General features: G+C 63.6%; 41 protein-coding genes and 5 tRNA genes (1 of these 46 running past the window's edge). 37 read left to right on the forward strand and 9 right to left on the reverse strand.

Annotated features, from left to right (window positions below):
• On the reverse strand, positions 1-1,279 hold the 5' portion of the coding sequence (locus RCH14_RS07450) for an exonuclease SbcCD subunit D C-terminal domain-containing protein (RefSeq protein ID WP_343025496.1). Its footprint begins 11 nt before the window's first position; the window shows 1,279 of its 1,290 coding nt (coding positions 1-1,279); the start codon lies at positions 1,277-1,279; its stop codon lies off the left edge, out of view.
• 319 nt (positions 1,280-1,598) lie between these two features.
• Here RCH14_RS07450 and RCH14_RS07455 point away from each other — a divergent pair, with 319 nt between their 5' ends.
• The 9 genes from RCH14_RS07455 to RCH14_RS07495 all read left to right on the forward strand — a co-directional run bounded on the left by RCH14_RS07455 (position 1,599) and on the right by RCH14_RS07495 (position 13,552).
• On the forward strand, positions 1,599-2,183 hold the full coding sequence (locus RCH14_RS07455) for a hypothetical protein (protein WP_343025497.1): 585 nt from the start codon (positions 1,599-1,601) through the stop codon (positions 2,181-2,183).
• A 77-nt stretch (positions 2,184-2,260) separates the two neighbouring features.
• Positions 2,261-4,981 (forward strand): DUF349 domain-containing protein, encoded by a 2,721-nt coding sequence (locus tag RCH14_RS07460; protein ID WP_343025498.1) that lies wholly within the window; start codon positions 2,261-2,263, stop codon positions 4,979-4,981.
• Entirely contained in the window at positions 4,978-5,436 is a 459-nt protein-coding gene (gene moaE / locus RCH14_RS07465) for a molybdopterin synthase catalytic subunit MoaE (protein ID WP_343025499.1), read from the forward strand. Before RCH14_RS07460 ends, moaE begins: the two co-directional genes overlap by 4 nt.
• Complete coding sequence (gene crcB, locus RCH14_RS07470; protein WP_343025500.1) at positions 5,421-5,807, forward strand: fluoride efflux transporter CrcB; 387 nt, start codon at positions 5,421-5,423, stop codon at positions 5,805-5,807. Before moaE ends, crcB begins: the two co-directional genes overlap by 16 nt.
• 96 nt (positions 5,808-5,903) lie before the next feature.
• On the forward strand, positions 5,904-6,329 hold the full coding sequence (gene yiaA, locus RCH14_RS07475; RefSeq protein ID WP_343025501.1) for an inner membrane protein YiaA: 426 nt from the start codon (positions 5,904-5,906) through the stop codon (positions 6,327-6,329).
• Between the two features lie 113 nt (positions 6,330-6,442).
• The gene (clpB, locus tag RCH14_RS07480) at positions 6,443-9,052 is read left to right on the forward strand and encodes an ATP-dependent chaperone ClpB (RefSeq protein ID WP_343025502.1); all 2,610 of its coding nucleotides are present in this window, start codon (positions 6,443-6,445) and stop codon (positions 9,050-9,052) included.
• Positions 9,053-9,379: 327 nt separating this feature from the next.
• On the forward strand, positions 9,380-10,678 hold the full coding sequence (gene aceA / locus RCH14_RS07485; protein ID WP_343025503.1) for an isocitrate lyase: 1,299 nt from the start codon (positions 9,380-9,382) through the stop codon (positions 10,676-10,678).
• 166 nt (positions 10,679-10,844) lie between these two features.
• Positions 10,845-12,158: a 23S rRNA (adenine(2030)-N(6))-methyltransferase RlmJ gene (locus RCH14_RS07490; protein WP_343025504.1), complete on the forward strand. Its 1,314-nt coding sequence runs from the start codon at positions 10,845-10,847 to the stop codon at positions 12,156-12,158.
• Positions 12,159-12,283: 125 nt separating this feature from the next.
• A complete protein-coding gene (locus RCH14_RS07495) occupies positions 12,284-13,552 on the forward strand; it encodes an EAL domain-containing protein (RefSeq protein WP_343025505.1) in 1,269 nt (422 codons plus the stop codon).
• Positions 13,553-13,728: 176 nt separating this feature from the next.
• Here the strand turns inward: RCH14_RS07495 and RCH14_RS07500 are convergent, their stop codons facing one another.
• Together RCH14_RS07500 and RCH14_RS07505 are read right to left on the reverse strand one after the other, a co-directional pair.
• On the reverse strand, positions 13,729-14,478 hold the full coding sequence (locus RCH14_RS07500) for an SAM-dependent methyltransferase (protein ID WP_343025506.1): 750 nt from the start codon (positions 14,476-14,478) through the stop codon (positions 13,729-13,731).
• A 19-nt stretch (positions 14,479-14,497) separates the two neighbouring features.
• Entirely contained in the window at positions 14,498-15,112 is a 615-nt protein-coding gene (locus tag RCH14_RS07505) for a Maf-like protein (RefSeq protein ID WP_343025507.1), read from the reverse strand.
• A gap of 96 nt (positions 15,113-15,208) precedes the next feature.
• Here RCH14_RS07505 and RCH14_RS07510 point away from each other — a divergent pair, with 96 nt between their 5' ends.
• The 28 genes from RCH14_RS07510 to RCH14_RS07645 all read left to right on the forward strand — a co-directional run bounded on the left by RCH14_RS07510 (position 15,209) and on the right by RCH14_RS07645 (position 36,410).
• A complete protein-coding gene (locus RCH14_RS07510) occupies positions 15,209-15,706 on the forward strand; it encodes a YceD family protein (RefSeq protein ID WP_343025508.1) in 498 nt (165 codons plus the stop codon).
• A 250-nt stretch (positions 15,707-15,956) separates the two neighbouring features.
• Positions 15,957-16,139 carry a 50S ribosomal protein L32 gene (gene rpmF, locus RCH14_RS07515; protein WP_028104096.1) on the forward strand — a complete coding sequence of 61 codons (183 nt, stop codon included), beginning with the start codon at positions 15,957-15,959 and terminating at the stop codon, positions 16,137-16,139.
• A gap of 212 nt (positions 16,140-16,351) precedes the next feature.
• Positions 16,352-17,422, forward strand: coding sequence for a phosphate acyltransferase PlsX (gene plsX, locus RCH14_RS07520; protein ID WP_343025509.1), 1,071 nt, complete (start codon positions 16,352-16,354; stop codon positions 17,420-17,422).
• A gap of 19 nt (positions 17,423-17,441) precedes the next feature.
• A complete protein-coding gene (locus RCH14_RS07525; protein ID WP_343025510.1) occupies positions 17,442-18,428 on the forward strand; it encodes a beta-ketoacyl-ACP synthase III in 987 nt (328 codons plus the stop codon).
• 67 nt (positions 18,429-18,495) lie between these two features.
• Positions 18,496-19,431, forward strand: coding sequence for an ACP S-malonyltransferase (fabD, locus tag RCH14_RS07530; protein ID WP_343025511.1), 936 nt, complete (start codon positions 18,496-18,498; stop codon positions 19,429-19,431).
• A gap of 39 nt (positions 19,432-19,470) precedes the next feature.
• Positions 19,471-20,208: a 3-oxoacyl-ACP reductase FabG gene (fabG, locus tag RCH14_RS07535; protein ID WP_343025512.1), complete on the forward strand. Its 738-nt coding sequence runs from the start codon at positions 19,471-19,473 to the stop codon at positions 20,206-20,208.
• 212 nt (positions 20,209-20,420) lie between these two features.
• Positions 20,421-20,660, forward strand: coding sequence for an acyl carrier protein (gene acpP / locus RCH14_RS07540; RefSeq protein ID WP_020653257.1), 240 nt, complete (start codon positions 20,421-20,423; stop codon positions 20,658-20,660).
• Positions 20,661-20,703: 43 nt separating this feature from the next.
• Complete coding sequence (fabF, locus tag RCH14_RS07545; RefSeq protein WP_343025513.1) at positions 20,704-21,951, forward strand: beta-ketoacyl-ACP synthase II; 1,248 nt, start codon at positions 20,704-20,706, stop codon at positions 21,949-21,951.
• A gap of 183 nt (positions 21,952-22,134) precedes the next feature.
• Positions 22,135-22,698, forward strand: a complete 564-nt coding sequence (locus tag RCH14_RS07550) for a protein YgfX (protein WP_343025514.1) — start codon at positions 22,135-22,137, stop codon at positions 22,696-22,698.
• A gap of 53 nt (positions 22,699-22,751) precedes the next feature.
• Positions 22,752-23,354: an RNA polymerase sigma factor RpoE gene (gene rpoE / locus RCH14_RS07555; RefSeq protein ID WP_343025515.1), complete on the forward strand. Its 603-nt coding sequence runs from the start codon at positions 22,752-22,754 to the stop codon at positions 23,352-23,354.
• A gap of 72 nt (positions 23,355-23,426) precedes the next feature.
• The gene (locus RCH14_RS07560) at positions 23,427-23,831 is read left to right on the forward strand and encodes a sigma-E factor negative regulatory protein (RefSeq protein WP_343025516.1); all 405 of its coding nucleotides are present in this window, start codon (positions 23,427-23,429) and stop codon (positions 23,829-23,831) included.
• Between the two features lie 130 nt (positions 23,832-23,961).
• On the forward strand, positions 23,962-25,425 hold the full coding sequence (locus tag RCH14_RS07565; protein ID WP_343025517.1) for a DegQ family serine endoprotease: 1,464 nt from the start codon (positions 23,962-23,964) through the stop codon (positions 25,423-25,425).
• Entirely contained in the window at positions 25,425-25,730 is a 306-nt protein-coding gene (locus RCH14_RS07570; protein WP_343025518.1) for a glutaredoxin family protein, read from the forward strand. The genes RCH14_RS07565 and RCH14_RS07570 overlap by 1 nt, the downstream gene beginning before the upstream one ends.
• Before the next feature lie 181 nt (positions 25,731-25,911).
• Complete coding sequence (gene lepA, locus RCH14_RS07575; RefSeq protein WP_343025519.1) at positions 25,912-27,705, forward strand: translation elongation factor 4; 1,794 nt, start codon at positions 25,912-25,914, stop codon at positions 27,703-27,705.
• Positions 27,705-28,634, forward strand: coding sequence for a signal peptidase I (lepB, locus tag RCH14_RS07580; protein ID WP_343025520.1), 930 nt, complete (start codon positions 27,705-27,707; stop codon positions 28,632-28,634). The genes lepA and lepB overlap by 1 nt, the downstream gene beginning before the upstream one ends.
• A 10-nt stretch (positions 28,635-28,644) precedes the next feature.
• Entirely contained in the window at positions 28,645-29,031 is a 387-nt protein-coding gene (locus RCH14_RS07585) for a DUF4845 domain-containing protein (RefSeq protein WP_343025521.1), read from the forward strand.
• A 95-nt stretch (positions 29,032-29,126) separates the two neighbouring features.
• Positions 29,127-29,918: a ribonuclease III gene (gene rnc / locus RCH14_RS07590; protein ID WP_343025522.1), complete on the forward strand. Its 792-nt coding sequence runs from the start codon at positions 29,127-29,129 to the stop codon at positions 29,916-29,918.
• Positions 29,915-30,811 (forward strand): GTPase Era, encoded by an 897-nt coding sequence (era, locus tag RCH14_RS07595; RefSeq protein WP_343025523.1) that lies wholly within the window; start codon positions 29,915-29,917, stop codon positions 30,809-30,811. The genes rnc and era overlap by 4 nt, the downstream gene beginning before the upstream one ends.
• 23 nt (positions 30,812-30,834) lie before the next feature.
• Positions 30,835-31,689 (forward strand): DNA repair protein RecO, encoded by an 855-nt coding sequence (recO, locus tag RCH14_RS07600; protein ID WP_343025524.1) that lies wholly within the window; start codon positions 30,835-30,837, stop codon positions 31,687-31,689.
• Positions 31,690-31,705: 16 nt separating this feature from the next.
• Positions 31,706-32,488, forward strand: coding sequence for a pyridoxine 5'-phosphate synthase (pdxJ, locus tag RCH14_RS07605; protein ID WP_343025525.1), 783 nt, complete (start codon positions 31,706-31,708; stop codon positions 32,486-32,488).
• Complete coding sequence (gene acpS, locus RCH14_RS07610; RefSeq protein ID WP_343025526.1) at positions 32,485-32,892, forward strand: holo-ACP synthase; 408 nt, start codon at positions 32,485-32,487, stop codon at positions 32,890-32,892. The genes pdxJ and acpS overlap by 4 nt, the downstream gene beginning before the upstream one ends.
• Before the next feature lie 17 nt (positions 32,893-32,909).
• Entirely contained in the window at positions 32,910-34,910 is a 2,001-nt protein-coding gene (uvrC, locus tag RCH14_RS07615) for an excinuclease ABC subunit UvrC (RefSeq protein ID WP_343025527.1), read from the forward strand.
• Positions 34,911-35,109: 199 nt separating this feature from the next.
• Positions 35,110-35,688, forward strand: coding sequence for a CDP-diacylglycerol--glycerol-3-phosphate 3-phosphatidyltransferase (gene pgsA / locus RCH14_RS07620; protein WP_343025528.1), 579 nt, complete (start codon positions 35,110-35,112; stop codon positions 35,686-35,688).
• Positions 35,689-35,775: 87 nt separating this feature from the next.
• A tRNA-Gly gene (locus RCH14_RS07625) sits at positions 35,776-35,851 on the forward strand.
• 67 nt (positions 35,852-35,918) lie between these two features.
• Positions 35,919-35,994 (forward strand) — tRNA-Gly (locus RCH14_RS07630).
• 77 nt (positions 35,995-36,071) lie between these two features.
• Positions 36,072-36,147, forward strand: a tRNA-Gly gene (locus tag RCH14_RS07635).
• A gap of 37 nt (positions 36,148-36,184) precedes the next feature.
• A tRNA-Gly gene (locus RCH14_RS07640) sits at positions 36,185-36,260 on the forward strand.
• A 76-nt stretch (positions 36,261-36,336) separates the two neighbouring features.
• A tRNA-Cys gene (locus RCH14_RS07645) sits at positions 36,337-36,410 on the forward strand.
• Positions 36,411-36,485: 75 nt separating this feature from the next.
• Here RCH14_RS07645 and RCH14_RS07650 read toward each other — a convergent pair.
• The 6 genes from RCH14_RS07650 to RCH14_RS07675 all read right to left on the reverse strand — a co-directional run.
• Positions 36,486-37,484 (reverse strand): tripartite tricarboxylate transporter substrate-binding protein, encoded by a 999-nt coding sequence (locus tag RCH14_RS07650; protein WP_343025529.1) that lies wholly within the window; start codon positions 37,482-37,484, stop codon positions 36,486-36,488.
• A 61-nt stretch (positions 37,485-37,545) separates the two neighbouring features.
• On the reverse strand, positions 37,546-39,675 hold the full coding sequence (locus RCH14_RS07655) for an HlyD family efflux transporter periplasmic adaptor subunit (RefSeq protein WP_343025530.1): 2,130 nt from the start codon (positions 39,673-39,675) through the stop codon (positions 37,546-37,548).
• A gap of 36 nt (positions 39,676-39,711) precedes the next feature.
• Entirely contained in the window at positions 39,712-41,073 is a 1,362-nt protein-coding gene (locus RCH14_RS07660; RefSeq protein ID WP_343025531.1) for an HlyD family efflux transporter periplasmic adaptor subunit, read from the reverse strand.
• The gene (locus tag RCH14_RS07665; protein WP_343025532.1) at positions 41,070-41,903 is read right to left on the reverse strand and encodes an efflux RND transporter periplasmic adaptor subunit; all 834 of its coding nucleotides are present in this window, start codon (positions 41,901-41,903) and stop codon (positions 41,070-41,072) included. Before RCH14_RS07665 ends, RCH14_RS07660 begins: the two co-directional genes overlap by 4 nt.
• Positions 41,900-43,396 carry a TolC family protein gene (locus tag RCH14_RS07670; RefSeq protein WP_343025533.1) on the reverse strand — a complete coding sequence of 499 codons (1,497 nt, stop codon included), beginning with the start codon at positions 43,394-43,396 and terminating at the stop codon, positions 41,900-41,902. Before RCH14_RS07670 ends, RCH14_RS07665 begins: the two co-directional genes overlap by 4 nt.
• Before the next feature lie 94 nt (positions 43,397-43,490).
• Positions 43,491-45,532: putative Ig domain-containing protein (locus RCH14_RS07675; protein WP_343025534.1), on the reverse strand; the 2,042-nt coding region annotated here is incomplete at its 5' end.

Raw genomic sequence — 45,532 nt, forward strand, 5'->3', positions numbered from 1 at the left:
CGCCCTCCACCGCGTGGAACAGTTCGGCAAACGACGCGATCTGTTCTGGCGGCGCCTCGGCGCCGTATTTCTGCAGCCACAGGCGGCGGAACACGTCGTCTGGCTGCAACTGCGCCAATTGATCCAGGCTCAGCGCGAGCGCCGTATCGTCGACGGCCACCTGCCTGCGGGTCGGTTCGATCTTCGCCAGGCGCACGGGTTTGCCAGCCAGCACTTCCTCGATGCGCGCGCGCAAGCCCGGTTCCGGGCCATCGAGCAGCACTCTTACCTCGAGGAAGGGCCAGGCGTGCTGCGGCAGGTCGGGATCGAGTTCGAGCGCGCCAAGGGCGGCGAGTGCCTCGTCAAGCGGCGCGGGCTTGGCCGGCACGCGCAGCAAGGCCACCGCGCGTGGCACGAACAGCGGCGTGATCGCCACGGCATGCTCGCCCTCCAGGTCGATCCGCAGCACCTGGTGCTGGTAATTGACTTCGGAGAACGACAGCGGCAGCGGACTGCCGCTGTAGCGCACGTTTTCACGCCCGCCAACCTTCTGGGCCAGGTGCAGGTGGCCCAGCGCCGCATAGGCGATGCCCGGGTCGAACATGCTGCTGGGCAGCGCCTCGGTGCCGCCGATGACGATGCGGCGCTCGGAGTCGAGCGAGGCCTGGCCGTCGACCATATGGCAGTGGCCCATGGCGATGATGGCCTGGCCGTGGCTGGCGCGCTCACGCGCAAGCGCATACGCCTGGCGGTACAGCAGGGTCGTGCCCTGCAGATAGGGATCCAGCCCTGCCTCGGCGGCGGGGGCGTCGCCTGCGGCGGGGGCATCGCCTGCGGCGGCGCGCAGGCGCGGCACATCGCCGGGGCGCAGGAACGGCACGGCCAGGCACCACGCCGCGACCTTGCCGGCGTGATCATGCAGCGGCACCAGCAGCCGGTCGAGGTCGACCTCGCCATCGCTGCTGCGCAGTACGTTGCCGACGATAATCGTGCCATAGGCCTCCAGCAGTGGCGTGGGCGCTTCAAGCCGGCCGGCGGAATCGTGGTTGCCCGCGATGACCACCACCTGCAGATGGGGCGCGCGGCTGCGCGCGCGTTGCAGGAAGCGGTACAACTGGCGATGGGCGGCGGCAGATGGATTGGCGTTATCGAAAATATCGCCCGCGATCAGCAGCACGTCGATGCGTTCCTGATCCAGGGTATCGACCAGCCAGTCGAGGAAGCACCCATGTTCGTGGATGCGGTCGAAATTGTGCAGGGTCTGGCCAAGATGCCAGTCGGAGGTGTGCAGCAGCCGCATGGAAGGTTCTACCGTTGGGAAAGCCGAAATCGGGGCCTACTATAACGCAGCCGGCGACCCGTCGTGGCGCGCCGTGCAATACCATCTCGCAAGCATCTTGTGTACGGAAATTCGTCGTGCCTGACCCCGCTCTTGTTGTGAAATCGCATTTGACGTACATCAAACCTGGCCAGGACCTTGTCTCTACACTACCTAGTTCTTGTCGCCGGCTATTACTACAAAATCCATCGCCGGCTACCCCGATACCCGCTACCCGCTACCCCAGCCGATCCGGCATGGCCTCGCCATGCGCGCTGGCGGCGCATTGAGAGGAGACTTCATGCTCACATCCACCTACACGCTGGTGGCGCTGTCCGTCGAACAGGCCAGGGCGCGCGTCGACCTGCAGGCGCTTCTCGACCGTTGGCGGCCCGCCGCCTGGTGGGGCGAGCCGCCAACGGCGCACCAGTACGAAGCGGCCTGCGAGGCGCTGCGCCAGGCCAGCGACGCGTGCCAGTGGCGCAAACTCGACAAGTTCGTGCTGCCGGTGCTGCACCGGCGGGGCGCCGCTGCGGTTGCGCTACTGACCGAACTCGACGCGCTGAGCCGGCGCGCGCACGTGGCGCGTATGGCCGCCCAGTGCGCCGCTGCCGAAGACAATCCCAGCTGTTTGGCGGCGCTCGAACAATGCTGCGAACTGCTGCTCGAACGCCTTGAACGCGAAGAGCGCGAGTTGCTGCCGCTGGCGCGCACGGTGATTCCGGGCGACCACTGGCTCACGATTGCCAACCAGATGCTGGCCCACGACACGGTGCAGAACGAACACCGGGACACGGGCCGCAGCACGGTGCGGGCCATGGCGGCCCCGGATGTTTCAATCCGGAAAGCGCCCGCCGTGGTGCCCGTCGCGCCCAGCGTGAATTAGCCGCCGCCCCAGCCCGTGCGCACCGGCTGACGCCATGTTCTTTGCTATGATGGGAGTTTTAGCGGTGCGAATTTCCTATGTTCGATTTTCTCTTCAAGCGGCAGGGCAGCAAGCCGGCCGCGTCCGGCGAGCAGCAGGGCGCCGCCAAGCCGGCCCCGGCGAAATCGGCCGCAGCCCAGCCAGTCGGTAACAAGCTCAATAGCAAAGCCAACAACAAGGCCAAGGCGGCCGCGGCCGCCGCTGCGGCGCAGGCCGCCAACCAGGCTGCGACCCAGGCTGCCGAGGCGCGCGCCGCCGTGGCCAGCGCCCGCGAGCGCCAGGCCGGGCAGCTCAAGTCGCTTGGCAGCGACGAAGCCGCCGCCGCCGGGTTCATCCTGCAATCGCCGTTTTCCGAATTGCGCCTGGCTGCTGCCGAGCTGCTCCATGGCCGCGAGCAGCTCGAGCGCGTGTATGGCGCGATGCGCAATGTCGACCGCCGCGTTGCCAAGCTCGTCCATGGCCGGCTCGACGCGATCCGCCATCACGAAGCCGAACTGCGCCGTGGTGAAGACACCCTGGCACAGGCGCGTGCCATGCTGGCCGACGTGTTGCTCACGCCCAACCACGTTGGCGAACTCGACCGCAAATGGTCGGTCATCCGCGCGCCCGAACTCGCTGCCGACTTCGAGGCCGTGCGTGCCCAGCTCGGTGCGCGTCTCGAAGCGCAGGTACAGTTGCAGCGCGCCATGATCGACCGCCTGACCGCGCTGCGCCAGCTCGATGGGCAGGCGCTGGACGCTGCTGCGTTAGGCGAGACGTTGGCCCGCCTGCAGCAGGAACAAACAGCGGCGCTGGCCGACCCTGGCCACGCATCGCTGCCGCGCGCACTGGTGGGCGAAGTGAGCAATGAACTGGCGCGCCTGACGGCCAGCCTGGCCACCGCCGAGAAGGATGCCGCAGCGCTGGCCGCCCGTGACGCGGCACTCACCACATGGGAGGCGCAGCCGCAACAAGAATTGACGCCGGATGCACTGCGCCGGGAATGGCAGCGTCTGCCAGCGTTGCCGGCGAATGCCGCCAACGCCGCTGAGGCGCTGCAAGCGCGTTTCGACGCCTTGCTCGCAGCGTTCCCGCAAGCGATCCGCAAGCCCAAAGCAGTCCAGGCCGCGGCACCGACCGCAGCCGGGGCCGACAGCGGCAGCGAGCCGGTCAGGGACAAGGGCGCCGACCAGGCCTTCCTCGACCAGATGTACGCGCTCGAAGCCGCCCTGCAGCAGGGCTCGCTCGGCTCCGCCGCCGAAATCGACAAGTCACTGAAGGAAGCCAAGGACAAGGGCGTGCGCCTGACGGGCGCCCAGCTCGAGCACCTGAACCATCTGCGCGCCGACCTGAAGCGCTTGTCGGACTGGGCGCGCTGGGGTGGCAACGTGTCGCGCGAAGAATTGATCAAGACGGTCGAGACGCTGGCCACGCAGAGCCTGGCGATGGGCGAACTGGCCAAGAAGGTCGGCAGCATGCGCGAGCGCTGGAAGGCGCTCGACACCTTGTCCGGCACGGCGCCGCGCAGCCTGTGGGAGCGCTTTGACGCCGCCTGCAGCGCTGCCTACGCGCCAGCCGCCGCGCATTTTCGCCAGCTGGCCGACGAGCGCCACGCGAATGCCGCGCGCGGCCAGGCGCTGGTCGACGAAGCCCAGGCCGAAATCGCCCGCCTGCAGCAGGACAACGCCGACTGGAAGCACGTGTCGGCCACCGTCCAGCGCCTGCGCACGGCCTGGAGCCATCTGGGCGCGGTCGATCGCAAGGAAAAGAAACGTCTCGACGGCCTGTTCGCCGAGGCGCTGACCACGCTGCAGCGCCCGCTGGAAAACCAGCGCAAGGTCGAAGTGGCCGTGCGCGAACAACTGATCGAAGAAGTCCACAAGCTCGACCCGAACGAGCGGCACGCAATCGATCTGCTGCGCGAGTTGCAGAGCCGCTGGCAAGAGCATGCGCGCGCACTGCCGCTCGAACGCAAGGCCGAGCAGGCGTTGTGGCAGCGTTTCCGCGCCGCCTGCGACGCGCTGTTTGCGGCCCGCAAGGACCATGCGCACGCCGCCGACAGCGAACGGCGCACCCACGAAGCGGCCAAGGAAGCGCTGTGCGCCCGCCTCGAAGCGGCGGCGCTTGACGCCACGCCGTCGAACGTGGCCAGGTTGCTGCGCGAAGCGGCCGCCGAATGGCAGACAATTGGTCCGGTGCCACGCGCCCACGAGGCGCGCATCGAGGGGCGTTACCAGGCCGCCGTGGCCCAGGTGCAGGCGCAGGTGGCGCAGGTGCGCCGCGCCGCCGACACGGTCCTGGCCGGCGTCGTGCGCGACAAGCTGCGCCTGATCCAGGCGCTCGAAACAGCGCTGGCCGATCCCGGCAGCAATGCCGGCACCCATACGCAGGGCGACGACTGGCGCGCCCGCTGGGCTGCGCTGGCCCCGGTCGACGGCGGTTACGAGCCGATCCTGCAGAAGCGGTTCGACGCGGCGCTGGCTGCGCTCGAAGGCGATCGCGCCGCGTATGCGCGCCAGCTCGAGGAAAACCGGCCACGCCTGTTGAACGACCTGCTGCGCCTCGAGATCGCCGCCGGCATCGACAGCGGCGCCGAATTTGCGCGCGATCGCCTGCGCTTGCAGGTCGAGGTGCTGCAAAGCTCCCTCAAGTCGGGCCAGAGGCCGGGCGGCAATACAACCGAACTGCACGCGCTGCTGGCGCTGCCGGCACTGGCCGACGTGCGCACCGAAACGCGGATCGAATGCCTGATGCTGCGGCAGCCGAAGGCGGCCTCATGAACCACGTGCGTGTACAAACCGGCGACTTCGACCTCGGCATCGAAGTGGCGCGCCTGCGCGAGGGCGATGCCCGCGTGGGCGCTGTCGTCACATTCGTTGGCACCGTGCGCGATCTGAACGACGGCGCGCAGGTCGCCGCGATGGAGCTCGAGCACTATCCCGGCATGACCGAGAAAGCGCTCGACGATATCGCCGCCCAGGCCGCCGCGCGCTGGCCGCTGTTCGCCACCTTGGTCATCCACCGTGTGGGGCCGCTGCTGCCGCTCGACCAGATCGTGCTCGTGGCCGTCACCGCTGCGCATCGGGGCGATGCGTTCGCGGCCTGCGAATTCATCATGGATTACCTCAAGACCGACGCGCCGTTCTGGAAGAAAGAAGACACGCCGGAGGGCGCGCGCTGGGTCGATGCGCGCGTGACGGACGACTCGGCGCGTGCGCGATGGCAAGTCCGCTGAATTTCCTGGCAGTCGGGCTCGGCGCGGCGATTGGCGCCTGGCTACGCTGGGGGCTCGGCCTGTGGCTGGGCAGCCTGCACGGCTTTGTCCAGATCGGCACACTGGCGGCCAACCTGCTCGGTGGTTTGATGATCGGCTGCGCGCTCGCGTTCTTTGCCGACCAGCCGGGGCTGGCGCCGCACTGGCGCCTGTTCATCGTCACCGGTTTCCTGGGTGGCTTGACGACCTTCTCCAGTTTTAGTGGCGAATCGATGACGCTGCTCCAGCGTGGCGAGATCGGCTGGGCGCTCGCGCACACGGCCTTGCACCTGATCGGCGCGCTGCTGTGCTGCATGGCCGGTTTTGCGCTGCTGCGTACCCTGCGCGGGTAAAGTCGGCAGCGCTCGGCGGTTTTCCCTGACAACGCACAAATGGCCCGGTTGAAGCATGCTAAAGTTTCCGTCCAGTAAATGCACAGGAGCTCGTTCATGAATACCAACTATCGGCCGACCGCGGCCTTCGTCGGCGCCTCGTGGGGCGCGCTCATCATCGGCATGGCCGCCTATCTGATCGGTCTCTGGAACGCCCAGATGCTGCTCAATGAAAAAGGCTACTACCTGGTGCTGCTGCTGTACGGCCTGTTCGCCGCCATTTCACTGCAAAAGACGGTGCGCGACCGCGCCGAAGGCTTGCCGGTCACGGGCCTGTATTCATCGCTGTGCTGGTTTTCACTGGCAGCATCGATCGGGCTGCTGGGCATCGGCCTCGTCAACGCCACGCTGGCGCTGAGCGAGAAAGGCTTTTATGCGATGTCGTTTGCACTGTCGCTGTTTGCCGTGATTGCCGTTCAAAAGAACGTGCGCGACCTGCAGGCAGCCGGTCCGATGCCGGAGTCAAAGTTATCTGACAGCTAACTGCGTCCTTTCTTGTAGGTATTTTTCTTACGCCGGGCGCGACAGCGCGCTTGAAAAGCATCCCGTCATCCCAATCTTGTATCGCAACCAAGCACCAACTCAGGAGTCACACCATGCGACAAGATAAACTGACGACCAAGCTCCAGGAAGCGCTGGCGGATGCCCAGAGCCTGGCGGTCGGCAACGATAATCAATACATTGAAACGGTCCACCTGCTGGTGGCGCTGTTGAACCAGGACGACGGCAGTGCGCGCTCGCTGCTGCAGCGCGCCGGCGTGAACGTCGGTGCGCTGTCCAATGCCCTGAAGGCCTCGCTCGAGCGCCAGCCAAAGGTCACCGGTACCGGCGGCAACGTGCAGGTCGGGCGCGACCTGATGGGCCTGCTGAACCTGGCCGATCGCGAAGCCCAAAAGCGCGGCGACGGCTTCGTCTCGTCCGAAATGATCCTGCTGGCGCTACTGGAAGACAAGTCCGACGCCGGCCGCCTGGCACGTGAAAACGGGCTGGCGAAGAAGTCGCTCGAGTCGGCGATCCAGGCGGTGCGCGGTGGGGAGGGCGTCAATTCGCCCGAAGCCGAAGGCCAGCGCGAATCGCTCAAGAAATACACGCTCGACCTGACCGAGCGCGCCCGTGCCGGCAAGCTCGATCCGGTCATCGGCCGCGACGATGAAATCCGGCGCGCGATCCAGGTGCTGCAGCGTCGCAGCAAGAACAACCCGGTGCTGATCGGTGAGCCGGGCGTGGGCAAGACCGCCATCGTCGAAGGCCTGGCCCAGCGTATCGTCAATGGCGAAGTGCCCGATTCGCTCAAGGGCAAACGCGTGCTGTCGCTCGACATGGCGTCGCTGCTGGCCGGTGCGAAGTTTCGCGGCGAATTCGAAGAGCGCCTGAAAAGCGTGCTGAAAGAGCTGGCCCAGGACGAAGGCCAGACGATCGTCTTCATTGATGAGCTGCACACGATGGTCGGGGCTGGCAAGGCCGAAGGCGCGATGGATGCCGGCAATATGCTCAAGCCAGCGCTGGCGCGCGGCGAGCTGCACTGCGTCGGCGCGACCACCCTCGACGAGTACCGCAAGTATGTCGAAAAGGACGCCGCGCTCGAGCGCCGCTTCCAGAAGATCATTGTCGACGAGCCCAGTGTCGAGGCGACGATTGCCATCCTGCGCGGGCTGCAAGAGAAATACGAGCTGCACCACCAGGTCGACATCACCGACGCGGCGATCATCGCGGCGGCCGAGCTGTCGCACCGCTACATCACCGACCGCTTCCTGCCCGACAAGGCCATCGACCTGATCGATGAAGCGGCGGCCAAGATCAAGATCGAGATCGATTCGAAGCCCGAAGTCATGGACCGCCTCGAGCGGCGCATGATCCAGCTGAAGATCGAGCGCGAAGCTGTGCGCCGCGAAACCGACGAAGCGTCGCAGCGCCGCCTCGAGCTGCTGGGCGACGAAATCACGCGCCTGGAGCGCGAGTACAACGACTTCGAAGAAATCCTGAAAGCCGAGAAGGCCGCGGTGCAGGGCACCACGCACATCAAGGAAGAGATCGAGCGCCTCCGCTACCAGATGGAAGAAGCGCGCCGCCAGAGCAACTGGCAGCAGGCGTCCGAGCTGCAATATGGCCGCCTGCCGGAACTCGAAGCCCAGCTGCGTGACGCAGAAGCGAGCACCGCGCGCGCCGAGCTCGACGGCCAGAAGCCCAAGCTGCTGCGTACGCAGGTCGGGGCCGAGGAAATCGCCGAAGTGGTGTCGCGATCGACGGGCATCCCGGTCGCGCGCATGCTGCAGGGCGAGCGCGACAAGCTGCTGCACATCGAGGACGAGCTGCACAAGCGTGTCGTGGGCCAGGATGAAGCGATCGAAGCGGTGTCGGATGCGATCCGTCGCTCGCGCGCGGGCCTGTCCGACCCGGATCGCCCGTATGGCTCGTTCATGTTCCTGGGTCCCACCGGTGTCGGTAAGACCGAGCTGTGCAAGGCGCTGGCCGGCTTCCTGTTCGATACCCAGGACGCGATGATCCGCATCGACATGAGTGAATTCATGGAGAAGCATTCGGTGGCCCGTCTGATCGGCGCGCCACCGGGCTATGTGGGCTATGAAGAGGGCGGTTACCTGACCGAAGCCGTGCGACGCAAACCCTACAGCGTTATCCTGCTCGACGAGATCGAAAAGGCGCACCCGGACGTGTTCAACGTGCTGCTCCAGGTGCTGGACGATGGTCGCATGACCGATGGCCAGGGCCGTACCGTCGACTTCAAGAACACGGTGATCGTGATGACGTCGAACCTCGGTTCGCACCGGATCCAGACGATGGAGAGCGATGAGCCGGCCGTGGTGAAGATGGCGGTGATGGCCGAGGTACGCGGGCACTTCCGCCCCGAGTTCATCAACCGCATCGACGAGATTGTCGTGTTCCATGCGCTCGATGAAAAGAACATCGGCGCCATCGCCCGTATCCAGTTGCAGATCCTGGAAGCGCGCCTGGCCAAGATGGACATGACGCTCGACATCGACGAAGAGGCGTTGCAGAAGATTGCCGAAGCAGGGTACGACCCGGTGTATGGCGCAAGGCCGCTCAAGCGTGCGATCCAGCAGCAGATCGAAAATCCGCTGTCGAAAGCGATCCTGTCGGGCCGCTTCGGACCAAAGGACGTGATTCCGGTCCGTGTGCGGGGTAGCGAGCTGACCTTCGGCGAGCAGACGGTCGAACTGGCGAAGTAAGCCGCTTTGGTGGTGATGAAAAGGGCGCGGCAATTGCCGCGCCCTTTGTCGTTTCTTGACGGGAAATAAGACGCGACATTTCAGGATGCGAAATGATCGTCGTGCGATGTGGAATGTGCAGCATTCCAGCAGGGTCTCTAGTTACCACCGTGAGAAATTTCATTTCGCATCATGATATCTTGAGTCCAAGTGATTGATATTAATCATAAAAATTTCAGTCGTATGTCTTATAGAAGACTGATGGTGCCGCGCACAAACGGCCTTATGATGATCTCAACGGATTCGCATTCTTCATCAAACGTCTTACCACCTTCAGGAGAACACACCATGACTACCCGTGAACAGCAAATCGCCGAACTGCAGCAAGACTGGGACACCAATCCACGCTGGAAAGGTGTCGTGCGCAATTACACCGCCGCCGATGTGGTGCGTCTGCGCGGTTCGGTGCGCATCGAGCACACGCTGGCCGCGCGCGGCGCCGAGAAGCTGTGGAACCTGGTCAACGATGAGCCGTATGTGAACGCTCTGGGCGCGCTGACCGGCAACCAGGCCATGCAGCAGGTGAAAGCCGGCCTGAAGGCGATTTATCTGTCGGGCTGGCAAGTGGCAGGCGACGCCAACGCCGCCGGCGAAATGTATCCTGACCAGTCGCTGTATCCGGCCAATTCGGTGCCGCTGGTCGTGCGCCGCATTAACAATACGTTCCAGCGCGCCGACCAGATCCAGTGGTCGGAAGGCAAGGACGACATCGATTACTTCGCACCGATCGTGGCCGATGCCGAAGCCGGTTTCGGCGGCGTGCTCAATGCCTACGAGCTGATGAAGTCGATGATCGAAGCCGGCGCAGCAGGCGTGCACTTCGAGGATCAACTGGCGTCGGTCAAGAAATGCGGCCACATGGGCGGCAAAGTGCTGGTGCCAACCCGCGAAGCCATCGAGAAACTCAACGCGGCCCGCCTGGCGGCCGACGTGATGGGCACCACGACGCTCGTGATTGCGCGCACCGATGCCGAAGCGGCCGACCTGCTCACGTCCGACGTCGACGCCAATGACAAACAATTCTGTACCGGCGAGCGCACGGTCGAAGGTTTCTACCGCGTCCAGCCGGGCGTCGAGCAAGCCATTTCGCGTGGCCTGGCCTATGCGCCGTTTGCCGATCTGGTCTGGTGCGAAACCGGCAAGCCCGACCTCGAGTTCGCGCGCCGCTTTGCCGATGCGATCCACGCCAAATTCCCGGGCAAGATGCTGGCCTATAACTGCTCGCCTTCGTTCAACTGGAAAAAGAACCTGGACGATGCCACCATCGCCAAGTTCCAGCGCGAGCTGGGCGCGATGGGCTACAAGTTCCAGTTCATCACGCTGGCCGGCTTCCACTCGCTCAATTACGGCATGTTCAACCTGGCCCATGGCTATGCCCGCACCGGCATGTCGGCCTTCGTCGAGTTGCAAGAGGCCGAGTTCGCCGCCGCCGAGAAAGGGTTCACGGCCGTCAAGCACCAGCGCGAAGTGGGCACCGGCTACTTCGACGCCGTGACCCAGGCGATCCAGCAGGGCCAGAGTTCGACCACGGCGCTGCACGGCTCCACCGAGGACGAACAGTTCTTTGAAGAAAAGAAAGTCGCCTGACACGCACATTGATGTCGTGCTGGCCGCAACCTCACGAGGGTTGCGGCCTTTTTTATGTCGAGAGCAAATAGCGCCGATTCCCAGCCGGGCCCGGTTGTAGTGGATAATGGTGCCTAATATCGCCGCCAGTTTCGCGCGGCAACGTCACTTTTAGGAATTCCAGCTTATGTTGAGCTACCGCCACGCCTTCCACGCGGGTAACCACGCCGATGTCCTCAAGCACTTCATCCAGGTGCAACTGCACCATTACATGAACCAGAAGGATGCGGCGTATACCTATATCGATACCCACTCGGGCGCCGGCGTGTACGCACTCGACAGTTTTCAGTCGACCAAGACCGCCGAATTCGATACCGGCATCGGCCCGCTGTGGACGCTCACTGACGTTCCGGCGCCGCTGAAGGAATACCTCGACCTGATCAAGGGCATGAACCCGAGCGGCAAGATGCGCTACTACCCGGGCTCGCCGTATGTCGCCGAGCAGATGGCGCGCGAGCAGGATCGCCTGCGCCTGTTCGAGCTGCATCCTGCCGATTGCAAGATCCTGGCCGATAACTTCCGCAAGCTCGACGCCCACAAGGCCGAGCAGGGCGAGCGCTCGCGCGGCCGCCGCGTGATGATCGACCGGGGCGACGGCTTCGACAGCATGAAGGCCTTGCTGCCGCCACCGTCGCGCCGCGCGCTGGTGCTGATCGACCCGCCGTACGAGGTCAAGGATGACTACAAGCGCGTCAAGGAAGCGCTCGACGATGCATTGGTGCGCTTCCCGAGCGGCATCTACGCAGTCTGGTATCCGGTGCTGCAGCGCATGGAATCGCGCCAGTTTGCCGATCGCCTGAAGCGCGTGCCGGCCAAGGAATGGCTGAACGTCACACTGACGATCCAGACCCCGACGCCGGACGGCACCGGTTTGCACAGCTCCGGCATGTTCATCCTGAACCCGCCATACACGCTCGAGCCGATCCTGCGCGAAGTGCTGCCGTATCTGGTGCGGGTGCTGGGCAAGGATGCCGGCGCGCGCTTCACGATCGAGAAGGGTACCCAGGTCACCGGTACGGCGCTGGGCCGTAGCGCCAGCCGCACCGATGGCGCTGCCGGCCTGCCGCGCCAGCCGATTGGCAATGCGCGCCGCGCCAGCCCGCTGTCGGGCAAGGGCAGTCTGCGCCTGCCGGGCCAAGTCATGCCGCGCGAAGGTGACGAGCCGGCAGTGCCGGTCAAGCCATCGCGTACGGGTACGGGCCGGCCAACGCAGGACGCGGTCCGGCCGGGCGCTGCACCGCGCACGAGTGCGCCAAAGAATGCTGCGCCACGCAACGCCGCACCCCGCGCGCCATCGCGCGCCGCGCCGGATGCTGCTGCCCGCGATGGCGCGCAGGCCACCCCGCGTCCACCGCGTGCACCGCGTACCGGAGGCGATCGCCCGGCAACGCCGGGCGCACCACGCACCGGGCGCACCCGCCAGGGTGGCGGTCGCAGCTAGCGTTTGTTTCGATGTCGAAATGCTAAGATTGGCATTTTTGTAGTATAGTCGCTATAGGTGGTGCGCTTGTGCGTGCCGCCGGCGCGCAGCCGTTCGCCGCGACAGTTTCCAGGAGTAATATTTCAATGCATGCTGATGCAACGGCAGCGGTCTTGGTGCCGTCTGACGATTTTTTCCTCGCACGGCAACCCATTCTCGGGCGCGACCAGCAGTTGCTGGCGTTCGAGCTGCTGTTTCGCGCCGCCGGCGAGGACGAAGACGCCAAGCTGACCGATGGCGCCGCAGCCACAGCCGCCGTCATTTCGCATGCATCCCAGCTCGGTATGGAGCAGGTCGTGGGCGAGCAGCTCGCATTCGTCAACGTCGACGCCGTCGTACTGATGAGCGACTTCGTGCGCTTCCTGCAGCCGCACAAAGTCATCCTGGAAATCCTGGAAACCGTCAAGCCAACGCCGGAGTTGCTGGCGCGGGTGGCCGAACTGAAAAACCTCGGCTTCAAGTTTGCCGTCGACGATGTCATCGAGCATTCGCGCGAACTCGATCAGCTCATTTCGCTGATCGACATCATCAAGGTCGACATCAAGGGCGTGGCCCCGGATGCGCTGGGGGATCTGGTCGCGTCACTGAAAAAGACCGGCAAGCGCCTGCTGGCTGAAAAAGTCGAGACAATCGACGAGTTCAACCTGTGCATGGAACTCGGTTTCGAATACTTCCAGGGATATTATTTTGCGCGGCCCGTGATTCTCAGCGGCCGCAAGATCGCCCCGACCGAAGTCGTGCTGCTGCGTTTGCTGGAGCTGATCAATTCCAATGCCGACAACCAGGCCATCGAGACGGCCGTCAAGCGCGACGCCCTGGTCAGCCTGAACCTGCTGCGGCTGGTCAATAGCCGCGCGGTGCCGGGTCCGCGCATCGAATCGCTGGCGCAGGCGCTGGCGGTGCTGGGCCGGCGCCAGCTGGGCCGCTGGCTGCAGATCCTGCTCTACACGGCCGCGGGTGCACAAGTCTCGCTCGATTCACCGTTGCTGCAACTGGCCACCACGCGTGGCAAGCTGCTCGAACTGATGACATTGCGCGTGCGCCCCGGCGACACGGCCAGCGCCGACCGCGCCTTCACCGTGGGCATCATGTCGCTGGCCGAAGCGCTGTTTTCGGTGCGGATGGCCGAGATCCTCGTGCACGTCGAGATCGCGCATGACGTGCGCGACGCGCTGATCGACCGTGATGGTGACTTCGGCACGATGCTGCGCATCGCCGAATTGCTCGAAGCCGCGCAAGGTGGCCGCAAGCTCAGTGCCGAACTCAAAAAGATCGGCCTGACGGTGGCCGAGGTGCGCGAGATTGAACTGGCGGCGTTCGACTGGGTCCGTGAACTGACCCACGACGTGCACTAGGGAAGTACTGATTTATTCTGGGGGATGGAATTGGCTGCGGAAAAAGCCACCATGCAAGGCGCAAATCGCAGCAATAGCGGGCGATTGCGAGAATTTGCAACGCCGCAGGGTGGCTATTTTCCGCGCCCAGTCCGCAGCCATGAATTAATCAGTGCTTCCAAGGTTCGACCGCTCCCTTATTGCCCCAGCAGCAGGAACACGGTCGGCTTCTTGTGGAAGTCCGGCCCCTTGTTCGCCCCCAGCGCCGCTTTCCACTTCGCGGCCGTCATGGTGCGCACCGATTCGCTCGGCAGCGACAGGTCGGTCGCCACGCATACCAGCGTACCCGGCTGGCAACCCGCTACCAGTGCCTCGAGCATCGCGCCATTGCGGTACGGCGTCTCGATGAAAAGTTGCGTCTGGCGTTCGCCGCGTGAGCGGGTTTCCAGCTCGCGGATGCGTTTCGTGCGCAGCGCCGCGTCGGTCGGCAGGTAGCCGTTGAAAGCAAAGCTCTGGCCATTCAAGCCGCTGGCCATGACGGCCAGCAGCAGCGACGACGGGCCCACCAGCGGCCGCACGGCAATCCCGTGCTGATGCGCCAGGCGCACGAGGTCGGCGCCGGGATCGGCCACGGCCGGCACGCCCGCTTCCGACACCAGGCCCGCATCGCGCCCTGCCAGCAGTGGCGCCAGCAACTGCGTCAGCGCCGCGGCCGGCGTGTTCACGTTCAGTTCGGCGATCTCGATTTCCTGCAGCGGCTTGGCCAATGGATGGTCGATGGCGATCAGTTTCAAAAATGCACGTGCAGTTTTGGCGTTTTCGGCGACGAAGTAGTCGAGCGAGCTGGTCAGTGCTTGCACCTGCGTGGGCAGCAGGCCGTTCAGGCAGCCGGACGCGGCGTCGAGTGGGCCGAGGGTATTGGGAATCAGGTACAGGGTGCCGGGCATGGTCGTTTCAGGTGAGTAATCAGGTGCCGAAGAAGCGCACGCCGGCGCGCCGCAGCATGCCGGTCAGGGCAATGAGCGGCAAGCCGGTGAGGGCGGTCGGGTCAAGCGAGTGAATGTGGTCGATCAAGGCAATCCCCAGGCCTTCGTTCTTGGCGCTGCCGGCGCAGTCGTATGGCTGCTCGATGCGCAGGTAGGCATCGAGCTCGGCATCCGGCAGGTCGCGAAAGCGCACGCGCACCTGCACATTCTCCACCTGGACGGCAGCAGCAGGTGCGACGACGCGCCCGTCCCACAGGCAAAGGGCCGTATGAAACACGACTTCACGGCCGCGCATCAGTTGCAGCTGCGCCAGCGCGCGCGCATGGTCGCCCGGCTTGCCGATCTGCAGATCGTCGAGGGTGGCGACCTGGTCGGAGCCGATCACAAGCGCGCCCGGATGCAGGCGCGCCACGGCCTTGGCCTTGGCACGCGCCAGTCGCAGCGCGGTCGCTGGCGGCGTTTCGCCTGGCAGCGGGGTCTCATCGAGATCGGGTGCGATCGCCTCGAACGGCAGGCCGAGCCGGCCCAGCAATTCGCGCCGGTACGCCGAGCTCGAGGCGAGGATCAGGCGGGGCGGGGTGGAACTTGGTAACATGCGGCCCTCGGGATAAATCGACAGCGAAGCCACAGTTTCATGGCGCTGCGGTGAAAAGCCTGCTATTATCGCAGGTTTTCCGGGACGACTTTCTAAATGAGCGCTTTCATCATTGATGCCTTCGAGTTTTGCAAGAGCGATGGTTTTCGTGAAGGCAGCACGCCCCTGGTCGAGATGGCCCGGTTGGCCGAAGAGAGTTCCGAAAAAGGCGGTGACATCCGTTGGACGATGCAAGGTGGCCAAACACGTCACGGTTACCCGTCGCTGACCCTCGAGGTCGCCGGTCACGTGAAGCTGGAATGCCAGCGTTGCTTGCAGCCCATGGATTACGAGATCGATTCGTCGACCATGCTGGTGCTGGGCAAGGATGACGAAGAGGCCGATGCCATCGAGATCGTTCTCGACGACGATAGCATCGACGTCATCGTCGGCAGCCGCACCTGCGATATTCGCCAGTTGCTCGAAGACGAAGCCCTGCTGGCCTTGCCGCAGTCGCCAAAGCACGATGTCTGCCCAGAAACGAAGCTGCTCGACAGCCTGAAGAACCAGAAGCCGTCGCCATTTGCCGGCCTCAAGAATATCAAGACAGAATGAATTAGTACCAAACATAGCAGGATCGGTTTCGCAGTACGGTGGCGGCAGCGTAGAAAGAATGTCGCCCAAAATTTGCAAAGAATGTGTCAGACGCGTGCAGCGCTCGAGTATGGCATTGGTAGTAGAAGTAGACGGAAACGTGTCGGCAATCCCGGGGGAGTTCCTTGAAGATTGCTGCTGGGATACTCGATGCGCAAATCGTTGCACGTCGAATGTGTTAAAATTTTAGAACTTAGTATTAGGAGTTATCATGGCTGTTCAGCAGAATAAAAAATCCCCATCGAAGCGCGGTATGCACCGTTCGCACGACTTCCTGGTTGCACCAAACCTGGCAGTCGAGCCAACCACCGGCGAAACGCACCTGCGTCACCACATCAGCCCGAACGGTTTCTACCGTGGTCGCAAAGTTCTGAAGACCAAAAACGACGAGTAATCGACGTCCTGGCTTTTAGAACCATGAAAGCGGCGCAACGTATGTTATCTGCGTGGCGCCGCTTTTTCTTTGGCATCTGCTCAGGCATTTTCTGCATCACGGGCATGCGTTTCGCCCCGTCATGTTGAGCAGCGCGGATCCTGTGCGCCTCCTGGCGACGAATCGATCCCATCTGGCCGCCAGTCCTGTGTGAGCCGCGGCATTCCCAATACATGACCATAAAAATTTCCATTGACTGCATGGGTGGCGATCACGGCCCGTCAGTAACCATTCCGGCAGCAATCTCGTTCCTGAAAAAGCAGGATGACGCCGAGCTCGTGCTCGTGGGCGTCGAAGACGTGCTGCGCGCAGAACTCAAGAAACACCACGCGGACAAATTGCCGCGTCTCACGATCAAGCACGCGTCCGAAATCGTCGCGATGGACGATCCGATCGAAGTGGCCCTGCGCCGCAAGAAGGATTCGTCGATGCGCGTGGCGATCGAGCTGGTGAAAGACGGCAGTGCCAATGCCTGCGTCTCGGCCGGCAACACCGGCGCCCTGATGGCCGTCTCGCGCTATGTGCTCAAGACGATGCCCGGCGTCGACCGTCCGGCGATCTGCTCGATCATGCCGAACCAGAAGAATGGCCCGACCTACATCCTGGACCTGGGTGCGAACGTCGATTGCGAACCGCATCACCTGCACCAGTTCGCCATCATGGGCTCGGTGCTGTGCTCGGCCATCGAAGGTATTCCCCGCCCGACCATTGGCCTGCTCAATGTGGGCACTGAAGACATCAAGGGTAACGAGGTGGTCAAGGCCACCGGCGTGCTGCTGCGCGACGATGCGGCCCGCGGCAAGCTCAATTTCTACGGCAACGTCGAAGGCAATGATATTTTCAAGGGCACCGTCGACGTCGTCGTCTGCGACGGTTTCGTCGGCAACGTGATGCTCAAGGCGATCGAAGGCCTGTCGCGGTTCATGAAGACGACGTTCAAGGGCGACATCATGTCGATGGTCGGCGCCGTGTTCGCACGCAAGGCCCTGAAGAAACTCAATCCGGAACGCTACAATGGCGCCGGTCTGCTGGGCCTGAAGGGCCTGGTGTTCAAGAGCCACGGTGGCGCCAACGCCTATTCGTTCGAATGGGCGATCAAGCGTGCCTACGAGGCCGCGCACAATAATGTGCAAGAACAGTTGTCGGCACTAATTACCGAGCTGATGCCGAATTCAACGGGCGCTGCCGAAGCGCCCATGCCGGTGCTTGAACCCGTGTCCACGATCGAGCGCCAGGCGCAATAACCGAGCGGATGGTGAAGCAATGACCCTGTACAGCAAAATCACCGGCACCGGCAGCTACCTGCCGGCCAATCGTGTCACCAATGAAGCACTGGCCAAGCGGCTGGCCGCGCAGGGTGTCGAGACGTCGCACGAATGGATCGTTACCCGCAGCGGCATCGAGGCGCGCCACTTTGCCGCTGCCGACGAACTCTCGTCTGACCTCGCCGTGCACGCCGCGCGCCGGGCGCTCGCCATGGCCGACCGCCAGGCGAGCGACGTCGACCTCGTCATCGTCGCCAGTTCGACCCCCGACTTCCACGGCAGCTTCCCGAGCACGGCCTGCATCGTCCAGCAAAAGCTGGGCATGGCCAATGGCAGCGCCGCCTTCGACGTGCAGGCGGTCTGCAGCGGCTTCGTCTACGCCTTGTCAACGGCCGACGCGTTCATCCGCGCCGGCAACCACAAGCGCGTGCTCGTGATCGGGTCCGAGATTTTCTCGCGCATCGTCGACTTCAACGACCGTGGCACCTGTGTGCTGTTCGGCGACGGCGCCGGCGCGGTGCTGCTCGAAGTGTCGAACGAGCCGGGCATCCTGGCGACCAAACTGCACGCCGACGGCAGTCATGCCGACATCCTGTCGATCCCTGGCAACCTGGCTGGCGGCGCGGTTGCCGGCAGCGGTTTCCTGCACATGGACGGCCCGGCGGTATTCAAGCTGGCCGTGTCGGTGCTCGAGAAAGTCGCGCACGAAGTGCTCAATACCGCCGGCGTCACGCCGGACCAGATCGACTGGCTGGTGCCACACCAGGCCAATATCCGCATCATGAACGGCACCGCCAAAAAGCTCGGCCTGCCGCTGGAAAAAATGGTCGTCACCGTCAATGAGCACGGCAATACCTCGGCCGCCTCGATTCCGCTGGCGCTTGACCAGGCGGTGCGCGATGGCCGCATCAAGCCGGGCCAGAACGTGCTGATGGAAGGCGTCGGCGGCGGCTTTACCTGGGGCGCCGTGCTGGCGCGCATGTAACGAGTCGCACACCGCGTCGCGCTCACCGGCGGCACACCCAAGAACCAATTACTACGGACATATCACGATGAGTCACTTCGCATTCCTGTTTACCGGACAAGGCGCCCAGGCAGTGGGCATGTTGAACGGTTTCGCCGGCAACCCGGTTGTCGACCAGACCGTGCAAGAAGCCTCCGATGCCCTCGGTGTTGATCTGCAGCGCCTGATCGCCGACGGCCCGAAAGAAAACCTCGATCTCACCACCAACACCCAGCCGGTCATGCTGACCGCCGCCGTGGCCGTGTACCGCGCCTGGATCGCGGCCGGCGGCCCGGTGCCGGCAGTCGTTGCCGGCCACAGCCTGGGCGAATACTCGGCGCTGGTTGCCGCTGGCGTCATCCCGTTTGCCGACGCCGTGCCGCTGGTGCGCTTTCGCGCGCAGTCGATGCAGGACGCGGTACCGGTCGGGCAGGGCGGCATGGCCGTCATCCTCGGCCTGCAAGCCGACGATGTGCGCGCGGTCTGTGCCGAAGCCGCACAGGGCGAGGTCGTCGAAGCGGTCAACTTCAACGAACCGACCCAGATCGTGATCGCCGGCCACACCGCTGCGGTCGAGCGCGCCTGCGAGATCGCCAAGGCCAAGGGCGCCAAGCGCGCCATGAAGCTGTCGGTTTCGGCGCCGTTTCACTCGTCGCTGCTGAAACCCGCATCCGACCGCCTGCGCGAGTACATGCGCACGCTGACCTTTGCCGCGCCGCAGATCCCGGTCATCAACAACGTCGATGTCGCTGTGCTGAGCGATCCGGAGCAGATCAAGGATGCGCTGGTGCGCCAGGCCGCCGGACCGGTACGCTGGGTCGAGACCATGCAGAAGATGGCGCAGGACGGTGTCACGCAGGTGATCGAATGCGCACCGAGCAAGACCCTCGTGGGCATGGCCAAGCGCATCGATCCGGCGCTGGTCGGCGAAGCGCTGGTCGACCAGGCTGCGCTGGAGCGCGTGCTGGCCACGTTCAAGGCGTGATGCCGGCGCTGCACCACTAACCCCAACAAGAGGATCACCATGAATCTGGAAAATCAAGTCGCCCTGATCAGCGGCGCATCGCGCGGCATCGGCAAGGCCATCGCTCTCGAACTGGCACGCCAGGGCGCGAAAGTCGTCGGCACTGCCACCAGCGACGCCGGCGCGCAGGCGATCTCGGACTACCTGGCGCCGTTCGGCGGCAAGGGCGTCGTCCTGAACGTGCTCGACAGCGAGCGCTGCGCGGCCGTCGTGGCGGATGTGCAGAAGGAATTCGGCAGCCTGTCGATCCTCGTGAACAATGCCGGCATCACCCAGGACAACCTGGCCATGCGCATGAAGGATGACGAGTGGGATGGCGTGATCGCCACCAACCTGACCGCAGTCGGCCGTCTGTCGCGTCTGGTGCTGCGCGGGATGATGAAGGCCAAGGCGGGCCGCATCATCAACATCACGTCGGTGGTGGGCGCAGCGGGTAACCCGGGCCAGATGAACTATGCCGCTGCCAAGGCCGGCGTGGCCGGCATGACCCGCGCGCTGGCGCGCGAGATCGGCAGCCGCAACATCACCGTCAATTGCGTCGCGCCGGGTTTCATCGATACCGACATGACCAAGTCGCTGGGCGACGACCAGCACGCTGCACTGCTGACCCAGATTCCGCTGGGCCGCCTAGGCCAGCCGGAGGACATCGCGCATGCGGTGGCGTTCCTGGCTGGAGCGCAAGCGGCCTACATCACGGGCACCGAGCTGCACGTGAACGGCGGCATGTACATGAATTAAGTATATTAGGCATCGCGTAAGGAATCAGCACGAATAAAGGGAAGGATTGCACGCTAATTGGCCCCGTTTGAACAGGACGATATGGGTGCAATCCCGACTTTTAGCAGGACTTTCCGGCGAGTTAGGCGCAGTCGCCGAAAATAGTTTTTCAGGTCGCAAACCTGATAAAATGCGCGCACTTTCCGCAACACATACCTTAATGGAGCTACAACATGTCGGATATCGAACAACGCGTTAAAAAAATCGTCGCTGAGCAACTGGGTGTTGCTGAAGCCGACATCAAAATCGAATCCTCGTTCGTTGACGACCTCGGTGCTGACTCGCTGGACACCGTCGAGCTGGTGATGGCTCTGGAAGATGAGTTCGAAATGGAAATCCCTGACGAACAGGCTGAGAAAATCACCACCGTCAAGCAAGCCATCGACTACGCCACCGCGCACGTCAAAGCGTAAGTCGGGGCTTGGGTAGTCGCTTTACAGTTTTTGGGAGAATCGCTTGAGTCGTTCACGCAACCGCCGTGTCGTCGTCACTGGCCTGGGTTGCATTTCGCCAATCGGTAACACTGTTACCGAAGCGTGGGATGCAGCGCTGGCTGGCAAGTCGGGTATTGCCGCCATCACCAAGTTTGATGCGTCGCAATTCACGACCCACTTCGCTGGTGAAGTAAAGAACTTCGTCGTCGAGGATTACCTGCCAGGCAAAGAAGGCCGCCACATGGATAGCTTTATCCATTACGGCATGGCAGCCGGCATCCAGGCCCTGCAGGATTCGGGCCTGGTTGTCACCGAAGAGAATGCAGATCGCATCGGCGTGGTGATCGGTTCGGGCATCGGCGGCTTGCCGCTGATCGAAGCCACCAAAGAGGAATACATGAACCGCGGCGCACGCCGTATTTCGCCATTCTTCGTGCCAGCCTCGATTATCAACATGATTTCGGGCGATCTCTCGATCAAGTTCGGCCTGCGTGGCCCGAACCTGGCCATCGTTACCGCTTGCACCACCGGCCTGCACAGCATCGGCGCGGCAGCGCGTCTGATCGAATACGGCGACGCCGACGTGATGATCGCGGGCGGCGCCGAGTCGACCGTGTCGCCACTCGGCCTGGGCGGCTTCGCCTCGGCACGCGCGCTGTCGACCCGCAACGATGATCCGGCCACGGCCTCGCGTCCGTGGGACCGCGACCGCGACGGCTTTGTGCTGGGCGAGGGCGCCGGTGTCATGGTTGTCGAAGAGTATGAACACGCTGTCGCGCGTGGCGCCCGCATCTATGCTGAAGTCATCGGCTTCGGCATGAGCGCGGACGCCAACCACATCACCTCGCCGGTCGAGGATGGCAGTGGCGCGGCGCGTTGCATGGTCAATGCGCTCAACAACGCCGGTATCAATGCCGACCAGGTGCAGTACGTGAATGCGCACGGCACCTCGACGCCATTGGGCGATGCCGCAGAAGTGCGCGGCATCAAGCGCGTGTTTGGCGACCATGCCAAGAAGATTGTCGTGAATTCGACCAAGTCGATGACCGGCCACCTGCTCGGTGGCGCCGGCGGCCTGGAATCGGTGTTTACGGTACTGGCGATCCATCACCAGATCTCGCCGCCAACGATCAACATCTTCAACCAGGATCCCGAGTGCGACCTGGACTTCTGCGCCAACACGGCGCGTGAGATGCAGATCGATTACGCGGTGAAGAACTCGTTCGGTTTCGGCGGTACCAACGGTACCCTCGTTTTCGCAAAAATCTGAACTTGACCAGCCCCATCCCGGTCCAACGGGATGGGCGCTTCCTGTAGCCCGGTTCGTTGCCCGCTTGTCGTTCTACAGCGGTGATGCTCCGGTGCTGGCGGCAAAGTCCGCAGCTTGCCCGCCGGGCCAGCAGATCCTGTCGATCCAGCCTATTTCTGTTTCCCTCGTTGTATGAACTGTGCGGTGTCTGTCATCGTCCGGCCGTCGCGTCGCCTGGTTTGGCTGTGTGCCGGGTTCGGCGGCGCCCTCTTTGCGACTGCATCCGTCGCTGGCCTCGGCACGCCTGAACGCTTCGCATTTGGCTGGCTCGGCGCTCTCGCACCACTGGTCGGCGCCGCGGCGCTGGCGTGGCCACTGGTCGGCGCACGTCGCCTTTTCGCGGCTTGCCCACCGGCCCATTCCCAGGTGCTTTTGCACGGATTTGGAACGGCGCGCCGCCTTGATATTTCTGGACTTGGGGAGCTACGCCTGACGGTACAACAAGAGATGCGCGCAGTGGATTCGGCAGGCGCAGCGCCACCAGCAGGCTCAACCGGTCGCATACCCGCGGGTGTCGCGGTAACGCTGTTGCCTGGGGCGACGCTCTGGCCTGGCTGCATTCTGCTGCGTCTGCGCACGGCAGCCGGCAAGACCGTCTCGCTCATCGTCTTGTCCGACAGCGTATCGCCGGGCGACTTCCGTGCGCTGTCCGTGGCCGTGCGGTCGTTGGCGCAGGGGGCGCACGACGAAGCGACAAAAATACTTTGAACTTATTGCAGGAGATCAACTCTTAGGAGAGGGTCGCCAATGGGGCATGGTCCGTGACGACAGAACGCGAGTGTGATCAGTTGCTGGTGGAGCGCGTGCAGGCAGGGGAGCAGAAGGCATTCGATTTGCTCGTCTCCAAGTACCAGCGCCGCTTGATGCGCCTGGTGTCGCGTCTTGTTCATGATCCGGCCGAAGCCGAAGACGTCGTGCAGGAAACGTTCATCAAGGCATATCGGGCACTGCGCCACTTTCGCGGTGATTCCGCGTTTTATACCTGGCTTTATCGGATAGGAATCAATACGGCCAAGAATTACCTGGTGACCCAAGGCAGGCGCGCGCCGACCTCGACCGAGACGGATGCCGAAGGCGCCGAAGGCTTCGATGACGCAGACAGTCTGCGTGACATCAATACCCCGGAGTCAATGCTCGCCACCAAGCAGATCGCTCACACGGTGAACGCGGCCATGGAAGCGCTGCCGCTGGAACTACGCACGGCCATTGTCTTGCGTGAAATAGAAGGACTCAGCTACGAAGAAATATCCGAAGTCATGGCCTGTCCCATCGGTACGGTGCGCAGTCGTATTTTTCGGGCGCGCGAGGTCATTGCCGAAAAATTGCGGCCTTTGCTTGAATTTCCGGTTGACAAACGACGCTAGGTAGCGGGATCGTACGAACACAGCTTTAACACTGAACACACCGTGAACATACCGACGTCGACAGACACCCCGATGGACACCAACGAAACATTACGCGCGCATATTTCTGCACTGGTCGATGGCGAGTTGCCGCAGGCCGATGCCGAGCTTGCGTTTGCCGCACTTCAAGAGAAGGATGGCAAAGAGGCGTGGGATCGATATCACCTGATCAGGGATGCGCTGCGCGCCACGCCGGCGCCAGACGTGTCCCCCGATTTTGCCGAACGTCTGGCGGCGCGTCTGGCACAGACGCTGGGGGTAGTGCCGCCCGATCGCGGCGACAGCGACAGCGACAGCGACAGCGACAGCGACAGCGACAGCGACAGCGACAGCGACAAGCGCAGCCGCAGCGGCCGGGGCAGCGTCGACAATCGCCGCAATGGCGTCACCGATCCAGTTGACCTGACGGCGATCCTGGCCAATCCCGGCACGTCGTAAGTCGCGCTTCCTGCAAACCGAGCCGCCAGGCAGTGCAGCCCGGACGCCGTGCACGCGACGCCGGGCGCCGCGACAAAGCGCCGTTTTTGGCTTACCATTTGGTCAATCTTAGCCATTCAACAGCGAATCCATGACCAGTAAAACTGCCAGCCTGCTTTTGTCGGCACTGCTTGTGTCCGGCACCTCCGCACTGTATCTGTCGCCTGCCCACGCCGCTGGCGCCGCCCCTGTTTCCGCACCCACCGTGACCGGCTTGCCCGACTTCACCGACGTGATCGACAAGGTCGGCCCGGCGGTCGTGAATATCCGCACCACCGAGCGTGTCAGCACGCGCGGCGGCGCACCCGGCGAAGCAGAAATGCAGGAATTCCTGCGCCGCTTCTTCGGTGGCCAGATGCCGCAGCGGGGCGGCCGGCGCGGGCCGCCGCATGCCGAAGAAGAGCGCGAAGTCCAGCGCGGCGTCGGTTCCGGCTTCATCATTTCGGGCGACGGCTTCGTGCTGACCAATGCCCACGTCGTCGAGGGCGCCGACGAAGTCACGGTCACGCTGACCGACCGGCGCGAATTCAAGGCCAAGGTGCTGGGCACCGACCGCCGCTCGGATGTCGCCTTGCTCAAGCTGACGGCCACCAACCTGCCGTACCTGCGCACCGGTGACTCGAGCAAGATCCGTGTCGGCGAATGGGTGCTGGCGATCGGCTCCCCGTTCGGCCTCGAAAACACCGTTACGGCCGGCATTATTTCGGCCAAGTCGCGCGACACGGGCGAATACCTGCCGCTGATCCAGAGCGACGTAGCGGTCAATCCCGGCAACTCGGGTGGTCCGTTGATCAATATGCGCGGTGAAGTCATTGGCATCAATTCGCAGATCGCCACCTTGTCCGGCGCGTACAACGGCATCTCGTTCGCGGTGCCGATCGATGAAGTCACGCGCGTGTCCGAGCAACTCAAGGCCAGCGGCAAGGTCACGCGCGGGCGCATGGGTGTGCAGATCAGCGAAGTCACGCGCGACGTGGCCGAGTCGCTGGGCCTGGGCAAGGCGCGCGGCGCCGAGGTGTCGATGGTCGAGGCAGGCGGGCCGGCCGAGAAGGGCGGCATCAAGGTCGGCGACATCATCCTGGCATTCAACAAGCAGCCGGTCGAGACCACGCGCGACCTGCCGCGCCTGGTGGGCGCCGCCAAGGTCGGCAGCCGTGCCAGCGTGACCGTCTGGCGTCGCGGCGCGCAGCTCGAGGTGCCCGTCACGATTGTCGAGCTGCAGGACGACAAATCGACGCCCGGCAAACCCGCAGCGAAAAAACCGGCGCCAGGCGCGACCGCCAATGCGCTGGGCTTGAGCTTGGCGGCGATCCCGCAGGCCGACCGCCGCCAATTGGGCGTGGAAGGCGGCGTGCTGGTCGAGAACGCAACGGGCGCCGCGGCCAGCGCCGGCATCGAGCCGGGCGACGTGCTCCTGCAGTGGAACAATACGCCGCTGACGAGCGTCGAACAGTTCGCCGGTTTGCTCGCCAAGCATGACAAGGCGAAACCGGTGGCGCTGCTGGTACAGCGCGACGGTACCACGCAATACCTGACGGTCAAGCCGCGTCCCTGATGCGCGCAGTGCCCGCCGCGCTGCCGGTGTCGTTCACGCTGTATGCGCGCGGGTATTGCCACCTATGCGACGACATGCTGGCGGCGCTGCAGGCCCTGGAAACCCCCGCACTGCCGTTTGCCATCACCGTGCTGGACGTCGACGCCGATCCGGCGCTTGTGGCGCGCTTCGACGAGCTGGTGCCGGTGCTGTACGGGTCCCTCGATCAGCCCGAGCTGTGTCATTACTTCCTCGACCACGCCGCAGTGCTGGCCTACCTTGAGGGGCCGGCCCGAAATCCGGCTGGGCGGCCCGAAATCCGGTAAAATGCCGGGTTGGCGTGTTTCAAGACGGCCCTCCCCAGAATTGTTTGCTTTGCCATGGCGCTCGCCTGGGGACCGGCACGGCCCCGGCGCGGCGCTTTTTCTGTTTGCCGCGCGCGGCACGTGCACCCTGATTCAGTCGTATCCGCCGCATTCGCGGTCTATTTGGTTTTGAGCTCTGTTAATGAACAACATACGTAACTTCTCCATCATCGCCCACATCGACCACGGTAAATCGACCCTGGCTGACCGCATCATTCAGCTGTGCGGCGGCCTGTCTGACCGTGAAATGGATGCCCAGGTGCTCGATTCGATGGACCTGGAACGCGAGCGCGGCATCACCATCAAGGCCCAGACCGCGGCCCTGCATTACAAGGCGCGCGATGGCCAGGTCTATAACCTGAACCTGATCGACACGCCGGGCCACGTCGACTTCTCGTACGAAGTGAGCCGCTCGCTGTCCGCCTGCGAAGGCGCGCTGCTGGTCGTCGACGCGTCGCAGGGCGTGGAAGCCCAGACGGTCGCCAACTGCTATACCGCACTCGACCTGGGCGTCGAAGTGGTGCCGATCCTGAACAAGATCGACTTGCCGCACGCCGATCCGGACAACGCGCGCAAGGAAATCGAAGACGTCATCGGCATCGACGCCAGCGATGCGACGATGTGCTCGGCCAAGACGGGCCTGGGCATCGAAGACGTGCTGGAAACGCTGATCGCCCGCGTGCCGGCACCGAAAGGCGACGCCGATGCGCCGCTGCAGGCGCTGATCGTCGACTCGTGGTACGACCCGTATGTGGGTGTCGTGATGCTGGTGCGCGTGATCAACGGCACGCTGCGTCCGAAAGACAAGATCCTCCTGATGGCGACCGGTTCGGTGAACCTGGTCGAAAGCATCGGCGTGTTCACGCCGCGCTCGGTGTCGCTGCCTACGCTGTCGGCCGGGCAGGTGGGCTTCATCATCGCCGGCATCAAGGAACTGACCGCCGCGAAGGTCGGCGACACCGTCACCCTGGTCAACAAGCCGGCTGCCGAACCGCTGCCGGGCTTCAAGGAAGTGCAACCGCAGGTGTTCGCTGGCCTGTTCCCGGTCGAGGCCAACCAGTACGACGCGCTGCGTGATTCCCTTGAAAAGCTCAAGCTGAATGACGCCGCCCTGATGTACGAGCCAGAAGTCTCGCAGGCGCTGGGCTTTGGCTTCCGCTGCGGCTTCCTGGGCCTCTTGCACATGGAAATCGTGCAGGAGCGCCTCGAGCGCGAATTCGACATGGACCTGATCACGACGGCCCCGACCGTGGTGTACGAAGTCGAAATGCGCGACGGCACGATGATCCGCGTCGACAATCCATCGAAGATGCCGGAACCCTCGAAGATCAACGAAGTGCGCGAGCCGATCGTCGACGTCAATCTGTACATGCCACAAGAATACGTGGGCGCCGTGATGACGCTGTGTAACGGCAAGCGCGGCATCCAGATGGACATGGCCTACCACGGCCGCCAGGTGAAATTGCATTACGAAATCCCGATGGCCGAGATCGTGCTGGACTTCTTCGATCGCCTGAAGTCGACCTCGCGCGGTTATGCGTCGATGGATTACGAGTTCAAGGAAAACCGCGCCGCCGACGTCGTCAAGGTCGATATGCTGATCAACAGCGAGAAGGTCGATGCGTTGGCCATCATCGTCCACCGCGCCAATGCGCCGTACCGTGGCCGCCAGGTTGCCGCGAAGATGCGCGAGCTGATCCCGCGCCAGATGTTCGACGTGGCGATCCAGGCTGCCATTGGCGCGACGATCATTTCGCGTGAAAACGTGAAGGCGCTGCGCAAGAACGTGCTGGCCAAGTGCTACGGCGGCGATATTTCCCGTAAAAAGAAACTGCTTGAGAAACAAAAAGCAGGTAAAAAACGCATGAAGCAGGTCGGTTCGGTGGAGATTCCACAAGAGGCGTTCCTGGCGATCCTCCAGGTGGAAGACAAATAATGAACCTGCAACCCGTGTTGAGCAATTTTGCCCTGATTCTGTTCGTGCTGATGGTCATCACGGGCATCATCTGGTGCCTGGACCGGTTCGTGCTGGCCAAGGGCCGCCAGCGCGCCGCCGATGCCGCGCTGCGCGAGTACGATGCGCGCAACGCCAAGCTGGTGGCCGATGGCATCAAGGTCGACCACAACGGCAACCGCGCCGCGATCGAAGCTGCGCACCTGCGCCAGCCGACCTGGGTCGAGTATTCGGGTAGCTTCTTCCCGGTGATTGCGATGGTGTTCATCCTGCGCTCTTTCTTGTGGGAGCCGTTTAAAATCCCGTCGTCATCGATGGTGCCGACGCTGCTGGTGGGTGACTTTATCCTGGTGAACAAGTACACCTACGGTATTCGTCTGCCGATCATCAACAAAAAAATTATCCAGATCAATGACCCGCAGCGGGGCGACGTGATGGTATTTAAGTATCCCAAGGACATGAGCCAGGATTACATCAAGCGCGTCGTCGGCGTGCCTGGTGATACCATCAGCTACGAAGACAAGCGCCTGACCGTCAATGGCAAGGCCGTCGAGTACACGCCGCTGGACGATTACCTGGACGACCAGCATCCGGTCTACCACAAGCAGCTCGAAGAAAAACTGCCAAGCCCGGGCGGATTCACGCAACACCGCATTCTGAATACTGCCGACCGCCGAAGCTTCGACTTCGCCAGCGTCGATCAGTTCCCGCTGCGCGAAGCGTGCGATTACACGGACGACAAATTTACCTGCGTCGTGCCGGCCGGGCAGTATTTCATGATGGGCGACAACCGCGACAACAGCGCCGACAGCCGCTACTGGGGCTTTGTGCCGGACCGTAATGTCGTGGGCAAGGCGTTCGTCGTCTGGATGAACTTTGGCAACTTCAAGCGCGTTGGTGGCATTCATTAAAGGGGTGCATATGGTCCGGAGCAAACAGCAGGGCGTTACTTTGACCGGGCTGATCGTGGCACTTGCCGTGATCGGCCTCGTGCTGGTCTTTGCGATGCGCATGATTCCGGCCTATATCGAGTACAACGCGATCAAGACCGCCATCGTCAAGACCAAGGCCGAAGGCGGCACGGTGCGGGCGATGCAGGCGGCGTTTGACCGCAACACCAGCATCAACGACGTCGAAGCAATTCGTGGTGCCGATCTTGTCTTCACACGCGACGATGGCGACCTCGAGATCAGCTTCGCCTACGAGAAACGCCTGCCCCTGGCCGGCAATGTCAGCATCCTCATCGATTTTTCCGGCACCACTGACCCGAGCGGCATCGTCGCCGAGGCCAGCACCGCCGCACCGTAACCGTACTTTCACGCCATATGGACTGCGTGGCAGGGCGCCTGGCGCCGGTCACGCACACGACACCGACAATGAATCATCAGTTATTGCAAACGCGCTTGGGCTATACATTCCGGGATGCCGGACTGCTTCAGCAAGCCCTGACTCATCGTAGCCATAGCGCGCTGCATAACGAGCGCCTGGAGTTTCTGGGCGACTCGATCCTGAACTGTGTCGTCGCCTCGATCCTGTACGAGCGTTACCGCGGCCTGGACGAAGGCGACCTGTCGCGCCTGCGCGCCAATCTCGTCAAGCAGCAGGCGCTGTTCGAAATCGCGCAGAAACTCGACCTGTCGCAGTTCCTGCGCCTGGGCGAGGGCGAACTGAAATCGGGCGGCTTTCGCCGTCCATCGATCCTGGCCGACACGCTCGAAGCCCTGCTGGGTGCGATCTTCCTCGATGCCGGTTTCGACAGCGCGCGCGACGTGATCCGCGCCTTTTACATCCCGCTGCTCGATACGGTCGACCCCAGCACGCTGGGCAAGGACGCCAAGACGCTGCTGCAGGAATTTTTGCAGGCCAAGCGGATCGCCCTGCCGACGTATAATGTGGTGGCCACGCACGGCGCTGCGCACAGTCAGGAATTCGAAGTCGAATGCCTGGTGCCGAAACTGGCCGTGCAGGTGTTCGGGCGCGGTGGCAGCCGCCGCGCCGCCGAGCAGGCCGCAGCCAGCCTGGCCCTGGGCGCAGCCCAGAAGGCGCTGGCCAAGTCGCCCGTGAGCCGCAAGGCCAAGCCGCGCACGGCCCAGCTCAAGCTGGCCGGCATCGCCACCACCCAGCGTGGCGCCCCAGACCAATCCTTGGCGCCGGCTGCGGCAAAGCCAGAACAACCAGGAATCAAAAAAGCATGAACGCCATCCCCGACAATTTCCGTTGTGGCTATATCGCCATCGTTGGCCGTCCGAACGTCGGAAAGTCGACGTTGATGAACGTCCTGATCGGCGCCAAGGTGTCGATCACGTCGCGCAAGGCGCAGACCACACGCCACCGCATCACCGGCATCCAGACCCGCGACGACGCCCAGTTCATCTACGTCGACACGCCGGGCTTCCAGACCCGTCATGCCAATGCGCTCAACAAGACGCTCAACAAGACCGTCTCGAACACGCTGATCTCGGCCGACGTCGTCCTGTTCCTGCTCGAAGCCGGCACCTTCGGCCCGGCGGACGAACAGGTCCTCAATCTGCTGCCGAAGAACGTGCCGGTGATCCTGGTGCTGAACAAGTCCGACCACGTCAAGGACAAGGCCGTCTTGATGCCGTTCGCGCAAAAGATCGCCGCGATGCGCGAATTTGCCGCCGTCGTGCCGGTCTCGGCCAAGCTGCGCTTCCAGACCGATGCGCTGGAAAACGAGATCAAGAACCACCTGCCGCAGAATGCACCCGTGTTCGGCCCGGACGACATCACCGACCGCAGCGAGAAATTCCTGGCGGCCGAGATCGTGCGCGAAAAAGTGTTCCGCCTGTCGGGTGACGAATTGCCTTATACCAGCACCGTGCTGATCGAGCAGTTCCTGCAAGAAGGCAATCTGCGCCGCGTGTTCGCCGCCATCCTGGTCGAGCGCGACACCCATAAATCGATGATCATCGGTAACAAGGGCGCGCGCCTGAAAGAAATCTCGACGCAGTCGCGCCTCGATATGGAAAAACTGTTCGGCGGCCCCGTCTACCTGGAAGTCTGGGTCAAGGTCAAATCGGGGTGGGCCGACAATGAAATGGGCCTGCGCGCCTACGGCTACGAGTAACACCCGGAGCGCGCCCACACAGCATGCCGAGCCACGATGACCTGACCGACGACGCGCCCGCACAGGCGGCTCCACCCGCCGTCAAGCGGGCTCGTGCATCGGCCCGCACATCGGCCAGCGCACCTGCCAGCGCCCCTGCCAGCGCACCTGCCAGAACCTCGGCGCGTGACGGCCGTGTGCTTGGTCAGCCCGGCTTCGTGCTGCACAGCTATCCCTACAAAGAAACCAGCCTGATCATCGACATGTTCACGCGCGACCATGGTCGCGTGGGACTCGTCGCCAAGGGCGCCAAGCGCCCGTTCTCGAAGCTGCGCGGCGTGCTGCAAACCTTCCAGCCGCTGTCGGTGTCGTGGAGCGGCAAGTCGGAGTTGCGCACGCTGATCGACGCCGAGTGGGTCGGCGGCATGCTGCCGCTGGAACGCACCGCGCTGCTGTGCGGCTTCTACCTCAACGAACTCCTGGTCAAATTGCTGGCGCGCGACGACCGCCATCCGGCCCTGTTCGACCACTATGTCTCGACCTTGAACCAGTTGGCGCACGGCGAACCTGCGCAAATTGTCTTGCGAAAATTCGAACGGGCCTTACTTAAGGAGACAGGGGTCGCTGCCGACCTGAGCCGCTGTACGACGACGCGCAAGCGCGTGGAAGCGGGCGGTGACTATGTGGTGGACCCCGAGCGTGGCGCGCGTGAAGCCGGTGCTGGCGAAGTCTGGCCCGTGGTATTGGGCAAGACGCTGCTGGACATGGAGCGCGAAGACTATACTGACCCGGCCACGCAGGCGCAAAGCAAGCAATTGATGCGCTTCCTGCTGGCGCACCACCTGGGCGGCCAGCCGCTCAATACGCGCCAGATCCTGATCGACTTGATGCAACTGTAAAACAAGACCAAACACCATGAGCTTCCTGCAACCCGTTGGCCAGGTGATCGACCTGGGCGTGAACATCGACCACATCGCCACCGTGCGCAATGCGCGCGGTACGACCTATCCCGACCCGCTGCGCGGCGCGCTGCTGGCCGAGCAGGCCGGCGCCGACCTGATCACGCTGCACCTGCGTGAAGACCGCCGCCACATCCGCGACGCCGACGTGATCGCGCTGCGCCCGCTGCTTGCCACGCGCATGAACCTGGAAGCGGCCGTCACGCGCGAGATGATCGATTTCGCCTGCCGCGTCAAGCCACAGGACGTGTGCCTGGTCCCCGAGCGGCGCGAAGAAGTCACGACTGAAGGCGGCCTCGATGTCGTGCGCTACTACAACGAGGTCGAGGCCGCCGTACAGCAACTGAAGGCCGAGGGCATCCGCGTGTCGCTGTTCATCGATGCCGATGCGCGCCAGATCGAAGCGGCCGCCGCCGTCGGCGCGACCGTCATCGAGCTGCACACGGGCCGCTACGCCGAGGCCACGCCGGCGGAAGTGGCGCACGAGCTCGAACGCGTCCGCCTGGGCGCGCGCGAAGGCGTCCAGCGCGGCCTGCGCGTGAATGCCGGCCACGGCCTGCACTATACGAACGTCCAGCCGATCGCGGCCCTCAAGGACCTGCATGAGCTCAACATCGGCCACGCCATTGTCGGCCACGCCTTGTTCGTCGGCTTTGAAAACGCCGTGCGCGAAATGAAGGCGATCATGGTCGCGGCGCGCCTGGGCACGGCCTATGCCGGCGGAACCGACCCCGCATGATCTACGGCATCGGCACCGACATCGTCCAGATCTCGCGCGTGGAAGCAGCGCTCGCGCGCAGCGGCCCGCGTTTTGCCGAGAAAGTCCTCGGCCCGCAAGAGCTGGCCAAGTACCACGCGCGCAGCGCCAAGAACGCCGTGCGCGGCCTGCGCTTTTTGGCGACCCGTTTTTCGGCCAAGGAAGCGTTCTCGAAAGCCATCGGCACCGGCATCCGCATGCCGATGACCTGGCGCTCGATGCAGATGCTCAATGCCCCGAGCGGCAAGCCAATGATCGTCTGCAGCGGCGCGCTCGAAGAATTCATGCAACAGAACCGGCTGAGCGCCCAGGTGTCGATCAGCGACGAGGCCGATTACGGCGTCGCGTTCGTCATCGTCACCCAGGCCCCCGCGCCGACAGCCTGACCCACGCCAAGAGATTCATGTCCGAAGCAAAACCCGTCGTACCCGCCACGCTCACCGATAGCAGTGTCGAACTCACGCCCGAACTGACGGCGCGCCTGGGGCGTGAACGCCTGGCCGAGGCGCGTGAGCAGTCGCGCGCCGAGGCCGGTAAAAATCTGAGCCCGAAGGTCGAGTCGGACGTGCGCGCGCCGGTGCTCGCGACCGTCAATCGCTTGCCGGGCCTGCCCGGCGTGTACCGTTACTTCGACGCGCTTGATAACGTGCTGTACGTCGGCAAGGCGCGCAACCTGAAGAACCGCGTCTCGAGTTATTTCCAGAAGAATCTGTCGAGCCCGCGCATCGCGATGATGGTGTCGCAGATCGCGCGCCTGGAAACGACGATCGTGAGCAGCGAAGCCGAAGCGCTGATCCTCGAAAACAACCTGATCAAGTCGCTCAAGCCGCGCTACAACATCCTGTTTCGCGACGATAAATCGTACCCGTACATCAAGATCACGGGCGGCGAAGCGCCGCGCATGGCGTATTACCGCGGCGCGCTCGACAAGCGCAACCAGTACTTCGGCCCATTCCCGAGCGCCTGGGCGGCCAAGGAATCGATCCAGCTGCTGCAACGCGTGTTCATGCTACGCACCTGCGAAGACAGCGTCTACGCCAACCGCACGCGGCCGTGCCTGCTGCACCAGATCGGCCGCTGCAGCGCGCCGTGCGTCAAGCTGATCGAGCCCGAGCAGTACCAGCTCGACGTCGAGAACGCCGCGCGCTTCCTGCGCGGGCGCCAGAGCGAGGTCATGGCCGACCTGCAGAACAAGATGCAGGCCTACGCGATGGACTTGAAATTCGAACAGGCGGCCGGCGTGCGCAACCAGATCCAGGCGCTGTCGAAAGTGCTGCACGCGCAAAGCATGGAAACCGTGGGCGATGCCGACGTCGACATTATTGCGGTCGTGCTGCAGGGCGGGCGCGCCTGCGTCAACCTGGCGATGGTGCGGGGCGGGCGGCACCTGGGCGACCGGGCCTACTTCCCGAGTCACGTGGGAGAGTCGTTGGGCGAATGCCCGCTCGACGTCGAGGTGGTGTGCGCGTTCCTGGCGCAGCACTACGCCGGCCAGTTCATCCCGGGCACACTGATCCTCAACATCGAGTTCGACCAGCCCGAACTCATCGTGGCGCTCAGCGAGCAATGCGGCCACCGCATCAACCTCGTGCTGCAGCCGGGCGGGCAACGCCGCCAATGGCTCGAGATGGCGCAGAAGGGCGGCGAGATCGCGCTGGCACGCCTGCTGTCCGAGCAGGGCTCGCAGCAATTGCGCACGCGCGCGCTGGCCGACACGCTGGGGCTGGAGACCGACGATCTTGATGCATTACGGATCGAATGCTTCGACATCAGCCACACGGCGGGCGAGGCGACGCAGGCGTCGTGCGTCGTGTTCCACCACCATGCGATGCAGAACGGCGAGTACCGCCGCTTCAACATCAACGGCATCACGCCGGGCGACGATTACGCGGCGATGCGGCAAGTGCTGATGCGCCGCTACGAGAAGGTGGCAGCCGAGGTGCTGGCCGGCGCCGGCGTGATGCCCGACATCGTGCTGGTCGACGGCGGCAAGGGCCAGGTCGAGATGGCGCGCCAGGTGTTCACGGAGCTGGGGCTGGACCTGTCGATGATCGTCGGCGTGGCCAAGGGGGAAGGGCGCCGCGTGGGTCTGGAAACCCTGATCTTCGCCGATGGCCGTCCGGCGCAGGAGCTGGGCAAGGAATCGGCGGCGCTGATGCTGGTCGCGCTGATCCGCGACGAGGCCCACCGCTTCGCGATCACCGGCATGCGCGCCAAGCGCGCCAAAACGCGCCAGGCGTCGCGCCTGGAAGAGATCGAGGGTATCGGCGCCAAGCGCCGCCAGCGGCTTCTGGCGCGCTTTGGCGGCCTGCGCGGGGTTATCGACGCCAGTGTCGAGGACCTGATGACGGTCGAGGGTATCTCGAGCGCGCTGGCCGAAGAGATCTACCGGCAATTGCACTAAGGGTTGGCAGAGGCCTGCGGCGCCCCACGGCGCCGCCAATCTCTGCAGCCGGTGTCAACCGGCATCGCGCCACAGCCGTTGAGCTTGCACGCACCGCAGCGTCCGCTGTTTGTCGACGATACCGACGAGTCAACTGGCCCAAACCCCCTTAGCCATGTAGACTTACGGCCAAGCATTTTCCACAGTAATCAGCTCCCCCATGCCTTTAAATATCCCGATTCTCCTGACCTGGCTACGCGTCGCCCTGATTCCCCTGGTGGTCGGATTGTTCTATCTTCCTTCTGACTGGATGAGCATGCAGGACCGCAACCTGGCTGCCACGTCCGTCTTCATCGTCGCCGCCATCACCGACTGGTTCGACGGTTTCCTGGCCCGCCGCTGGAATGAAACCTCGGCCTTCGGCGCCTTTCTCGACCCGGTCGCCGACAAGCTGATGGTGGCCGTTGCGCTGCTCATGCTGGTCCAGCTCGACCGCGTCGATGCGATCATCGCCGGCATCATCATCGGCCGTGAAATCACGATCTCGGCCCTGCGCGAATGGATGGCCCAAATCGGCGCGACGCGTTCGGTCGCGGTCAGCTCCATCGGCAAGATCAAGACCGCTGCCCAGATGACGGCGATCCCGATGCTGCTGTTTCATGACAGCCTGTTCGGCATCGATTTCCACTTCTGGGGGGAGTACCTGCTGTGGGTCGCGGGCGTGCTGACCGTGTGGTCGATGTTCTATTACCTGCGCCGCGCCTGGCCCCTGATCAAGGAAAAAGCGGGTCCGATTTAATTAGTTTCCAAGCATCCTTGACGTACGGAATAGAATCTCTATAATGCCTGCCTGTTGCGACAACAACGCGACAGATTGAAAGACGAAGCGGGAGTAGCTCAGTTGGTAGAGCGCAACCTTGCCAAGGTTGAGGTCGAGAGTTCGAGCCTCTTCTCCCGCTCCAAAGATTGCAAAGTTGGCACGCGATCTTGGAAAAACGTCTGAAACCTGTCATAATCGTTGTTCTGTACGCGGGAGTAGCTCAGTTGGTAGAGCGCAACCTTGCCAAGGTTGAGGTCGAGAGTTCGAGCCTCTTCTCCCGCTCCAGTTTCGACTGGTTGTTACAGAAACGTAGCATTGGCGTAGTAAAGCAGTAGATGTGATCAGTAATTGCATGGCTCTAAGCGGGAGTAGCTCAGTTGGTAGAGCGCAACCTTGCCAAGGTTGAGGTCGAGAGTTCGAGCCTCTTCTCCCGCTCCAGTGTCTTGCAAATGGCGTCGTAAATCAGTACTCCTCAGCGGGAGTAGCTCAGTTGGTAGAGCGCAACCTTGCCAAGGTTGAGGTCGAGAGTTCGAGCCTCTTCTCCCGCTCCAGAATTCCAGGAAGATCGATTCTTCCCTTGTTGATGCGGTGCATAACCGCTCGCATCACGAGCGCATCAAATCCTCTGGCGAGGTAGCAAAGCGGTTATGCAGCGGCCTGCAAAGCCGTCTAGGTCGGTTCGACTCCGATCCTCGCCTCCAAATTATCACCGTGCGGGCCCCATTCGGGGCCCGTTTCGCGTTGGTGCGCAAGGTGTGCGCTTCGCTCATCCAGGTTCAGATGCGTTCGAGTTGCACCCGCCGTACGGCTGCCTCATAGAAGGCAGATTCACGGCGGATGCGTCTGGTCATTTCTTGCGGAGTCAGGGGCAGGGGCAACATCGCGATCGCGTCCATCAAACCCGTCATGGCCGGTGCTTCCAACGCCTGGCTGCTCGCACGCTGCAGACCCGAGAGCGATTCTTCACGCATCCCGGCAGGGCCAAACAGGCCATACCAGGCGGTCACTTCCATATCGGAAAGCCCAAGCTCGGTGAAGCTCGGCGTGTCCGGCATGTCCAGCCATCTGTGAGCACTGCTCACCGCGAGCGCGCGCAAGCGCCCTGCAGCCCGTGCATTCGCGGCGTTGCCCGTCCCAACAAATCCAGCTGCCAGGTTGCCACCCTCCAGATCAGCCAGAATCGACGCCGTGGCAGCATACGAAATCGCCAGCAGCGGCGCGTCTTTCTCGCGTGCCAGTTGCTTGGTCATCAGCCATCCTTGAGAGCCGCGCAACACCGCGCCGACGTGCCGGAAGTCGGGATTGTCAAGAACCCAGCGTAAATAGTCGTCGAGGGTGGCGACTGCGGCCGGTACGCGCGGGCCCACCAGGAACATGAAGGCATACTCGCCAATGCCGGCGATCGGCGTCAGGTCGTTGCTCGGCGCATACTCGAGCTGGCGGTAAATGGCTGAAAAGAGCGTCAATAACGCGGATGGCGCGATCAGCAGGGTATTGCCGTCAGGCTGCGCGCGTACCGCCGACTGGACCGAGCGACGACCATCCCGGCCGATGACGTGTTCCAGCGCGTAAGTCGAACCCTGCCGCGCAGTCAGTTGCGCGACGAATTCACTGGCCAGTCTGGTACCGGCGGCGCCGGGTGGAAGCCCGAACAGTACTTTGGCCACAGCCTTGTCCGTGGCGACCTGTGCGCTGGCTGGTATCCATGGCGCAAGGAGTCCCAGGGCACCCATGGCCTGAAGCAGTTGACGGCGATTGACGGATGGGTGCGTCATGTTGTTCTCCTGTTGTGGACAGTATTCATAGGCCAATCGGATGGCGGCGAGGGCTTGATGTTCAGCCTTCCAGTTCCTGCAAGATGATGCTCAGCAGCCTGCGCGCGGCATGGGCGCCGAAGCTGTCTGCGTCGGCGTCGATCCGGACCTGTCCGCGCAGCAGGCGCAGGTCGGACGTGGTTGTTTCCGGTCCCTGCATGGCGAGCCGTACCCGATGCAGGGACGCGCGTGGCACCGGGCGTCCCTGCTTGTCCAGTGTCGTCGCCAGCGGCCCGCCGTGGACAGAGGCCAGTGCGTCGGGCGTGACGTATTCGGCGGCGGCCGATTCGACGGCCACTACCTGCAATGGCACCGGTGCGACACCGGGATCGTCCGCAAAGAAGGTAGCGCGGGTTCCCGCCCGCACGCGCAGCAGGGCTGCATCGTCGATGTAGGCGAGCGCTTCGCGCCCTTGTCCAATGAGCACACGGCCGAGCGGCTGGTCACTGCGGACCCAGCGGCCCGGCGCCAGGTTACTCAGCAAGTCCACAACCGTTCCATCGGCGGATGCCCGCAGTTCCAGCTGCTTCTCGCGCTCCACGATGCCGTCGAGCAGGGTCTGCGACTCGGCCTGCTGCTGTTCCAGCACCAGCAGTTCGCTGCGGTCCCGCTCGTCCCCGGCAATGCGCTCGATGCGTTCGCGTGCCAGGACCTGCTGCGTGAGCGCCTCGGCGCGCTTGCGTTCCAGATCGATGGAGCGCAGACGTACCAGGGGTTGTCCCTTGCGGACCTGCAGACCGGGGCGCATCAGTACCTCCTCGACCACCGCAACCTCTGGCGCGGCCAGGAGCTGTTCGGCGCGCCAACCCAGGGTGGCAGGGGCGTCGACCCGACGGTCCAGCGGCGCGAGCACCAGCAAGGCAAGTAATGCACCGCCCATGCCGAGCCCGGCCCAACGGCGAGCAGAAAGGCGGTCACGTACCCGCGACCACAGCGTCATGCGTCTGCAGAGCGGCCCGAGAATGGTCCACCATATCGTGAGTCCCGCCAGGAGCACGCCGGCTGCCTGGAACAGGTAGTCGTAGCCGATTCGCGCCGCCGCCAGGCCCAGAAACAGTCTGAACAACCAGACTGCAGCGCCGAATCCGCACAAGGCCGCCTGTACCCAGCCAGTGGCATCGCTCGGGCGCGGCGTGACCGGACCCAGTACCACACGTTCCAGCAGCCAGCCCGCATGATCGAGCGAACGCTGCTGCAAGTTCGGGTAACGCAGCACGTCGGACAAGAGATAGTACCCATCGAATCTGCCAAGAGGATTCAGGTTGACCACCAGCGTGGTGAGCCAGCTGCTGGTGGCGATCACGAAGCAGGTCGAGCGCAATGCGCCATCGGGCAGGAGCGCCCACGCCAGGGTACAGGGGCCGGCGATCAGGGTTTCGGCGAGCATACCGGCGCTCCCGATCCACACGCGCGCGCTGCGCCGGGGCAGGCGCGACGCGTCGCTGGTGTCGGTGTAGAGCATCGGTACCCCGTAGGCAATCGAGAGACCCATCGTCGGCACCAGCACCTTGTGGTGGGTGGCGGCGAACGCATGACCCAGCTCGTGCACGATTTTCAGGCCCACCAGGGCGATGCCAAAGGTCAGCCATGATGCCGGTTCCGAGAAATCGGAAAAGGTGTTGATGAAGGTATCCCATTGTCGCGAAACGAGATACAGCCCCAGCAGAGTGATGGCGGCCCAGGCAACCATCGCAGGGCGGGACCACAGGACACGGACAGAGGGCAGGGCGCGATGCAGCATGGCCTGCGGCCTCAGCAAAGGCAATTGCCACCCCATCCAGCGCCGCAGCCATGCGCCCGGGTGGTTGCCGGGGCTGCGCTCGGCCGCATCCATGAGCACTTTTGTCTCGGCGCCAGTGCGGGCCGTCAGGAGCTGATGCTGGCGCAGGAACTCGCACAAGCCTTCGAATTGTGCAGCAAACTGCTGGGCTGTCCTGCCCGGAAAGGCGCGCAGCCAGCCGCTGCGCAGTGCATCCGGGGTGCCAAGCGGCCACAGGGCGAGCAGCTCGACATCGCCATCGGCCAGCAAAAAGCTCCGCTGGCGCACCGGATCGTCGAGACGCCAGGGACGGGATGGATCGGCCGCGTTTTCTACCTGCTTGAGTTGCAGTTCGGGCCGCAGTGGTGCCAGGGAGGTGGGAGGAGTGTGCATGCGTCGTCTCCGTGCGAATCAGGCGAGTCAGGAGGATCAGATCCCGACGTGTTGCCGCAGCGCGGCCAGGGGGCGCCGCAGCAACTGCACGACCAGCGGGACTTGCGGCCCGTACAGACGCGCGGTGCCACGGGCGCCGATGCGCGGCGCGTATCCGGGCAAGGGATCCAACATGACGGTGTACGCGGTGTCGCCCCCGGCCAGCGCGCGCGGCGTGAAGGTGGCATACCTGACACGCAGCGCGAGCCCTCCCAGCGGGGCGTTTTCGAGGAAGGCGTGGGCATCGTCGCCGGCTTTGAGCGGAAGGCTGTTGCCCGTTGACAGGTCGGCGCGCAGTGCGACCTGTGTCGGATCGGCCACTTGCAGGATTTCCTCGCCGACCTGGACCGCGCGGCCCTCCCAGTCCCGCCGATCCGTATAGATCGCAACACCATCCTGGCGCGCGCGGATCGTGGTCCGCGCCAGCACTTCGATCGTGTAATCGTAGGTCACGCGCGCCAGATCGTACTCGGCACGGGCTGCCGCCAGCTCGTGCGCAGCCTCGGCCTCCTGGAACGCGGCGGCCGTAATGCGCGCATTGCGTGCCTCGGCAACGGCGAGCCGCTGCTGGGCCAACAGCATCTCGTTGCGTGGCTGGATATCTTCGAACACGACGAGGACATCGCCAGCCTTGACCGTGCTTCCCGGTGCGACCGCAATGCGCTTGACGACGCCATTGATTGGCGCGGTGACGACCGCGGGACGCGCGGCGACCACTTCCACCGGCGCCATGACGCTCAGGCGCATTGGTATCGCCCCGATCAGGATCGCCGCGCCAGTCGCGGCGGCGACCAGCCAGCGGCGCCGCGCATCCGGCAATGCACGCCGCTTCTTTCCCGAAAGCGCCCGCCACGCATGCGAATAGGTGTCGCCCAGCCGATCCAGCAGCATCGGTGCCCCGGCGCTGAATGCTTGTTCTTTCATGAACAGCACGCCGGCGTCGACCCGGTCCGCATGGTCCGGTAACGGAATCCAGTAAGCGCTGGCAAACGGCAACTCGAGCAGCAGCTGACGCTGCACATCGTTCAGGGGCGCGAGGGTAGCGGGTGCGTGCATGTCCAGGCTGATGACGTGCGAATGGCTCTGCTGCGCGCCCAACAGCCGGGCCAATGCATCGAGCAGCGGCGTGTGTGGATCAACGCCCTGCAGCCCTGAAACGACGACTGCACGCCAGCGTGGGCCGGTGCGTGCACGGCGCCAGACGATCGCCAGCTCATGCGGCACCAGGCTGCGCACTTCGTTCGCCAGGTGGGTGAGCAGGACATCTTCCTGGCGGATACGGCGGATTTCGGCTTCAAATTGCAAAAGCCGCAGGGCGGCGCCATCGACCGTCGCCTGGGAATTAGCGGAGGTGTTCATTTTGCCCCTTTCCATCCGGATGCTGTGCCGCTCATGCCGGGCAGGACGCGTGCGTCGGCGGTCGTGAACTTGGCGACAATACGTATAGTGCGGCTGACCGGATCGACGCTGGGAAGCAAGCGCAGCACCTTGGCCGGCAGTACGGCGCGCGTTTCGTCGATGCGGAAAACGAACTGGGTTCCCACCCCAAGCCAGGACAGCCAATGCGAAGGCACGATGATATCGAGTTCGGTGCTGCTGGTATCGACGATCTTCAGCAACGGCGTACCGGTTTGCACGAACTCGTGCTGTCGCGCCAGACGCGCCAATACCCGGCCGCGGAAGGGTGCGGCGATCGCGCACGCCTTGGTCTGCGAAGCGAGCGCGTCGGATTCTGCCTGGTATCGTTCCAACTGCGCTCGTGAGACCTGCAGATCATTCTTGCCGATGGCATTGAAGCGGTCGAGTTCTTCATTCGTCTCGACCTGCTTGCGCTGTGCGTTCAGCGCGGCCACAGCGGCGCGGGCTTCCGCAAGCGGGCGTTCGCAGTCGAACGCTGCCAGCGTGGCGCCCTGCGCGAACTCGGTACCTTCTGCATAGGGCAGCTCGACGATCCGCGCCGAGATGCGTGCTGATAGCGTAGCCTCGGCCGTTGCGCGCACCACGCCGCGCGCGATGCTACTGCTGGTAGCCTGGTCCCGGACGGTGGCCGGGCCGCGGACCTGGGCGGCCACTGGGGGCTCAAAGCCTGCGGCCGCCGGTAGGCTGATCAGCGCACCTGCGACGAGTGTCAGCAACGCACCAGGCGGTGTCGAGCGACAGGGTATGAGATGAGATAAAAGATTGATCATGTTTTCGGCTCCGGTTTTGATGGCAGGATGAGAGAGCGCTCGGTCCAGTATTCCTCGAGCGCGCCGGCCAGCTTGTTGATCGGGATGTCCTGACTGGCGCCGATGTCGAAATTGTCCAGCCCCATCGAGGCGTACAGATTGGCATAGGCATTCTGGACATCCGAGTAGGCGACGTCGTAGCGGATCTCGGATAGCACGAAATTCAGTTCTTCCCGCACCAGTTGCTGTTGGCTGATGGCACGTGCCTTGAACGCACCCTGGGTCTGCGTCAGCAAGCGTTGCTGGACTGTCTGTGCACGGCGTGCAGTGCCGAGTTCATCAGCCAGGTACAGGAACCTGGAGCGGGCAACGTAAATTTGCGTCATGATTGCCATCGTCAGTGCAAGATCGCGTTGCTCCAGCGCAGAAGATTCGGCCTCGATGGCCCGCTTGGTTTTTGGATAGCGAAACGCCTCCAGCAGGTTCCACGTGAGTCGTGAGCTGAAATTGACCCATTGCTTGTTATATAAAAAATCGTTGCTGTCAGCATTCAGACCCAGCACGCTGCGTACCGACGGCAAGGCTCGCAGGAATGCCACGTCCATCTCGCCTTTGACGATGCGTTGGCGGTAAGCCGATTCGCGAATCTCTGGACGATAGCGCAGGCCGGTGAGCACCATCGCATCGGCCGAGCCTGGCAACTCAGGGACAACATCGTTCCGATCTGGCAAGACCAGGCGGTAAGTGGTGTCCGGGATCAGGTTCATCAGTGCAGCCAGCTGGCTCTTGGCCATCGACAGTTCGCGCTGCAGTCGCTGGACTTCTCCCGTGACCTGGAGCAGCTCGCGCTGGTAGCCGAGCAAAACAACTGGTGACGCGATCCGCCGTTGTTCGAGTTCTTCTGCTTGCCTCATCGCACGTGCCGTCATGACCTGCAGGTTCGCGAGCTTTGTTGAGGTGCGATCGGCACTGACGGCGCGCCAGTACGCCGTCCTGACGTCTTCCAGGATGCGATTCATGACCTTGCGCCTGCGTTCGACGGAAATCATCTTCTCGTCCGCCTGCTGGCGCTGGCGCACGCGCGCCAGTCCGTAGTCCAGCAGGTCCCAACTGAGCGCCAGATCCCCGCTGATACTGCTGCGTTCGCTGGACGTGGAGGGCTCGAGCGATTCGCGGCCGGTCAGCAGCGACCTGCTGCGTGAGCCGGCGTCATTATTGCGCGCGGCGCCTGTCATCCCCGCGACCAGCGTCGGCAGCATGTCGGCGCTACGCGCTTCGATTTGACGCTCGCGCATGACGACTTCGGCCAGTTCGATCTTCTGGTCGAGGTTGTATTTCAGGGCCCGTGCCATCGCTTCGTACAGCGAAACAAGACCATCGATCGTGTTCTCGGACTCGATCTGGTCGCGTAGCTGCTGGTTCAGCGCCACCGCAATGCCATTCGTATCGATAGGCTTCTGCGGCGAGTAACAGCCCAGCAGGCTACTGCTGCCAAGCGCAAGCAGTTTGGCCATGCAGCCGCGACGCGCGCTGCTGTCCAGTGACAGTGTTCGATCCGCTAGCAGCAAGTGAGGCTTTGGCATGATGAATTCCAATGAATTTGACGGTTCAAGACTGGCGCAGGGCGTTCCGCAGGGCGTCGACCTCGCGGCTGCGAAGCTGCAAGGCGTCGAGTAGTTGTTGTTGGACGCTTGCCGCGACGACACGATCCGGCTCTTGTGCAATCGGCACATCTGCCTCGGCAGTCTCTGCCGTCGGCGTCTCGGTCGTAGTCTCGTTATTGCTCTGGGGAGTGCTTTCGGTCGTACCCTCGAGTCCCAAGATCTCCTGGGCGAGGTTGGCCGTTGGCGGCGCATCGATCCCTTGCGCGTCCCCGGTCCAGTCGACTTGCAGGGGCGTGCGATAAGTGGCGCCCAGGTCTCCGACGATCGTGCTGATCGGTTGGGCTGCGGCATCGATTTGAGATGGCCTGCCCAGTGCCTGCACGGCGCCAACCGCCTCGGCGAGCGGGCGGTCGACGCTGATATCGGTCGATAGTCCAAGTGTCTGGACCGCATTGATCGCTTGCAGCAACACGGTATCGACACTTCCTGAGCGGTACTGCACGGCAGAGGCGACCTCGGCCTGTACGTTGTTCGGAGCGGCAATTGACACCATCATAGGTGCCTGCGTAATTGGCTCGGCAGGAATGGGCGCGACAGGGGCTGGGTCCACCGGTGTAGGCTGGCCGGTGACAGGTGTGATGGGCGCAGGTTCTCCTGAACCGGGCCCGGTGCCAGCTGATGGCGTGGGCGCCGGCGCCGGCTCTGCCGGTACGGGAGTCACGGGGGGCGGCTCAGTGGGTCCGGGCTCGGGAGGTGTCGGTTCAACTGGCGCCGGCTCGACGGGCACAGGCTGAGTGGGCGTCGGTTCAACCGGTCCCGGTTCGGTCGGCGGCGGTTGAACGGGGACAGGCTCGATGGGCGTCGGCGCCACTGGTACGGGATTGACCGGTGCCGGGGCAACGGGGATTGGTTCAGGAGGTGCCGGAACGACAGGTGCCGGATCGACTGGTTCTGGTTCTGGTTCTGGTTGTGGGGGTGTTGGTACCGCCGAAACAGGCTCGACGATCCAGGTAAACGTGGTGCTGGTATTGCCGCCGTTGCCGTCGGCGGCGCTGAGCGTCACGCTGTAGCTGCCTGGGGTGGTGGGCGTTCCGGTGACCTGGCCCGTCGCCGGATCCAGGCTGAGTCCCGGTGGCAGGCCAGTGACAGAATAGGTCAGCGTATCGCCATCGACATCCGCAAAGGCGGCCGCGGCATTGAAGGTCACGGTGGTGCCGGCGGTATTGCTGCGATCGGCGATCTGCGCCGCGCTCGGCGCATCGTTGACGGCGGTGATGGTGAGAGAAACGGTGGCGCTGGTCACTGCACCGTCAGCGTCGGTGATGCGGTAAGTAAAACTGTCGCTGCCGTTGTAGTTGGGGTTGGGCGTGTAGCTGAAGCTGCCGTCGCTGTTCAGTACGAGTACGCCGTGCTCCGGACCCTGTACGGGCACGGTGTCGACCGTCAGGGCATCGGCGTCTGGGTCGCTGTCGTTGGCCAACACATTGCCAGTGATGACGCCATCTTCGCTGCCGGCGGCACTGTCGGCTGCGGCGATGGGTGCCACGTTCGCCACCGTCAGCGTGAAGGCCTGGCTGGCCAGTCCGCCGCGACCGTCGCTGGCGCTGACGGTAATCGTGTAGACACCGCCCGGTGCGGCGGCTGAGGCGCTGGATGCGAGCGTGCCGGTGATGACGCCGGTGGCGGCATCGATCGTGAGGCCGGCCGGCAGGCCGCTGGCGCTGAAGGCGAGTGTATCGCCATCGGCGTCGCTGAACACGCCCGCCGTGGCGATCGATACCGACTGTGCATCGATGGCCGTTTCGGTGGGTAGCGTGCCGACTGTGGTGGGTCCGTTATTGGGCGTGGCTGTCACGGTCCAGATAAACGTGGTGCTGGCATTGCCGCCGTTGCCGTCGGCGGCGCTGAGCGTCACGCTGTAGTTACCTGGGGTCGTTGGCGTTCCGGTGATCTGGCCGGTGACCGGGTCCAGGCTGAGCCCTGGTGGCAGGCCGGTCGATGAATAGGCCAGCGTATCGCCGTCAACATCGGCAAAGGCAGCTGCAC

This window comes from Massilia sp. MP_M2 (assembly GCF_039123635.1).
Classification (GTDB): Bacteria; Pseudomonadota; Gammaproteobacteria; order Burkholderiales; family Burkholderiaceae_D; genus Telluria.

What these genes read in the sequence shown, in the direction of transcription:
- RCH14_RS07455 (WP_343025497.1), top strand. Translation starts at nt 1,599, where the DNA reads ATGCTCACATCCACCTACACGCTGGTGGCGCTGTCCGTCGAACAGGCC.
- RCH14_RS07460 (WP_343025498.1), top strand. Translation starts at nt 2,261, where the DNA reads ATGTTCGATTTTCTCTTCAAGCGGCAGGGCAGCAAGCCGGCCGCGTCC.
- moaE (WP_343025499.1), top strand. Translation starts at nt 4,978, where the DNA reads ATGAACCACGTGCGTGTACAAACCGGCGACTTCGACCTCGGCATCGAA.
- crcB (WP_343025500.1), top strand. Translation starts at nt 5,421, where the DNA reads ATGGCAAGTCCGCTGAATTTCCTGGCAGTCGGGCTCGGCGCGGCGATT.
- yiaA (WP_343025501.1), top strand. Translation starts at nt 5,904, where the DNA reads ATGAATACCAACTATCGGCCGACCGCGGCCTTCGTCGGCGCCTCGTGG.
- clpB (WP_343025502.1), top strand. Translation starts at nt 6,443, where the DNA reads ATGCGACAAGATAAACTGACGACCAAGCTCCAGGAAGCGCTGGCGGAT.
- aceA (WP_343025503.1), top strand. Translation starts at nt 9,380, where the DNA reads ATGACTACCCGTGAACAGCAAATCGCCGAACTGCAGCAAGACTGGGAC.
- RCH14_RS07490 (WP_343025504.1), top strand. Translation starts at nt 10,845, where the DNA reads ATGTTGAGCTACCGCCACGCCTTCCACGCGGGTAACCACGCCGATGTC.
- RCH14_RS07495 (WP_343025505.1), top strand. Translation starts at nt 12,284, where the DNA reads ATGCATGCTGATGCAACGGCAGCGGTCTTGGTGCCGTCTGACGATTTT.
- RCH14_RS07500 (WP_343025506.1), bottom strand. Translation starts at nt 14,478, where the DNA reads ATGCCCGGCACCCTGTACCTGATTCCCAATACCCTCGGCCCACTCGAC.
- RCH14_RS07505 (WP_343025507.1), bottom strand. Translation starts at nt 15,112, where the DNA reads ATGTTACCAAGTTCCACCCCGCCCCGCCTGATCCTCGCCTCGAGCTCG.
- RCH14_RS07510 (WP_343025508.1), top strand. Translation starts at nt 15,209, where the DNA reads ATGAGCGCTTTCATCATTGATGCCTTCGAGTTTTGCAAGAGCGATGGT.
- rpmF (WP_028104096.1), top strand. Translation starts at nt 15,957, where the DNA reads ATGGCTGTTCAGCAGAATAAAAAATCCCCATCGAAGCGCGGTATGCAC.
- plsX (WP_343025509.1), top strand. Translation starts at nt 16,352, where the DNA reads ATGACCATAAAAATTTCCATTGACTGCATGGGTGGCGATCACGGCCCG.
- RCH14_RS07525 (WP_343025510.1), top strand. Translation starts at nt 17,442, where the DNA reads ATGACCCTGTACAGCAAAATCACCGGCACCGGCAGCTACCTGCCGGCC.
- fabD (WP_343025511.1), top strand. Translation starts at nt 18,496, where the DNA reads ATGAGTCACTTCGCATTCCTGTTTACCGGACAAGGCGCCCAGGCAGTG.
- fabG (WP_343025512.1), top strand. Translation starts at nt 19,471, where the DNA reads ATGAATCTGGAAAATCAAGTCGCCCTGATCAGCGGCGCATCGCGCGGC.
- acpP (WP_020653257.1), top strand. Translation starts at nt 20,421, where the DNA reads ATGTCGGATATCGAACAACGCGTTAAAAAAATCGTCGCTGAGCAACTG.
- RCH14_RS07560 (WP_343025516.1), top strand. Translation starts at nt 23,427, where the DNA reads ATGGACACCAACGAAACATTACGCGCGCATATTTCTGCACTGGTCGAT.
- RCH14_RS07565 (WP_343025517.1), top strand. Translation starts at nt 23,962, where the DNA reads ATGACCAGTAAAACTGCCAGCCTGCTTTTGTCGGCACTGCTTGTGTCC.
- RCH14_RS07570 (WP_343025518.1), top strand. Translation starts at nt 25,425, where the DNA reads ATGCGCGCAGTGCCCGCCGCGCTGCCGGTGTCGTTCACGCTGTATGCG.
- lepA (WP_343025519.1), top strand. Translation starts at nt 25,912, where the DNA reads ATGAACAACATACGTAACTTCTCCATCATCGCCCACATCGACCACGGT.
- lepB (WP_343025520.1), top strand. Translation starts at nt 27,705, where the DNA reads ATGAACCTGCAACCCGTGTTGAGCAATTTTGCCCTGATTCTGTTCGTG.
- RCH14_RS07585 (WP_343025521.1), top strand. Translation starts at nt 28,645, where the DNA reads ATGGTCCGGAGCAAACAGCAGGGCGTTACTTTGACCGGGCTGATCGTG.
- era (WP_343025523.1), top strand. Translation starts at nt 29,915, where the DNA reads ATGAACGCCATCCCCGACAATTTCCGTTGTGGCTATATCGCCATCGTT.
- recO (WP_343025524.1), top strand. Translation starts at nt 30,835, where the DNA reads ATGCCGAGCCACGATGACCTGACCGACGACGCGCCCGCACAGGCGGCT.
- pdxJ (WP_343025525.1), top strand. Translation starts at nt 31,706, where the DNA reads ATGAGCTTCCTGCAACCCGTTGGCCAGGTGATCGACCTGGGCGTGAAC.
- acpS (WP_343025526.1), top strand. Translation starts at nt 32,485, where the DNA reads ATGATCTACGGCATCGGCACCGACATCGTCCAGATCTCGCGCGTGGAA.
- uvrC (WP_343025527.1), top strand. Translation starts at nt 32,910, where the DNA reads ATGTCCGAAGCAAAACCCGTCGTACCCGCCACGCTCACCGATAGCAGT.
- pgsA (WP_343025528.1), top strand. Translation starts at nt 35,110, where the DNA reads ATGCCTTTAAATATCCCGATTCTCCTGACCTGGCTACGCGTCGCCCTG.
- RCH14_RS07650 (WP_343025529.1), bottom strand. Translation starts at nt 37,484, where the DNA reads ATGACGCACCCATCCGTCAATCGCCGTCAACTGCTTCAGGCCATGGGT.
- RCH14_RS07655 (WP_343025530.1), bottom strand. Translation starts at nt 39,675, where the DNA reads ATGCACACTCCTCCCACCTCCCTGGCACCACTGCGGCCCGAACTGCAA.
- RCH14_RS07660 (WP_343025531.1), bottom strand. Translation starts at nt 41,073, where the DNA reads ATGAACACCTCCGCTAATTCCCAGGCGACGGTCGATGGCGCCGCCCTG.
- RCH14_RS07665 (WP_343025532.1), bottom strand. Translation starts at nt 41,903, where the DNA reads ATGATCAATCTTTTATCTCATCTCATACCCTGTCGCTCGACACCGCCT.
- RCH14_RS07670 (WP_343025533.1), bottom strand. Translation starts at nt 43,396, where the DNA reads ATGGCCAAACTGCTTGCGCTTGGCAGCAGTAGCCTGCTGGGCTGTTAC.